At 69.0% G+C, this 57,187-nt stretch carries 51 protein-coding genes and 1 tRNA gene (2 of these 52 cut by a window edge); 17 read left to right on the top strand and 35 right to left on the bottom strand.

The window, feature by feature from the left end; all coding sequences use genetic code 11:
- The 3 genes from ASE12_RS19285 to leuS form a co-directional block, all read right to left on the bottom strand.
- Window positions 1-351 carry the 5' portion of a helix-hairpin-helix domain-containing protein gene (locus tag ASE12_RS19285; protein ID WP_056404287.1) on the bottom strand. It extends 384 nt beyond the left edge of the window, so 351 of the gene's 735 nt are visible here — the first part of the coding sequence; it begins with the start codon at window positions 349-351; its stop codon lies off the left edge, out of view.
- A gap of 209 nt (window positions 352-560) precedes the next feature.
- Window positions 561-1,406, bottom strand: a complete 846-nt coding sequence (locus tag ASE12_RS19280) for a DegV family protein (protein ID WP_056404285.1) — start codon at window positions 1,404-1,406, stop codon at window positions 561-563.
- Between the two features lie 26 nt (window positions 1,407-1,432).
- Window positions 1,433-4,270 (bottom strand): leucine--tRNA ligase, encoded by a 2,838-nt coding sequence (gene leuS / locus ASE12_RS19275; protein ID WP_235508948.1) that lies wholly within the window; start codon window positions 4,268-4,270, stop codon window positions 1,433-1,435.
- 162 nt (window positions 4,271-4,432) lie between these two features.
- Between leuS and ASE12_RS19270 the strand changes: the two genes are divergently transcribed.
- Entirely contained in the window at window positions 4,433-4,729 is a 297-nt protein-coding gene (locus ASE12_RS19270) for a GIY-YIG nuclease family protein (RefSeq protein WP_056404283.1), read from the top strand.
- A 354-nt stretch (window positions 4,730-5,083) separates the two neighbouring features.
- Here ASE12_RS19270 and ASE12_RS19265 read toward each other — a convergent pair whose 3' ends face one another.
- The 3 genes from ASE12_RS19265 to ASE12_RS19255 form a co-directional block, all read right to left on the bottom strand.
- On the bottom strand, window positions 5,084-5,344 hold the full coding sequence (locus tag ASE12_RS19265; protein WP_056404281.1) for a hypothetical protein: 261 nt from the start codon (window positions 5,342-5,344) through the stop codon (window positions 5,084-5,086).
- Window positions 5,345-5,356: 12 nt separating this feature from the next.
- Window positions 5,357-7,048 (bottom strand): sodium:solute symporter family protein, encoded by a 1,692-nt coding sequence (locus tag ASE12_RS19260; protein WP_235508991.1) that lies wholly within the window; start codon window positions 7,046-7,048, stop codon window positions 5,357-5,359.
- Between the two features lie 63 nt (window positions 7,049-7,111).
- A complete protein-coding gene (locus ASE12_RS19255; RefSeq protein ID WP_056404277.1) occupies window positions 7,112-7,642 on the bottom strand; it encodes a MarR family winged helix-turn-helix transcriptional regulator in 531 nt (176 codons plus the stop codon).
- 39 nt (window positions 7,643-7,681) lie between these two features.
- Here ASE12_RS19255 and ASE12_RS19250 point away from each other — a divergent pair, with 39 nt between their 5' ends.
- Window positions 7,682-8,662: an EamA family transporter gene (locus ASE12_RS19250; RefSeq protein WP_056404274.1), complete on the top strand. Its 981-nt coding sequence runs from the start codon at window positions 7,682-7,684 to the stop codon at window positions 8,660-8,662.
- Here ASE12_RS19250 and ASE12_RS19245 read toward each other — a convergent pair.
- Complete coding sequence (locus tag ASE12_RS19245) at window positions 8,569-9,240, bottom strand: TrkA family potassium uptake protein (protein ID WP_056404272.1); 672 nt, start codon at window positions 9,238-9,240, stop codon at window positions 8,569-8,571. The two genes, ASE12_RS19250 and ASE12_RS19245, sit on opposite strands and share 94 nt — an antisense overlap.
- Complete coding sequence (locus ASE12_RS19240; RefSeq protein ID WP_056404270.1) at window positions 9,233-10,588, bottom strand: TrkH family potassium uptake protein; 1,356 nt, start codon at window positions 10,586-10,588, stop codon at window positions 9,233-9,235. Before ASE12_RS19240 ends, ASE12_RS19245 begins: the two co-directional genes overlap by 8 nt.
- A 53-nt stretch (window positions 10,589-10,641) precedes the next feature.
- Here ASE12_RS19240 and ASE12_RS19235 point away from each other — a divergent pair, with 53 nt between their 5' ends.
- Entirely contained in the window at window positions 10,642-12,462 is a 1,821-nt protein-coding gene (locus ASE12_RS19235) for a CDP-glycerol glycerophosphotransferase family protein (protein ID WP_056404267.1), read from the top strand.
- Here the strand turns inward: ASE12_RS19235 and pip are convergent.
- Entirely contained in the window at window positions 12,371-13,417 is a 1,047-nt protein-coding gene (gene pip, locus ASE12_RS19230; protein WP_082582409.1) for a prolyl aminopeptidase, read from the bottom strand. The two genes, ASE12_RS19235 and pip, sit on opposite strands and share 92 nt — an antisense overlap.
- An 88-nt stretch (window positions 13,418-13,505) precedes the next feature.
- Between pip and ASE12_RS19225 the strand changes: the two genes are divergently transcribed.
- The 7 genes from ASE12_RS19225 (at window position 13,506) to ASE12_RS19195 (ending at window position 21,762) form a co-directional block, all read left to right on the top strand.
- Complete coding sequence (locus ASE12_RS19225; protein WP_056404265.1) at window positions 13,506-14,480, top strand: glycosyltransferase; 975 nt, start codon at window positions 13,506-13,508, stop codon at window positions 14,478-14,480.
- Window positions 14,470-15,648, top strand: a complete 1,179-nt coding sequence (gene glf / locus ASE12_RS19220; RefSeq protein ID WP_056404263.1) for a UDP-galactopyranose mutase — start codon at window positions 14,470-14,472, stop codon at window positions 15,646-15,648. The genes ASE12_RS19225 and glf overlap by 11 nt, the downstream gene beginning before the upstream one ends.
- On the top strand, window positions 15,638-16,849 hold the full coding sequence (locus ASE12_RS19215) for a CDP-glycerol glycerophosphotransferase family protein (protein ID WP_056404262.1): 1,212 nt from the start codon (window positions 15,638-15,640) through the stop codon (window positions 16,847-16,849). The genes glf and ASE12_RS19215 overlap by 11 nt, the downstream gene beginning before the upstream one ends.
- Window positions 16,850-16,852: 3 nt before the next feature.
- On the top strand, window positions 16,853-18,319 hold the full coding sequence (locus ASE12_RS19210) for a hypothetical protein (RefSeq protein WP_157413062.1): 1,467 nt from the start codon (window positions 16,853-16,855) through the stop codon (window positions 18,317-18,319).
- A complete protein-coding gene (locus tag ASE12_RS19205) occupies window positions 18,316-19,251 on the top strand; it encodes a phosphatase PAP2 family protein (protein ID WP_056404258.1) in 936 nt (311 codons plus the stop codon). Before ASE12_RS19210 ends, ASE12_RS19205 begins: the two co-directional genes overlap by 4 nt.
- A gap of 64 nt (window positions 19,252-19,315) precedes the next feature.
- Window positions 19,316-19,822, top strand: a complete 507-nt coding sequence (locus ASE12_RS19200; protein ID WP_056404255.1) for a SigE family RNA polymerase sigma factor — start codon at window positions 19,316-19,318, stop codon at window positions 19,820-19,822.
- Window positions 19,819-21,762, top strand: a complete 1,944-nt coding sequence (locus ASE12_RS19195) for a beta-propeller domain-containing protein (protein WP_056404253.1) — start codon at window positions 19,819-19,821, stop codon at window positions 21,760-21,762. Before ASE12_RS19200 ends, ASE12_RS19195 begins: the two co-directional genes overlap by 4 nt.
- Window positions 21,763-21,838: 76 nt before the next feature.
- Here ASE12_RS19195 and ASE12_RS19190 read toward each other — a convergent pair whose 3' ends face one another.
- The 3 genes from ASE12_RS19190 to ASE12_RS19180 are packed head-to-tail and all read right to left on the bottom strand — an operon-like array spanning window position 21,839 to window position 25,396.
- A complete protein-coding gene (locus ASE12_RS19190) occupies window positions 21,839-23,068 on the bottom strand; it encodes a patatin-like phospholipase family protein (RefSeq protein ID WP_056404252.1) in 1,230 nt (409 codons plus the stop codon).
- A gap of 39 nt (window positions 23,069-23,107) precedes the next feature.
- Window positions 23,108-24,526, bottom strand: coding sequence for a bifunctional cytidylyltransferase/SDR family oxidoreductase (locus tag ASE12_RS19185; RefSeq protein ID WP_056404251.1), 1,419 nt, complete (start codon window positions 24,524-24,526; stop codon window positions 23,108-23,110).
- A 27-nt stretch (window positions 24,527-24,553) separates the two neighbouring features.
- Window positions 24,554-25,396, bottom strand: coding sequence for a siderophore-interacting protein (locus ASE12_RS19180; RefSeq protein ID WP_056404250.1), 843 nt, complete (start codon window positions 25,394-25,396; stop codon window positions 24,554-24,556).
- A 35-nt stretch (window positions 25,397-25,431) separates the two neighbouring features.
- On the opposite strand from ASE12_RS19180, the gene ASE12_RS19175 reads away from it, so the two are divergent.
- Entirely contained in the window at window positions 25,432-27,357 is a 1,926-nt protein-coding gene (locus ASE12_RS19175; RefSeq protein ID WP_056404987.1) for a M13 family metallopeptidase, read from the top strand.
- Window positions 27,358-27,461: 104 nt separating this feature from the next.
- Window positions 27,462-28,676, top strand: coding sequence for an MFS transporter (locus ASE12_RS19170; protein WP_082582407.1), 1,215 nt, complete (start codon window positions 27,462-27,464; stop codon window positions 28,674-28,676).
- On the opposite strand, the gene ASE12_RS19165 is transcribed toward ASE12_RS19170, so the two are convergent.
- From ASE12_RS19165 to ASE12_RS19090, 17 genes are all read right to left on the bottom strand, one after another.
- Entirely contained in the window at window positions 28,673-29,788 is a 1,116-nt protein-coding gene (locus ASE12_RS19165) for an HTTM domain-containing protein (RefSeq protein WP_056404248.1), read from the bottom strand. The genes ASE12_RS19170 and ASE12_RS19165 overlap by 4 nt on opposite strands.
- A gap of 2 nt (window positions 29,789-29,790) precedes the next feature.
- Complete coding sequence (locus ASE12_RS19160; protein WP_056404246.1) at window positions 29,791-30,609, bottom strand: DUF5819 family protein; 819 nt, start codon at window positions 30,607-30,609, stop codon at window positions 29,791-29,793.
- A gap of 101 nt (window positions 30,610-30,710) precedes the next feature.
- On the bottom strand, window positions 30,711-32,135 hold the full coding sequence (locus ASE12_RS19155; RefSeq protein WP_056404244.1) for an LPXTG cell wall anchor domain-containing protein: 1,425 nt from the start codon (window positions 32,133-32,135) through the stop codon (window positions 30,711-30,713).
- 190 nt (window positions 32,136-32,325) lie between these two features.
- Window positions 32,326-33,093, bottom strand: a complete 768-nt coding sequence (locus ASE12_RS19150; protein ID WP_056404243.1) for a hypothetical protein — start codon at window positions 33,091-33,093, stop codon at window positions 32,326-32,328.
- A 61-nt stretch (window positions 33,094-33,154) separates the two neighbouring features.
- The gene (locus ASE12_RS19145) at window positions 33,155-34,681 is read right to left on the bottom strand and encodes an alpha/beta hydrolase (RefSeq protein ID WP_056404240.1); all 1,527 of its coding nucleotides are present in this window, start codon (window positions 34,679-34,681) and stop codon (window positions 33,155-33,157) included.
- A 163-nt stretch (window positions 34,682-34,844) separates the two neighbouring features.
- Window positions 34,845-34,917: transfer RNA gene (locus tag ASE12_RS19140), tRNA-Ala, on the bottom strand.
- Window positions 34,918-34,981: 64 nt separating this feature from the next.
- Entirely contained in the window at window positions 34,982-35,629 is a 648-nt protein-coding gene (locus tag ASE12_RS19135; protein WP_056404237.1) for a histidine phosphatase family protein, read from the bottom strand.
- Window positions 35,626-35,979 carry a ribosome silencing factor gene (rsfS, locus tag ASE12_RS19130; protein ID WP_056404235.1) on the bottom strand — a complete coding sequence of 118 codons (354 nt, stop codon included), beginning with the start codon at window positions 35,977-35,979 and terminating at the stop codon, window positions 35,626-35,628. Before rsfS ends, ASE12_RS19135 begins: the two co-directional genes overlap by 4 nt.
- A complete protein-coding gene (gene nadD / locus ASE12_RS19125; RefSeq protein ID WP_082582406.1) occupies window positions 35,976-36,596 on the bottom strand; it encodes a nicotinate-nucleotide adenylyltransferase in 621 nt (206 codons plus the stop codon). Before nadD ends, rsfS begins: the two co-directional genes overlap by 4 nt.
- A 5-nt stretch (window positions 36,597-36,601) precedes the next feature.
- Entirely contained in the window at window positions 36,602-36,745 is a 144-nt protein-coding gene (locus ASE12_RS20435) for a hypothetical protein (protein WP_200955055.1), read from the bottom strand.
- 9 nt (window positions 36,746-36,754) lie between these two features.
- The gene (locus ASE12_RS19120; RefSeq protein WP_056404233.1) at window positions 36,755-38,002 is read right to left on the bottom strand and encodes a glutamate-5-semialdehyde dehydrogenase; all 1,248 of its coding nucleotides are present in this window, start codon (window positions 38,000-38,002) and stop codon (window positions 36,755-36,757) included.
- A 22-nt stretch (window positions 38,003-38,024) separates the two neighbouring features.
- On the bottom strand, window positions 38,025-39,113 hold the full coding sequence (gene proB, locus ASE12_RS19115) for a glutamate 5-kinase (RefSeq protein ID WP_056404231.1): 1,089 nt from the start codon (window positions 39,111-39,113) through the stop codon (window positions 38,025-38,027).
- Entirely contained in the window at window positions 39,113-40,666 is a 1,554-nt protein-coding gene (obgE, locus tag ASE12_RS19110; protein ID WP_056404229.1) for a GTPase ObgE, read from the bottom strand. Before obgE ends, proB begins: the two co-directional genes overlap by 1 nt.
- Window positions 40,667-40,766: 100 nt before the next feature.
- Window positions 40,767-41,030 (bottom strand): 50S ribosomal protein L27, encoded by a 264-nt coding sequence (gene rpmA, locus ASE12_RS19105; RefSeq protein WP_056404227.1) that lies wholly within the window; start codon window positions 41,028-41,030, stop codon window positions 40,767-40,769.
- Window positions 41,031-41,042: 12 nt separating this feature from the next.
- On the bottom strand, window positions 41,043-41,351 hold the full coding sequence (rplU, locus tag ASE12_RS19100; RefSeq protein ID WP_056215701.1) for a 50S ribosomal protein L21: 309 nt from the start codon (window positions 41,349-41,351) through the stop codon (window positions 41,043-41,045).
- Window positions 41,352-41,445: 94 nt separating this feature from the next.
- The gene (locus tag ASE12_RS19095) at window positions 41,446-44,052 is read right to left on the bottom strand and encodes an Rne/Rng family ribonuclease (protein ID WP_056404225.1); all 2,607 of its coding nucleotides are present in this window, start codon (window positions 44,050-44,052) and stop codon (window positions 41,446-41,448) included.
- 166 nt (window positions 44,053-44,218) lie between these two features.
- The gene (locus ASE12_RS19090; protein ID WP_200955054.1) at window positions 44,219-44,983 is read right to left on the bottom strand and encodes a TIGR03936 family radical SAM-associated protein; all 765 of its coding nucleotides are present in this window, start codon (window positions 44,981-44,983) and stop codon (window positions 44,219-44,221) included.
- Window positions 44,984-45,026: 43 nt separating this feature from the next.
- Here ASE12_RS19090 and ASE12_RS19085 point away from each other — a divergent pair, with 43 nt between their 5' ends.
- Window positions 45,027-46,247: an MFS transporter gene (locus tag ASE12_RS19085; protein ID WP_056404223.1), complete on the top strand. Its 1,221-nt coding sequence runs from the start codon at window positions 45,027-45,029 to the stop codon at window positions 46,245-46,247.
- Here ASE12_RS19085 and ASE12_RS19080 read toward each other — a convergent pair.
- From ASE12_RS19080 to ASE12_RS19065, 4 genes are all read right to left on the bottom strand, one after another.
- A complete protein-coding gene (locus tag ASE12_RS19080; protein ID WP_056404221.1) occupies window positions 46,237-46,434 on the bottom strand; it encodes a hypothetical protein in 198 nt (65 codons plus the stop codon). The genes ASE12_RS19085 and ASE12_RS19080 overlap by 11 nt on opposite strands.
- Before the next feature lie 167 nt (window positions 46,435-46,601).
- A complete protein-coding gene (locus ASE12_RS19075; RefSeq protein ID WP_056404220.1) occupies window positions 46,602-49,469 on the bottom strand; it encodes a helix-turn-helix transcriptional regulator in 2,868 nt (955 codons plus the stop codon).
- A gap of 52 nt (window positions 49,470-49,521) precedes the next feature.
- Entirely contained in the window at window positions 49,522-49,725 is a 204-nt protein-coding gene (locus ASE12_RS19070) for a hypothetical protein (protein ID WP_157413061.1), read from the bottom strand.
- A gap of 140 nt (window positions 49,726-49,865) precedes the next feature.
- Window positions 49,866-51,797, bottom strand: a complete 1,932-nt coding sequence (locus ASE12_RS19065) for a TIGR03960 family B12-binding radical SAM protein (protein ID WP_056404216.1) — start codon at window positions 51,795-51,797, stop codon at window positions 49,866-49,868.
- A 233-nt stretch (window positions 51,798-52,030) separates the two neighbouring features.
- Here ASE12_RS19065 and ASE12_RS19060 point away from each other — a divergent pair, with 233 nt between their 5' ends.
- The gene (locus ASE12_RS19060) at window positions 52,031-52,657 is read left to right on the top strand and encodes a hypothetical protein (protein ID WP_056404214.1); all 627 of its coding nucleotides are present in this window, start codon (window positions 52,031-52,033) and stop codon (window positions 52,655-52,657) included.
- 1 nt (window position 52,658) lies between these two features.
- On the opposite strand, the gene ASE12_RS19055 is transcribed toward ASE12_RS19060, so the two are convergent.
- Complete coding sequence (locus tag ASE12_RS19055; RefSeq protein ID WP_056404212.1) at window positions 52,659-53,312, bottom strand: NADPH-dependent F420 reductase; 654 nt, start codon at window positions 53,310-53,312, stop codon at window positions 52,659-52,661.
- The gene (gene ndk / locus ASE12_RS19050) at window positions 53,309-53,719 is read right to left on the bottom strand and encodes a nucleoside-diphosphate kinase (RefSeq protein WP_056404210.1); all 411 of its coding nucleotides are present in this window, start codon (window positions 53,717-53,719) and stop codon (window positions 53,309-53,311) included. Before ndk ends, ASE12_RS19055 begins: the two co-directional genes overlap by 4 nt.
- 104 nt (window positions 53,720-53,823) lie before the next feature.
- Here ndk and ASE12_RS19045 point away from each other — a divergent pair, with 104 nt between their 5' ends.
- From ASE12_RS19045 to ASE12_RS19035, 3 genes are all read left to right on the top strand, one after another.
- Window positions 53,824-55,485 (top strand): glycoside hydrolase family 13 protein, encoded by a 1,662-nt coding sequence (locus ASE12_RS19045; RefSeq protein WP_056404208.1) that lies wholly within the window; start codon window positions 53,824-53,826, stop codon window positions 55,483-55,485.
- Between the two features lie 158 nt (window positions 55,486-55,643).
- The gene (locus ASE12_RS19040; RefSeq protein WP_056404206.1) at window positions 55,644-56,903 is read left to right on the top strand and encodes an extracellular solute-binding protein; all 1,260 of its coding nucleotides are present in this window, start codon (window positions 55,644-55,646) and stop codon (window positions 56,901-56,903) included.
- Window positions 56,900-57,187, top strand: partial view of a carbohydrate ABC transporter permease gene (locus ASE12_RS19035; protein ID WP_056404204.1) — the beginning only. 651 nt of this gene lie beyond the right edge of the window; the window shows 288 of its 939 coding nt (coding positions 1-288); its start codon is at window positions 56,900-56,902; the stop codon falls past the right edge of the window. Before ASE12_RS19040 ends, ASE12_RS19035 begins: the two co-directional genes overlap by 4 nt.

Here is a 57,187-nt window from a genome sequence, read left to right as displayed (position 1 = left end):
GATGCCGGGCTTGCGGACCTTGCCCACGACGTCGACGATCAGCTCGGCCTCCGGTGTCTTGGCGGCACCGGCCGGCGCGGTGGACGTCCCGAACGCCAAGGGCGCCGCGGGTTCGCTGGTCCTGGGACGCCCGGAGAGCAGCCACCACACCAGGAGCACCGACGCAGCGACGGCGATCGTGGCGAGGACCTTGGCGTGCGGGAGCTCCACGGTGCGGCGTACGTGGGCTCGCTCGGGCTCCTCGACCGGCGGCAGCTCGGCGTCGAACGAGGCGGCGAGCTGAGCCAGCCGGCGCCGGGCGATCTCGGCACGCGTCTCGTCGGTCGGAGGAGAAGGGCGCCTGGGCTTCACGCCTCGACGTTAGGCAGGACGGCTTGCCTCACGCGTACGTCCGGTGAGCAGCTGTGGACGGCTGCCAGTGGCGCGTGTCCGGTGGAAAAGCTCGCGCCGCAGCGGTGGAGCGGTGACCGGCTCGCCCATCAGCGCGCCTGTCGGGCGAGCAGGTCACCGCTCGGCGGCAGGAAGGGCGACCAGGTCACCGCCCCGCCGCCGGACGACGGTCAGCGTGGGGTGACGGTCACCGAGATCATGCCCGGGCCGACGTGCGCGCCGATCGAGGCGCCGACCTCGTCGACGCCGACAGAGTCGAGCCCCAGCGCCGTGGCGAGGCGTTCAGCGACGGCCGTCGCGACGGCGGGGCTGGCGAGGTGCTGGACGCCGACGTCGAAGCCCTGCTCGCATGCCGTCGCCTTCTCGACCGCCAGCGCCTCCAGCCGGGCGAGCGCCTTGGCCTGCGTGCGTACGCGCTCCAGTGGCACGACCAGCCCGTCGGTGATCGTCAGGATCGGCTTGACCGCGAGCGCGGACCCGATCAGGGCGGCCGCGGCGCCGACGCGTCCCCCGCGCTTGAGGTACTCCAGCGTGTCGACGTAGAGCAGCACCGTCGACGACTCCCCGGCACCCTGGGCCGCCTCGGCGACACCCATCGCATCCGCACCGGCGTCCCGCGCACGCGCGGCCCGGCCCGCGGCGAACCCTGTGGCGATGCCGACCTGCATCGAGTCGATGCAGGTCACCGGCACCGTGGCCTGCTTGGAGGCGAGGATCGCGGAGTCGAGCGTGCCCGACATCTTGGCGCTGAGGTGCACCGAGACGATCGCCTCGGCGCCGTCGGCAGCGAGCCGTTCGTAGACCGCGAGGAAGTCGTCAGGGGTCGGCCGCGACGTGCTGACCGGGACGAACGCGGCCAGCGCCTCCGCGATCATGTCGGCCGTGACGTCGACGCCCTCGGTGTAGGTCTCGGCTCCGATGATGACCTGGAGCGGTACGACGGCGATGCCCTCGCGCTCGGCGTCGGACGCGGACAACGAGGACGTCGAGTCCGTGACGATCCCGATCCGAGGCATGACCGAAGACTATCGGTGAAACGGACTCAAACGACGATGCTGACGAGCTTGGGTGCCCGCACGATGACCTTGCGGACCTCGCGGCCGTCGATCGACCGTACGACGTTGGGCTCGGCCAGCGCGAGGGCCGTGAGCTCGTCGTCGGTGATGTCGGGGCTGACCTCGAGCTTGCCGCGCACCTTGCCGAGCACCTGCACGACGCACGTCACGGACGCCGCCGCGAGGTGCGCCGGGTCGGCGACGGGGAACGGCTCGTGCGTGAGCGACTCCGGGTGGCCGAGGCGGGACCACAGCTCCTCGCCGATGTGCGGGGCCAGCGGAGCGAGCATCAGCACCAAGGGCTCGACCGCTGCACGGCTGCGCACACCCACCTTGGTCAGGTGGTTCGTCAGCTCGATCAGCTTGGCCACGGCGGTGTTGAACCGCATGCCCTCCATGTCGGACCGCACGCCGTCGATCGTCACGTTGAGGATGTGCAGCGTCGCGGCATCGAGCTCGGCGTCATCGGCCAGCAGCGCGCCGGTGTCCTCGTCGACGAGCAGCCGCCACACACGCTGCAGGAAGCGCTGGGCGCCGACCACCGCACGCGTCTCCCATGGCCGCGACACGTCCATCGGGCCCATCGACATCTCGTAGACCCGGAACGTGTCGGCGCCGTACGCCTCGTACATGTCATCGGGCGTGACGATGTTCTTGAGGCTCTTGCCCATCTTCCCGTACTCGCGATTGACCTGGACGCCGTCGAGCCAGTAGGTCGGGTGCCCGGCCTCGTCGAGCCGCTCCTCGACATCGGCAGCCTCGACGTAGGACCCACGGGCGTCGGTGTAGGCGTAGGCCTGGATGTAGCCCTGGTTGAACAGCTTGTGGAACGGCTCCTCGCTCGACACGTGACCGAGGTCGAACAGCACCTTGTGCCAGAAGCGCGCATAGAGCAGGTGCAGCACCGCGTGCTCCACGCCGCCGACGTAGAGGTCGACGCCGCCGGTCTCCCCCGGCTGCCGCGGGCCGAGCCAGTAGCGCTCGTTCTCGGGGTCGACCAACTTCTCAGCGTTGTGCGGGTCGGCGTAGCGCAGCTCGTACCACGAGGAGCCGGCCCAGTTGGGCATCGTGTTGGTCTCGCGCCGGTACGTCTTGGGGCCGTCGCCGAGGTCGAGCTCGACGTTGACCCACTCCGGCACACGGGCCAGCGGAGGCTCGGGGTTGCTGTCGGCGTCCTCCGGCTCGTACGTCTTGGGCGAGTAGTCCGGCACCTCCGGCAGCTCCACGGGCAGCATCGAGTCGGGCAGCGCGATCGGCTGGTCGAGCTCGTCGTAGACGATCGGGAACGGCTCGCCCCAGTAGCGCTGGCGGCTGAACAGCCAGTCGCGCAGCCGGTAGGTCGTGGTGCCCTCACCTGCTCCGTGCTCCTGCAGCCAGGTGATGACGGCGTCCTTGGCATCGTCGATCTCCATGCCGTCGAGGCTCAGCTCGTCGTTGGTGGAGTTGATGACCACGCCCTGCCCGGTGTAGGCACCACCCTCGAACCCCTCGGGCGCCTGCACCGTGTGGATGATCGGCAGTGCATATGACTCGGCGAACTCGTGGTCGCGCTCGTCGCCGCCGGGCACCGCCATGATCGCGCCGGTCCCATAGCCCGTGAGGACGTAGTCCGCGATGAAGACCGGGACCTCGGAGCCGGTGACCGGGTTGGTCGCGAAGGAACCCGTGAAGACGCCGGTCTTCTCCTTGTTCTCCTGGCGCTCGAGATCGGTCTTGGCCGCGGCCATCGTCCGGTACGCCGCGACGGCCTCGACGGGTGACTCGGCACCGTTGGTCCACTGGAGCGGCGTCCCCTCGGGCCAGACCTCGGTGGTGAGCTGCTCGACCAGCTCGTGCTCAGGGGCCAGCACCATGTAGGTCGTCCCGAAGATCGTGTCGGGCCGGGTCGTGAACACGTCGATCGGCGTCGCCAGGCCCTTGACCGGAAAGCTGATCCGCGCGCCGTGGGAACGGCCGATCCAGTTGCGCTGCATGTTCTTGACCGACTCGGGCCAGTCGACGCGCTCGAGGTCGTCGATCAAGCGGTCCGAGTAGGCCGTGATGCGCATCTTCCACTGCCGCAGGTTGCGGGTGAAGACCGGGAAGTTGCCGCGCTCGCTGCGACCCTCAGCCGTGACCTCCTCGTTGGCGAGGACCGTGCCGAGACCGGGGCACCAGTTGACCGGGGACTCGTCGACGTACGCCAGCCGCACCGCGTCGATCAGGACGCTGCGCTCGATCGGCGTCAGGTCTGCCCAGGCCGTCCCGTCAGGCGCGGTGCGCGCGCCGGACTCGTACTCGGCGCGCAGCTCGCTGATCGGCCTGGCTTTGCCCTGCTCCTCGTCGTACCAGGACTCGAAGATCTGGACGAAGATCCACTGCGTCCACCGCATGAAGTCGGGGTCGATCGTGGCGAAGCTGCGGCGCTGGTCGTGCGCCAGGCCCAGACGGCGCAGCTGTCGGCGCATGTTGGCGATGTTGGACAGCGTGTTGGTGCGGGGATGCTCGCCGGTCTGCACCGCGTGGATCTCTGCGGGCAGCCCGAACGCGTCGAAGCCGAGGGCGTGGAGCACGTTGTCGCCGCGCATCCGGCGATAGCGGCCGGCGACATCGGTCGCGATGTAGCCCAGCGGGTGGCCGACGTGGAGGCCCGCGCCCGAGGGGTACGGGAACATGTCCATGATGAAGTACTTGTCGCCCGTGATCTCGCCGGCGAGATCGCCGCTGGGATTGGGCGCCTCGAACGTGCCCTCGGCCTCCCAGCGGTCCTGCCAGCGCTGCTCGATCTCGCCCGCGAGCGCACTCGTGTAGCGGTAGGAAGCGGGGGTCTGGTCAGGCGTGGTCACTGCCCGAATGTTACCGGTGACGCGGGTCCAGAAAGCACACAGGACCACCCGCCCCTTGAGCCCGTCGAAAGGAACCGAACCACCCGCCCCTTGAGCCCGTCGAAAGGAACCTTGTGGACGGGCCGGGTGACACCTGTTCATCAAGGCGCTTTCCTGTGGCCCATGGCCTACGTCTACATCCTTGAGTGCGCCGACGGCTCCTACTACGTCGGCAGCACTCGCAACCTGGAGTCACGGCTTTGGCAGCATCAGCAAGGGCTCGGAGGCGCGTACACGAGCGCACGCCTCCCGGTGAGGCTTGCGTACGCGTGCGAGTTCGCGAGCGTCGTCGACGCTTGGGGCGTCGAACGCAAGCTCCACGGCTGGTCTCGTGCCAAGCGTGAGGCGCTGATTCGCGGAGACTACGCCGCGCTGCCGAACCTCGCGCGGAATCATCAAGACCGCTCGCCTGGGGGATGACGTCCGTTCGACAAGCTCAAGGACCCAGTGCGCACGTCCTTTCGACAAGCTCAAGGACCCGTCAGGCACGTCCTTTCGACAAGCTCAAGGACCCAGTGCGCACGTCCTTTCGACAAGCTCAAGGACCCGATGCGCACGTCCTCTCGACAAGCTCAAGGACCCAGTGCGCACGTCCTTTCGACAAGCTCAAGGACCCGATGCGCACGTCCTCTCGACAGGCTCAAGGAGCCAACTCGCACGTCCTTTCGACAAGCTCAAGGACCCAGTGCGCACGTCCTTTCGACAGGCTCAAGGACCCAGTGCGCACGTCCTTTCGACAAGCTCAAGGACCGGTGCGCTCAAGGACCGGTGCGCTCAAGGAGCGTCGCGTGTCTCCGCGTCGTCGGGGACGATCACGGGGCGCAGTCTCGCCCAGACGACGAACAGGATGCCGACGACGAGCATCCCGAGGCCCGCCCAGAGGTTGATGTTGAGCCCGTCGCCCTTGGCGAGCTCCTTGTCGCTCGCGTTGAAGATGCCGAGCAGCGTCAGGATGATGCCGTAGAGCCCGATCAGGCCGCCGATGATGAACCGGATGTCGAACAGGCCCACGGTCTTCTTGCCGGATGCAGTCATGAGGTGTGCTCCTTACCAGAAGATCACGTTGAGGACGATGACGAGCACGAGCCCGAGGCCGGCCAACTTCGGCGGCGACTGGTACCAAGGCAGGTGCACCTCGTCGGGATCGACGAGCGACTCCTTGGGAGTCAACGAATAGACCAGGCCCTCCAGGTCCGCCTCGTCGCGCGGTCTGGTGAACATCGTGACGATGACGCTCACGAGGATGTCGACGACGAACGCCGCGCCGGCGGCCACGAAGCTCGCACCCTGGCCCTTGATCCCCAGCACGCCCCAGCTCGCCGAGCCGAACGTGTCCTCGCTGAGGAACGCCACCAGCACCGCGGCGACCGTGCCCGACACGAGACCGGTCCAACCGGCGGTCGCCGTCATCCGTTTCCAGAACATCCCGAGGATGAACGTCGCGAACAGCGGCGCGTTGAAGAACCCGAACAGCGTCTGCAGGTAGTTCATCATGTTCGAGTAGTTGGACGCGATGCCTGCCGTGCCGATCGCGATGATCGTCGCGGCGACGGTCGCGATCCGGCCGATGCGGGTGTAGTAGGAGTCCTCGCGGTCCTTCTGCACGTACTGCTGCCACAGGTCGTACGAGAACACCGTGTTGAACGCCGAGATGTTGGCCGCCATGCCGGCCATGAACGACGCGAGCAGGCCGGCGATCGCGATGCCGAGCATGCCGTTGGGCAGCAGGTCGCGCATCAGCAGCAGGATCGCGTCGTTGTACTTCACGTCGCCTGCCGGTTTGCCGCCCTTGAGGTCGACGAGCTCCTTGACCACGATCGCGGCGATGATGCCCGGGATGATCACGATGAACGGGATGAACATCTTGGGGAACGCGCCGATGATCGGTGCCCGCTTCGCCGCCGAGATCGAGTCCGACGCCATGGCGCGCTGCACCTCGACGAAGTTGGTCGTCCAGTAGCCGAAGGACAGCACGAAGCCGAGGCCGAAGACGATGCCGATGACCGACAGCACGGGGTTGTCGATGCCGGTCAGGTCGGTGCCGGGCCATGACGAGAGCTGCTCCTGCCCGGGCTGCACCTTGTCCTTGATGCCCTCCCAGCCGCCGACCTTGTGCAACGCGACGATCGTCAGCGGCAGCAGCGCCGCGACTATCACGAAGAACTGCAGCACCTCGTTGTAGATCGCCGCCGAGAGCCCACCGAGCGCGGTGTAGGTCAGGACGATCAGCGCCGCCACGATCAGGGAGACCCAGGTGGGCCAGCCCAGCAGACGGTTGACGATCGTCGCGAGCAGGTAGAGGTTGATGCCGGCGATCAGCAGCTGCGCGACGGCGAAGCTCAGAGCGTTGACCAGGTGGGCACCGGTCCCGAAGCGCCGCCGCATGAACTCCGGCACGCTCCGCACGCCCGAGCCGTAGTAGAACGGCATCATCACGATGCCGAGGAACAGCATGGCCGGCACGGCGCCCACCCAGAAGTAGTGGACCGTCGCCATGCCGAACTCGGCGCCGTTGGCCGACATGCCCATGATCTCGACCGCGCCGAGGTTGGCCGAGATGAACGCCAGACCGGTGACCCATGCCGGCAGCGAGCGGCCGGACAGGAAGAAGTCGAGGCTCGTCGAGACCTGGCGGCGCGCCATGAGGCCGATGCCCACGACGACGATGAAGTAGGCCGCGACGATGAGGTAGTCGACGGCGTTGGCGTCGAGCCGGAACGTGCTGTCGGCAGTGTGAATCACGGAAAACTCTCCGTTCCAGAAGGGCTTCGCCCCACCCCCTGGCGGGACCCTCAGCGCACGTTACCCCTGCATCTCGAGAGCCGCATTGCGAGGGGATCCGGCCGCGAACGACTCGGCCAGCCGGCGCAGCAGGCGTACGAGATCGGCGCGCTCCTCAGCCGTCAGGCCGGCCAGCATGCGCGCCTCGTTGGCCATGTGGACCGTGTAGGCCTCGTCGATCATGGCGATGCCCTGCTGCGTGAGGCGGATGCGGCGACCTCGCGCGTCGGAGGTGTCCACCCGTCGTTCGACGAACCCTGCACGCTCGAGCCGGTCGACCCGCTTCGTCACCGCCCCTGAGGTCACCATCGTGCTGGCGCCGAGCTCGCCCGGCGTGAGCTCGTACGGCGCGCCGCTGCGACGCAGCGTCGCCAGCACGTCGAAGTCGCCATCGCCAAGACCGCGGGCGGCGAACACCGGGCGCAGCAGCTCGTCGACGGTGTCGGCCAGCCGGGAGATGCGGCCGATGACGTGCAGCGGCGACGAGTCGAGGTCGGGCCTCTCCCGCTCCCACTGCGCCACGATCGCGTCCACGTGATCCTCGTTGCTCATGCTTGCACTATACCTTCCTTGGAAGATATAATCTCTTCCATGGAAAACACTTCGTGGAGCTGGCGCACTCCGGCCATCACTGTCGTCGCACCGATCGCTTGGGGCAGCACGTACGTCGTGACGGAGAACTTCCTGCCGCCGGACCGGCCGTTGTTCTCCGCAGCGGTCCGTGCGCTGCCGATCGGGCTCGTCATCGTCGCGGCCCGTGGCCAGCTCCCCCGCGGCTCCTGGTGGTGGAAGGCGCTGGTGCTGGGCACGTGCAACATGGGGCTGTTCTTCGCGCTGCTGTTCACCGCCGCCTACCGGTTGCCCGGTGGCCTCGCCTCGACCGTCACCGCGATGTCGCCGCTGGCGGTCATGCTGCTGGCCGCGCTGCTGATCCGCGAGCGGGCCACGGTTGCGGGGATCGGCGGTGGCGTCGTCGGTGTCGCGGGCGTCGCCCTCCTGGTGCTGCGCGCCGACGCGTCGATCGACCCGATCGGGCTGCTCGCGGCGATCGGCGCCGTGCTGGTGTCGGGGATCGGGTTCGTGCTGGTCAAACGCTGGCAGCGACCCACCGACCTCATCACCGTCACGGGGTGGCAGCTCACGGCCGCCGGACTCGTCCTCGTGCCGATCGCGCTGCTCGTCGAGGGCCGCCCGCCGCACGTGGACGGCACGAACGTCGCGGCGTACCTGTACCTCGGCACGATCGGCACCGGGCTCGCGTACGTCTGCTGGTTCCACGGGCTCAGCCGCATGACGGCCGGCTCGACCGCGCTGGTCGGCCTGGTCAACCCGGTCGTCGGCACCGCGCTCGGCGTCGTGGTGATGCACGAGGCGTTCGGCCCGGCACAGCTCCTCGGTGTGGTGCTGGTGCTCGGTGGCGTGCTGGCGGGTCAGCCGGCCGCCGTGTCAGCGCTCCGGCAGCAGGTCCGCAGCCGGCTTCACGGCAGGGCGCAGAAGGCCTCGACCTTGGTGGTCGGACCCGACACGATCAGCTCGTCGGCGTGCGAGATCGGGGTCTCCGGCCGCGCGTAGGTGAAGTCCTCGCCGCGGGTCTTCACCCCGACGACCGTGATGCCGTACGCCTGACGCAGCCCCGACTCGGCGAGCGTCTTGCCGCACGCGACTTCGGGCGTACGCGTGCGGGCGATCGCGAAGCCGTCGTCGAACTCGATGTAGTCGGTCATCGTGCCGGTCACCAGGTGGGCGACGCGCTTGCCCATGTCGGACTCGGGGCGTACGACGTGGGTGGCGCCGACCCGCTCGAGGATCGCTGCGTGCTTGCCGCTGATGGCCTTGGCCCAGATCTCGGCGACCCCGAGGTCCGAGAGGCTCAGGACCGTCAGGACGCTGGCCTCGATGTCCGTGCCGATGCCGACGACCGCGCGCCGGAACTGCCCGGCGCCGATCTGCCGCAACGCCTCGGTGTCGGTCGTGTCGGCGGAGACGATGTGGGTGAAGTCGCCGGCGAACTTCTGCACGATGTCGGCCCGCTCGTCGACCGCCAGGACCTCGTGCCCGAGGCGTACGAGCGACTTGGCGACGGACGAGCCGAAGCGCCCCAGGCCGATGACCAGGACAGGAGCAGTCGGGGACTCTGCGCTCTTAGCCAATGATCGGTTGCTCCTCGGGAAGGTGGTACCGCGGGACACGCCGCCTCAGGACGAACGCGGATGCCGCCGTAATCGTGCCCACTCTGCCCAGGAACATCAAGCCGATCAGTACGACCTGGGCGTCGGCCGGCAGGTGCGGCGTGATCCCGGTGCTCAACCCGACCGTCGCGAACGCCGAGGTGCACTCGAACAGCGCGGCGTCGAACGGCACGTCGGTCATGAGCATCACGAGCAGCGTCGTCACCGACACGAGCATCACCGCGAGCAGCGCGATCGTGAGTGCTGAGCGGATCACGACCGAGCTGATCGACCGGTTGCCGATCGTGACGTCCGGGTCGCCCCGGAGCTCAGCCAGGATCACGTACGCAAGCAGGAGGAACGTCGTGATCTTGATGCCGCCGGCGGTGCTGGCGCTGCCACCACCGATGAACATCATCACGACGCCGATGTTGAGCGTCTCGGGCCGCACGGATCCCCAGTCGAAGCTGTTGAGGCCGCCCGAGCGGGGCATGATGCCGCCCTCGATGCCCGACACGACCTTGTGCCAGAACGGCAGGTCGCCGAGCGTGTCGCCGTTGTTCCACTCCAGCGCCAGGAACGCGATCGCGCCCACGAGCAGCAGCCCGATCGAGCCCCACACCGTCAGGCGCGTGTGGATCGTCCAGCGGTCGGGCGTACGCCACTCCTGGAACAGCTCGGCGAGCACGGGGAAGCCGATCGCGCCGACGAACACCGCGAAGCAGATCGGGATGATGATCAGGCCGTCACCGGCATAGCTCGTGAGGCTGTCGCGGTTGAGCGAGAACCCCGCGTTGTTGAACGCCATGACGGAGTCGAACACGCCGTGCCAGAGCGCGGTGGGCAGGTCGTCGAAGTAGTGCGCGCGGTAGCGGATCGTCAGGACCAGCGCCGTCACCGACTGGAAGAACACCATCGTGACCGCCACCCGGCGAAACAGCGGGCGCACCTCGCCGAGGCTCACGACGTGCATGTCGGCCTGCGCCACCAGGCGCGTACGCAGGCCGAGCCGGCCGCCGATGAACAGCCCGAGGACCGTGGCCAGCGCGATGATGCCGAGGCCGCCGATCTCGACGAGCGCGAGCATGATGCCCTGCCCGGCCGGGGTCCAGTACGTGCCGGTGTCCACCGTCGCGAGCCCGGTCACGGTCACGGCGGATGCCGAGGTGAAGAACGCCGGCATGAACCCGGCCGAGCCGTCGCCGGACCTCGCGAACGGCAGCAGCAGCAGGACCGTGCCGATGATGATGAGGGCCAGGAACGTCAGCGGGAGCAGGCGCACGGGATGCGCGATCTCGGCAGGGATGCGGAGGCTCCGAGGGCGGGGCACGCGATGACGTTACCGCAGGAGGCGCCGCGGGGACGCGTGATAATTTCGTCGGCATGGTCTCGCCCGTTCGTGCTGCTCAGGCGGCATTCCACCGATTGGGCCGGACCGATGAGCTCCCCGGATTCCTGCTGTCGGTCGGATGCCTCTTCCTCGCCCTGCTCTGTGCCGCTCTCGGCCTCGAGATCGGTGCGTTGTCGTTCCTGCTGCTGTCGGTCCTCGGTGAGCTGCCGTTCGAGGTCCGCTCGTCCCAGTCGTCGGAGCTGCTGGACCAGGCCGAGTTCGGCATGCCGATGCGATTCGCGCTGCGGGTCCTCGCCGGGCTCGTGGTCAGCGACCAGTTCGACGGCGAGGACGCGGTCCGCATGTTCGCCGTGGTCGCCGTCGCGTACGTGCTCGTGCTCTGCGCCCGGGCGCTGCACCAGGAGTATCGCCGGGTCGGGCCGCTCAAGCCCATGGAGACCCGCAACATCCCCGGCTCGCCGCGCATCCATGACGCGCCGCCCCGCCGGGCGCTCGAGGTCGTCGTGACCCAGCTGCTGGTGCTGGCGCCCGTGCTGTTCGGCGCACCCTGGCTGCCGGTCCTGCTCACCGGCGTCGTGGCGATCGCGGTGCTCGCCGCCGTCACGATCCCCGACGCGCGCGCGTCGTGGGCCCTGCGGCAGCAGAAGCGGGCGACCGGCTTCACGGCGCCGCTGCGCCAGATCCAGGAGTTCCTCGACGACTACCAGCCCGAGGTCGTCGTGCACCTGAGCGGTCCGGCCGAGGCGGGCTATCAGATCAACACGTGGCTCGAGAGCCTCGAGGCGCTCGACCGCCGTGTGTTCATCGTCCTGCGCGACCACCCGCTGTTCACCCGGTTGGCCTCGACGTCGATCCCGACGCTGGAGCTCAAGGACCCCGGTGAGCTGCTGATGCTCGACTTCTCGTCGGCCCGCGTCGCGCTCTACCCGTCCAACACCGGCAACAACATCCACCTGCTGCGGCTGCCGACGCTCATGAGCGCGTTCATCGGCCACGGCGACAGCGACAAGAGCGCCTCCAACAACCCGTTCTCGCGGGCGTACGACGAGCTGTGGGTCGCGGGCGAGGCCGGCGCCGACCGCTACCGCCGGTCCAAGCTCGGGGTCCACGAGGACCAGTACCGCTTCGTCGGACGACCGCAGGTGCACGGCATCTCGCGCGAGCCCCGGCTGGGTGACGAGGCCGTGCCGACCGTGCTCTACGCGCCGACGTGGGAGGGCGTCAACCACGACCAGGAGTACTCGTCGGTCTCGGCGATCGGCGTGCGTGTCGTCGAGTCGCTGCTCGCTGCCGATCCCCCGGTCCGCGTCGTGTTCAAGGCACACCCGTTCACGGGCCAGCGCGACGCCAAGTACCGTGCGGTGCTCGCCCGCATCGCCGGGCTGCTCGACGACGCAGCAGCCCGCACGGGCGTCGACCACCGCGTCATCAAGGGCGGCTCGATCAACGAGTGGTTCAACCGGTCGTCGGCGCTCATCACCGACATCTCCAGCGTCGTCAGCGACTTCCTCGCGAGCGAGAAGCCGTACGCGGTGTTCAACCACACCGCCGACGACGACGCGACGTTCCGCAGCGACTATCCGTCGACCGGCGCCGGCACGACGATCGGGCGGGACGGCCGCGGCATCGCGGAGTTCATCGCCGTCGTCACCCAGCAGGCACCCGACACGCAGGCGGGGCCCCGGGCCGAGCTCGCGACCTATCTCCTCGGCCCGCCGGAGCGGCGCACCCTCGAGTCGTTCAAGGGCTCGGTCGACGCGTTCATCGCCCGCTCCGAGGCAGAGCGCGCCGACTACCGCGGCACCTCGTACGCCATGGAACCGAGCGACTCCGACGACGAAGCCGCGCTCTGACCCTCAGGCGCCGGTCGGTCGCCTCGACGATCGCGTCGAGGATGCCCGGCTCTGTGAAGGCGTGGCCGGCGTCGGCGATCATCCGGAGCTCGGCCTCCGGCCAGGCGCGATGCAGGTCCCACGCCGTGGTCGCCGGCGTGCACATGTCGTAGCGACCCTGGACGATCACGCCGGGGATTTTCCGAAGTCGCGGCGCATCGGCGATGAGCTGACCGTCGGTGAACCAGCCGTCGTTCATGAAGAAGTGGTTCTCGATCCGGGCGAACGCCACCGCGAACGCGTCCTCGGTGAAGTGCGCGACCAGCTCGGGATCGGGCAGCAGGGTGATGGCGGAGGACTCCCATCGGGCCCAGGCCCGGGCGGCCGGGACGTGGACGGACGGATCGGGGTCGTTCAGCAGACGGCTGTAGGCCTCGATGAGCCGCCCGCGCTCGCTCTCGGGAACCGGGGCGACGAAGCCCTCCCAGAGGTCGGGATAGACGTGGGCGGCACCGCCTTCGTAGAACCAGTCGAGCTCGCTGCGGCGCAACGTGAAGATCCCGCGCAGCACGAGCTCGGTCACCCGCTCGGGATGCTTCTCGGCGTAGGCGAGAGCCAGCGCGGAGCCCCACGAGCCGCCGCACACCAGCCACCTGCCGATGCCGAGGTGAGAGCGCAGCGCCTCCATGTCGGCGACGAGGTGCCACGTCGTGACCGCGCTGAGATCCGCCCCCGGGGCACTGGCGTGGGGCACGCTGTTGCCGCAGCCGCGCTGGTCGAACAGCACGATGCGGTAGCGCTCCGGGTCGAACACCCGGCGCTGCTCAGGACTCGAGGCGCCGCCCGGGCCCCCGTGCAGGTAGACGGCGGGCTTGCCCTCCGGATTGCCCGAGACCTCGTAGTGGATCTGGTGGCCGTCGCCGACGTCCAGCAGCCCCGAGTCGTACGGTTCGATCGGCGGGTACATCTCACGCATGCGGCGGACAGTAGCACCGCCGAGACGCTGGTCACGAGCGGAGCGACGGCGGGCCGCGGCCACTGCACCGCACGGTAAGGTTGACCGGGTGAATTCGGCTCCTGGGAAGATCGCGATCGCGATCGTGACGTTCAACCGATCGACGTACCTCAAGGAGCTCCTCGCCAGCGCAGCAGCGATGGACACCCCGCCGTTCAAGATCGTCGTGGTCGACAACGCCAGCACCGACGACACCCAGCAGGTCCTCGCGACGGCGATGAAGGACTTCCCCGACGGCCTCGTGATCAACCACCGGCTCGACACCAACACGGGCGGCTCCGGCGGGTTCAGCGAAGGCACCAAGGTCGCGCTCGAGCAGGGCGCCGACTGGGTGTGGCTGATGGACGACGACGTCGAGATCCTGCCCGACGCGCTGGAGCAGTTCGCGCCGTGGATGCAGCGGTTCAAGGTCATCCACGGGCGCCGCTACGACTTCGACGGCACCCCGTTCTACTGGCAGGCCAAGTTCAACGAGTTCCTCGGCGTGCCACTCCCCTACAGCGGCAAGCAGTTCGGTCGCGAGGGCTACGCGGTCACCAACTCGGGGACGTTCGAAGGCATGCTGATCAGCGCCGACATCGTGCGCAAGATCGGCCTCCCGGACCCGCGGTTCTTCATCTCGTGGGACGACGCGGCGTACGCCTGGCTCGCCGCGCAGCACACCGACGTCGTCTACGTCGACGCGTTCGTGCTCAAGCGCAAGCGCGAGCAGAAGCAGGTCAACCTCGGCATCCGCCACCTCAACGACGGCAGCCCGCTGTTCCGCTTCCACGTGATCCGCAACCGGGCGTACGTCGGCAAGTACTTCGCGGAGTACGGCAAGCTCAACCGCGTCGGCTTCGGCATCGGCACGGCGTTGACGCTGGCCAAGGAGGTCTTCCGCCTCGTGGTCGTGCAGCACACCCTCAAGGGGCTCGGCGACCTCGCCCGGGGATTCCGGGCCAACCGGGCGCTCTGGCGGGACAAGTCGTGGCGTCCGATGGATCCGGCAGACGTACCGGCACAATTGACGAATGACCGCTGACCTCCTGATCGTCGGCTCCGGCTTCTTCGGGCTGACGATCGCCGACCGGTGTGCCCGTGAGCTCGGCCTGCAGGTGCAGGTCATCGACCGCAGGGACCACATCGGCGGCAACGCGTACACCGAGGTCGAGCCGGAGACCGGCATCGAGGTGCACCGCTACGGCGCGCACCTGTTCCACACGTCCAACCAGCGCGTCTGGGAGTACGTCAACCGGTTCACCGACTTCACGCCCTATCAGCACCGCGTCTACACGACGTACCGCGACGAGGTCTTCCCGATGCCGATCAACCTCGGCACGATCAACCAGTTCAACCGCTCCGCCTTCACCCCCGCCGAGGCGCGCGCTTGGGTGGCCGAGCAGGCCTCGATGCTGACCGGCGAGCCGGCCAACTTCGAGGAGAAGGCGATCTCGCTGATCGGGCAGCCGCTCTACGAGGCGTTCATCAAGGGCTACACCGCCAAGCAGTGGCAGACCGACCCCCGCGAGCTCAGCGCCGAGATCATCTCGCGCCTGCCGGTGCGCTACACCTACGACAACCGCTACTTCTCGGACACCTACGAGGGGTTGCCGGTCGACGGCTACACCGCGTGGCTCGAGCGCATGGCCGACCACCCCAACATCACCGTGACGCTCGAGGCCGACTTCTTCGACGAGACCCAGCCGCACCACAAGGCGGCGACCGTCGGCCAGGTGCCTGTCGTCTACACAGGCGCGGTCGACCGCTACTTCGACTTCGCCCACGGCGACCTGTCGTGGCGCACGCTGGACTTCGAGACCGAGGTGCTGCCGGTCGGCGACTTCCAGGGCACCACGGTCATGAACTACGCCGACACCGACATCGACTACACCCGCATCCACGAGTTCCGGCACTTCCACCCCGAGCGCGACTACCCGGCCGACAAGACCGTCATCATGCGCGAGTTCAGCCGGTTCGCCGAGCACAGCGACGAGCCCTACTACCCGATCAACACCCCGCAGGACCGCGAGCGCCTCTTGGCGTACCGCGAGCTGGCCAAGGGTGAGGCCGACGTACTGTTCGGTGGCAGGCTCGGGACCTACCAGTACCTCGACATGCACATGGCGATCGGCTCGGCGCTGAGCATGTACGACAACAAGCTCGTGCCGCACTTCAAAGACGGCAAGGCCTTCGCCGATCATGGCCTCTGAGCCGCGCGTCGGGCTGGTCCGCCGCGTCCAGCTGTGGGCGATCGGCAGGCTGCGGCGCTCGCGGTTCCTGCCGGTCGGCATGCCCGACAAGCTGACCGACGAGTCGCGGCTCGGCACGCCGTTCACGCAGCAGGTCATGCTCTACTTCCCGACGCCGCAGGACAGCCTCTACCAGCTGCGGCCTTGGTACCACGCGCTCAAGGCGCTCGACGCCGCCCACCCGATCGTGTGCGTCTTCAAGGACTCGCGCACGGCCAACGTCGTACGCGCCGAGACCGGCCTCGACTGCGTCACGCTGGCCCGCTACGGACAGCTCGACGAGATCCTGTCGCTCTCGGACGTCAAGCTCGCGCTCTACGTCAACCACGACCCGATCAACTTCGAGTCGTTGCGGTTCACGTCACTCGTGCACGTCTACCTCGGCCACGGCGACAGCGACAAGGGCGTCTCGGTCTCCAACCAGGTCAAGGCCTACGACTGGTGCTTCCTCGCGGGCCAGGCGGCCCTCGACCGTACGGCGTCGGCGGTCATGCTCTACGACGCGGCCGCTCACAGCATCCTGATCGGCCAGCCGCAGCTCGACGGCGCCGCGGCCGTCACCGGGACGCCGTCACCTGACGGCCGCCAGACGGTGCTCTACGCCCCGACCTGGGAGGCCTCGCAGCCGTCGGTCTCCTACGGATCGCTCGAGACGCACGGTGAGGCGCTCGTCCGCGCGCTGTCGGGGACGTACCGCGTGATCTACCGGCCGCACCCTCTCAACGGCGTCATCCGGTCGTCGTACGCGGCTGCCGACGCCGTCGTCCGTGGGCTCGCCGACCGGGTCGACACCGACGTGACACTCGAGCAGTCGTTCGCCGACGCCGACCTGCTCGTCACCGACGTGTCAGCAGTGACGCTCAACTGGTTGCCGACCGGCAAGCCGCTGCTCGTCACCCAGCCCCTCGTCCCCTATCCGCCGAGCCGGCTGATGGACGTCGTGCCGCAGCTGGCCGCGACCGACGACTTCGCCGCCGTGATCGCCGAGCACCTGTCGGTGGACCCGGCCAAGGCCGACCGCGACGCGCTCGTCGAGCACTACCTCGGCGACCCGACCCCGGGCGCGGCGACGGCGCGCTTCATCGCCGCGTGCGAGCACGTCATGGCGATCCGCGATCGCGAATGGGACGCCGCCAAGGCTCGCGGCGCCAACGGGATCTGACCCGTGTCGACACCGGTACGTCGCAGGGTCCCGCCATGGGCGGTCATCCCGGCTGCCGTCGGGGTGCTCGTCGTCGTGCGCGTCGTGATGTTCCGGACGTACGTGGGTGGTGACGAGGCCGGCTTCCTGATCGTCGGCAACCACTGGCACGACGGCAGCTCCCTCTACGGCGACTACTGGGTCGACCGTCCTCCCCTGCTGCTGTGGCTCAACGACCTGGCCGGCGGTGTCACGTCCCTGCGAATCCTCGGCCTTGCCGCATCGGTGCTGTCGGTGCTCGGCGCCGCCTGGGCCGCACACCTCGCCCGCGGCGCCCAAGCGGCGCGCTGGGCCGCCGGCGCGGCGGCGTTGTTCGGCATCGCGCAGTGGCTCGGCATCGCGCGGGTCAACGGCGAGATGCTGGCCGCGCCGTTCGTCGCGTGGAGCATCGCCCTGACCCTCCACGCCGTCCTGCGCACGCCGTGGCGCGTCCCGGCCGCGATCGGCGCCGGCGTGCTCGCCGTGTGCGCGCTGTCGATCAAGCAGAGCGTCATCGAGGCGTTCGTGTTCGCCCTCGCACTGGGCCTCGCGATGGTCGTGCAGCGCCGCGACTCCCGCGGCGTCGTCCTACGCATGGTCGCGTGGGGCGCCCTGGGAGCCGTGCTGACCCTCGCTGCGGTGCTGCTGGGCGCCGAGGCTCGTGGCACCTCGCCGTCGGACCTGTTCGACGCCGTCATCCGGTTCCGCGCCGAAGCCGGCGAGGTGATCCGGTCATCCGCCAGCGATGCGACTCCTTTGCGTCTGCTTGTCATGATGGGTACGTGGACTGTGAGCGGGCTGGGTGCGGCAACCGCGCTCACCGTCTGGCAGGGCGCCCGGCGCAAGGACCCGCTGCTGCTCGCCACGGGCGCGACGCTGTTGTGCAGCCTCGTCATCGCCCTCTTCGGCGGCAGCTACTGGGCGCACTACCTGATCCAGATGGTGCCCGCCGCGAGCCTCGGCATCGGCCTGCTGGCCGACCGGCTGTCGCCGCGCCTGATGCGCCGGCTCGCGATCGCGACCGTCACCCTGACGCTGGCCAACCTGGTCTGGTCCGTCGGTTTCCAGCCCGACGACAACGGGCAGCAGCACACGATCGGCACGTGGCTGCGCGAGGCGCGGCAGCCCGGGGACACGGGGGTCGTGACGTTCGGCCAGCCCAACGTCCTCTACGAGGCGCACATGTCGAGCCCCTACATCTACCTCTGGAGCCTGCCCGTACGCACCAGGGACCCGCACCTGCGCGAGCTCGCCACCGTCATGTCCTCGCCGCAACGTCCCACCTGGGTGGTCAACTGGTCGGGGCTCAACTCCTGGGGCATCGAGCCCGGTCGCACGGAGCCGTTGCTCCGTGACGGCTATCGCAAGGTGGCGACGATCTGCGGGCGGTCGATCTGGTTGCTGACGACCCAAACCCGTACCCTGCCCGAAGTCCCGAAGGTGTGCCCATGACGACCCGTACCGATCAGCAGGCCAGGACCACGTGGCAGTGGCGTGGCCCGGCCCTCGCGGCGTACTCGATCGCGCTGAGCGTGTGGATCGTGCTGATCGGCGTGCCGACCGACCCCTACCAGATGTTCGCGTGGCTGTGGCTCGCCACGATCGTCTGGAACATCCAGGCGCCGGCCAGGTCCCACCTGGCGTTCGTACGCGACTGGTGGCTGATCTTCGTCGGCCTGATCCTCTACCTCTACAGCCGCGGCATGTCCGACAACCTGCTGCCGGTGTCGGTGCACTGGACGTTCCCGATCCGCTTCGACGAGTGGATCGGCCGCGGCGAGATCCCGACGGCGCGGCTGCAGGACGCCTGGTGCGCAGCACCGTGCACCAGCTCGACCGATCCGCGCTGGTACGACGCGGTGCTCACGACGGTCTACTTCTCGCACTTCGTGACCGGCCTGACGATCGCCGTCGTGCTGTGGCTGCGCAACCGTGAGGCGTGGATCCCGTGGATGCGCCGCTACCTCGTCATCAACTACGCAGCCCTCGTGGTCTACATCGTCTTCCCGATGGCGCCACCGTGGCTCGCCTCCAAGGAGGGCTACATCCCCCAGCACGTTCCCCGGCTCACCGGTCGTGGCTGGGACGACCTCGGGCTCGGCGGCTTCCACGTCGTGCTGGCCAAGGTGGGCAACCCCGTTGCGGCGATGCCGTCGCTGCACGGCGGCCTCGCCATGCTCGTCGCCCTCTATGCGATCAGCCGCTTGCGGAGCCCCTGGCGGTGGGTGATGGTCCTCTATCCCCTGCTGATGGGCGTCGCACTCGTCTACGCGGGCGAGCACTACGTCATCGACATCCTCGCCGGCTGGGCGCTCGCGGCCGCGGTCATGATCGGCTGCGGCTGGTGGGAGCGGGCCCATCCGCGTACGCCTGCGGAAACCTGAGCCCGAAGGGAACCGAACCGCCTCCGGATCCGTCGTAAGGTGACAGGTCATCTGAGGAGGCGGCGTGGACGCGACGTCCGAGGCGAGCTTTGCGGAGTTCGTACGTTCGCAGTGGCGCGACCTCGTGCGCGCCGCGATCTTCCTCGGCGCCGGGCCGCACGAGGCCGAGGACATCGCGCAGCAGACCCTCGTGCGCTGCTACGCCAGCTGGCAGCGGGTCACCGACGCCACGAACCGTGAGGCGTACGTCTACCGGATGCTGCTCAACCAGCTGCGCGACATCAGGCGTACGCGCTGGTGGCGCAGCCGGGTCGACGTCGAGGCCGACGAGCACGTGGACGACGCCAGCGGCCAGGTCGTGCTCGCCGACGCGGTCCACCAGGCCCTCGACGGGTTGACCAAGGAGCAGCGCGACGTCGTCGTGCTGCGCTACTTCGTCCAGCTGACCGAGGCGCAGACCGCCTCGGCCCTCAGCATCCCGGGCGGCACGGTCAAGAGCCGCCTCTCCCGCGCGCTCGCCGCACTGGCCGGGTCCCACCACCTCTCCGAGCTTTCCGAGGAGCACCGATGACTGATCTTGAAGACTCCTGGGACGGACTGCCGACCGGCACGCCGCCGGTGGACGCGATCATGGCCGCCGGCCGGACCGAGGCGGCTCGACGTCGCAAGCTCCGGCAGACCGTGGTCGCCGTGGGTGCCACTGCCGCGGTGGTCGGCGCGTTCGTCGCCGGTGCCGCGGTGGGCAACCGGCCTACGCCTTCCGCCTCCGCGCCGCACAGCGATGCCAGCCCTGCGGCGTTCCAGGCCGACCTCGAGCCCGCACAGAGCTGTGCGGAGCTGCTCGAGTCGTACCAGGACCGGGCGCTCGAGCTGGTCACGGAGTACGGCTGGCAGCGGGAGTACGACGGGTACCGGCTGCAGGAATCGGGCACCTTCGACTCCCGGCGCATGGAGAACCTGACGAGCGCCAAGGGATACATTCCGCTGTCCGGTCAGCGGTCCCAGAGCTCGAGCCCCACCGGCACGAACGTGCAGGAGAACGGCGTCGACGAGCCCGACACCGTCAAGACCGACGGCAAGCTCGTGGTCCGTCTCCGCGGCAGCGACCTGGTCGTGTACGACGCCTCAGGACCGGCCATGGTCAAGGAGTCGACGACCCACCTCAAGGGTCTCGAGGACGGTCAGATCCTGCTGTCCGGCACGACGGTCGTGGTGATCGGCACGGACGCGTTGAGTCCCCGCGACGAGCTGACCGACCTGCGGCGCGGCAGCCGGGTCATCACCCTGTCCGTCAAGCAGCCTGACGAGCCCAAGGTCGAGTCCACCGTCACGTACGCCTCGCGGGTCGTCGCAGCGCGGCAGCACGGCTCGACCGTCCGTCTGGTGCTTGCGGCCGGCCTGCCGACGCTCGACTTCCTCGAGCCCGGAGGCAAGGTCACGGAGCGCGAGGCGCTGGTGGCCAACCGCCGCGCGGTGCGGGCGACGACGATCAAGGACTGGCTGCCCGCGTACGACAGCGGCTCCGGCGCCAAGCAGCTGCTCGACTGCACCAACGTCGCGGTGCCGGACACCGGAGGCCTCGACACCGTCAGCATCGTGGGGTTCACGGCCACCGACGCCGCCAAGCCGCACGCGATCGGCCTCGCCGGCGCGACGACGATCGCGTACGAGTCGGCGGACCACCTCTACCTCGCCGACTCACCTCGCTGGTGGGGCTGTGGCGGGTGCAAGGTCGCTCCGGACATGGGCGGTGGGACGACGCACCTCTACGACTTCGAGCTCGACGGCGTCGACGCGATCCACGTCGCCTCGGGCGAGGTCGAGGGGCGACTGGCTGATCGGTGGTCGCTCGACGAGGCCGACGACGTGCTGCGTGTCGCTGTGAGCCCGTCGAGCGAGACCGGTCCCTTCAACTCCGTCGTCACGTTCCGCCGTGAGGGCAAGGAGCTCACCGAGATCGGCCGGCTCGACCACCTCGGCAAGAACGAGGACCTCAAGGCCGTGCGCTGGTTCGACAACCTCGCGGTCCTGGTGACGTTCCGGCAGGTCGACCCGCTCTACACGGTCGACCTGACCGACCCCGCCAAGCCACGGCGGCTCGGCAAGCTCAAGATCCCCGGCTTCAGCGACTACCTGCACCCGCTGAGCGACACCTGGCTGCTCGGCGTCGGCCGCGGTGCCCGAGGCGCCCAGATCGCGCTGTTCCGCACGTCTGACCTCACGCACGTGAAGCGGGTCGCCGTCGAGACCTACCGGCGCGCAAGCGCGATCGCCGGCTCGGACCCGCGCTCGTTCACCTGGTTGCCGAAGCTGGACACCGCCCTCGCGGTGCTCCGCAAGGGTGACCGGGTCCAGGTCGCGGCGATCACGGTCACCCACGGCAAGCTCAGCAGCTCGGTGACCAATGTCGAGTACGGCGACGATGCCGCCCAGGTCCGCACGTTCGGGCTGCCTGACGGCCGGGTCGTCCTGGTCACCGGCGAAGACGTCAAATTCTTCACCCTCCCGTAGGACCCGCTGGGACTGACGTTCATGTTGCGACACGCCGCATGTCGCAGCACGAACGTCAGTCTCAGCGGGTCCACCGTCACAGCTCCGGCGCGGTCCATTCATTGAAGTCACCCAGGCGGCGGGGGAAGAACGTGGCCAGCGCAGCGCCCACCGTCCACCAGCCGCGGTGCACCAGGGCCCGGCACAGCGCCGGCTCCAGCTTGTCGAACACGGTCGGCACCAGCGCGAGGTCGCGATCGTCGAACGTACGCGCCTCGGGGAACCGGACCCGCCAGGCCCGCAATGGCGCGGGGCCGGGGTCAGGCAGCGACGTGACCAGCCCGGTCAGCACTCCGCGACGGCCATCGGGCGGCAAGGGACCGGCGCCGGCCTTCCGGCCACGTTGGAACTGCGCCACGAGACTCGTCGTGCGCAGCGCGACGCTCTGCCGGTAGAGCAGCGAGTTCGCGCGAGCCAGGTCACGAACCACAGGGATCCGGCCGTATGGTCCCGGCCGCAGCAGTCCCCCTGCGTTCAACGCGACGAGGAACACGTCCCGGTACGCCTTGTCGTCGAGTGCCTGCAGCCCCGTGTTGTCGTACGTCCCGCCGTCCATCAGCACCGGCGCGTGTTCTGCACCTGGGAACTCCGGCGACGTCAGCACGACCGGAGCGAACGCACCCGGCACCGCCGCCGAGGCTGCCACCGCCGTGCTCAGCCGCAAGCCGGTCCCCCCGGTCGCCACGTGCCCGATCGTGTAGTCCCCAACCGTGTCGCGCTCGAATCCGAAGCGCACCCCGGTCGTCAGGTTCGCCGCGTTGATGATCCACCGGACCCCACGATCGAGCTGCTCGAGCTCGACCCCGTCGAACCACCACTCGTCGAACCGTCGCGCCAGCAGGTCCGTACGCGTCGATGGCCCGGCCGCGCGCCAGATGCCACGCACCAGCGACCACTTCAGCGACTGCGACGAGATCCGCTCGATGAAGGGGTCGATCAGGTACTCCTGCACGGCTGCACCGGTGAACCCGGCGTCCCGCAGCAGCGGCCACCGGGACGCCAGCAGCCCGTTCGCCAGCGACCCGCCGGAGACCGACGAGACGTACCGGAGGTCACGCAGCAGCCCGGCGTCAGCCAGCAGGCGGATGGCGCCGAGACCGGCCAACGTGGCGCGAAAGCCACCGCCGGAGATCGTCAGCGCGACCGGCGCCGCGGACCTCGGCGGCTTGCGCGGTGGCTTGTCGCCACGAAACCGTTGCGCCTGGAGCCCGGTGCCGACTGCGGGTGAGTCGACGACCCACTGGTCAGGATCCTCCGGCTGCCCCATCTGGACAGCCTCTCACCGGCGAAGCCGGGCGTCGAGGGTCTAGGAGCCTCCGCCAACGGCCGCCGGGCCGTCCTCGCGCCTGATGTCGATGATGTGCCCGGTCTGCTCGGCCAGCAGGACGTCGAGCGACTGGCGGGCGACCTCCATCGAGCTCAGCAGCGTGCCCTCGGGCTCCTCGCCGAACGCCTTGGTGCGCATCGGCGTGCCCGTACGTTCGGGGTTGACGCAGTTGACCCGCACCTCGCCGGCCCACTCGTCGGCCAGCGCCTGCGTCAGGTTGACGACAGCGGCCTTGGCCGAGGAGTAGAGCGAGTAGCCGCCGCGACCGCGGGTGTAGGACGACGAGGTGAACAGCAGCAGCGAGCCCGACGAGCGCGCCAGGTGCGGATAGAACTCCTGCGCGATGAAGATCGGGGCGAGGTAGTTGATCTCGGTCGCCGCGAAGATCGTCTCCTCGGACGTGTCGGCGAGGTCCTCGATCACCAGGACGCCGGCCGTGTTGACGACGAAGTCGATCGACTCGGACTCCTTGAGCACCGCCGCGGCAGCCGCGGCGATGTCCTCGCGGCGGTCGACGTGGGTGTTGGTTGACGAGCGTGAGAACGAGTGCACGGTTGCGCCGAAGCCACGGGCGAGCTCGGCGATGTCGCCGCCGATGCCGTACGAGCCGCCGAACACGACCATGGTCTTGCCCTGCAGGGCGGCCCGGTACTGCTCGTCGGTCAGCTGGTCCGGAGTGTCCGCGGAGTGCAGCTGGAAGAGCTTGTCGGCGATGTAGACGTCGATCGGCTCGGTGACCTTCATGTTGCGCTCGTGGCCCTGGACGACGGCGATCGGCACCTCGGGCAGGTAGCGCAGCACGACCGTGCAGTCGTCCGTCGCGGTGAAGGCCGGGTCCTGCCAGGCCAGCTCGTACGCCTTGCGGATCACCGAGAGGCGGAACGCCTGCGGGGTCTGCCCCCGACGGAGCAGGTGTCGCGGCAGCACGTCGGAGATCGTGTGCACCTCGTCGGGGCTGTCGTGGACCTGCACCACGGTGTCCGCCGACGGGATCGCGGTGTCGACCGCCTCGTGCGTCGCGAGCGCGGCGACGACGTCGCCGATGATCGTCTGCGAGACCAGCGGGCGTACGGCGTCGTGGAACAGGACGTTGCACTCGTCGGAGCCCAGTGCCTCGAGCGCACGGCTCGTCGACTCGTTGCGCGTCTCGCCGCCCTCGACGATCTGGGTGACCTTGTCGTAGCCGCCGTTGTGGACGATCGCGCGCACGGGGTCGAGGTGGCCCGGCGCCATCAGGATCACGATCTCGTCGATCAGCGAGGACGCCTGGAACGCCGCGATGGTGTGCTCGATGATCGTCTTGCCGGCGATCTTGATGAGCTGCTTGGGGATCGAGAGGCCGACCCTCGTACCGGTGCCACCAGCCAGGATGACGGCCACATTGCGGAGTTCAGTCACCCGACGAGGTTACCGTCAGCGCACGGGTCAGGACGCCCCCGGTCGCATGACCGCGTCCTTCTGGGCCGACTTCCACTCACGGAAGCCCTCCTCGGTCGTCCCGCGCCGCCAGTAGGCCGACACCGAGACGTCCGCGCGAGCCACCCCGCGGTCGTTGAGCACGTGCGGACGCACCGACTTGAGCAGCGCCGACTCGCCGTGGATGAATGCCTGCGCACGGCCGGGCCACCAGTCCCACGCGCGAACCGCGCCGTCGAGCAACGTCGTCGTGCCCGCGGGTGCGTCTCCGCGGTGCAGCCAGTGGATCTCGAGGTCCGCGACCGTCGCGATCGCGACCTGGTCGTCCGGGCCCCCGACCTCGATGAATGCCGCCGCTCGGGCACCGGCAGGCAGGGCCTCGAGTCCCGCGCAGATCGCGGGCATGCCCGCCTCGTCGCCGACGAAGAGGTGCCAGTCGGCCGTGGGATCGGGCGCGTACGCCCCGTTGGGTCCCCGCAGGTGCATGACGTCACCGGGCTGGGCGTGTGCCGCCCACGGGCCCGCCACGCCCTCGTCGCCGTGCACGACGAAGTCGATCGCGACCTCCTGCGCCTCGGGATCGACCCAGCGGATCGTGTAGGTCCGCAGCACCGGCCATGCCTCGTGGGGCATCGTCTCGCGGACCACGTCGAGGTCCAGCGGCTCCGGATAGTCGAATCCCTGGGCGAGGAAGACGAGCTTGACGTACTCGTCGGTGAACGACCCGCTGAGCGCGAGGTGGCGGGTCAGGAACTCCGCGAATCCGTCGCCGCCGAGCACGACGCGTCGCATCGAAGGCGCCACGAATTCGGTCCGGATCACGGTCAGTCTGGCGGGATGGATCTTGCTCACCTGTGTAGCCTACTGGCGTGACCCACGGCATCGACATGACGCAGTTCGACCCCTCCATCCGCGTCCAAGACGACCTGTTCCGACACGTCAACGGCCCTTGGCTGCGCACCGCCGAGATCAAGCCCGACCGGGCCACCGCCGGCTCCTTCGTGACGCTGGTCGACGAGGCCGAGGCCAAGGTCCGCGAGATCATCGAGACCGCCAGCAAGGCCCCGCAGGACGACGAGCAGCGCAAGATCGGCGACCTCTACGCGAGCTTCATGGACGAGGAGCGCGTCGAGGCACTCGGCGGCGCTCCGCTCGAGGGCGAGCTGTCGCAGGTCGACGCCGTCACCGACATCCCCAGCTTCATCCGCACGCTCGGCACGCTCGACCGCCAGGGCGTCGGCAGCGTCTTCGGCATGTACATCGGTCCCGACAGCGGCCAGCCCGACCGCTACGTGACCCACCTCGGTCAGGGCGGCATCGGCCTGCCCGACGAGGCCTACTACCGCGAGGAGGGCTCGGCCGCGATCCGTGAGGCGTACGTCGGACACCTCACGACGATGCTGGGCCTGGCCGGGCTCGACGACGCAGCCGAGCGCGCCCAGCGCATCATGGATCTCGAGACCCGTCTCGCGAAGTTCCACTGGGACCGCGTCGAGTCGCGCGACGCCCAGAAGACCTACAACCTGCTGGCGCTCGACGGGTTGCAGGCCCTCGCGCCCTCGTTCGACTGGACGAGCTGGTCCGACGCGGCCAAGATCCCCGCACCCGTGATCGCGGAGGTCGTCGTCGCCCAGCCGTCCTACCTCGAGGGACTCGAGACGCTGCTCGTGCCGGCCGAGCTCGACGCCTGGAAGGACTGGCTGCGCTGGCAGGTCGTCCACAGCGCGTCGCCCTACCTGTCGTCGGCCTTCGTCAACGCCAACTTCGAGTTCTACGGCAAGACCCTCAGCGGCACCGACGAGCTGCGGCCCCGGTGGAAGCGCGGCGTTGGCTTCGTCGAGGGCGCGATGGGCGAGGCAGTCGGCAAGATCTATGTCCGCACCGAGTTCCCGCCGGCGTCCAAGGAGCGGATGACCGAGCTGATCGGCAACCTCCTCGAGGCGTACCGCAAGAGCATCGCCGCCTTGCCGTGGATGAGTGACGAGACCAAGAAGCAGGCGTACGAGAAGCTCGACACCTTCAACCCCAAGATCGGCCACCCCGACGAGTTCAAGGACTACTCGGCGCTCGAGACCGCGCCCGACGACCTGCTCGGCAACGCCCGGCGGGCGATCGCCGTCGCCACGGACCGCGAGCTCGCCAAGATCGGCTCGCCGATCGACCGCGACGAGTGGTACATGACGCCGCAGACCGTCAACGCCTACTACAACCCCACGATGAACGAGATCGTCTTCCCGGCCGCGATCCTGCAGCCGCCGTTCTTCCACGCCGACGCCGACGACGCGGTCAACTACGGCGCGATCGGCGCCGTCATCGGCCATGAGATCGGCCACGGCTTCGACGACCAGGGCTCGCAGTACGACGGCACGGGCGCCCTGCGCAACTGGTGGACCGACGACGACCGTGAGTCGTTCGAGAAGCTCACCTCCGCCCTCATCGCCCAGTACGACGCACTGACGCCGGAAGGCGCCGATGGCCGTACGGTCAACGGCTCGCTCACGATCGGCGAGAACATCGGCGACCTCGGCGGCCTCGGCATCGCCTACCAGGCGTTCCGGCTCACCGAGCCCGATGACGCCGAGATCGACGGGCTGACCCCCGACCAGCGGTTCTTCATCTCGTGGGCCCAGGCATGGCAGTCGAAGGTACGCCCGGCCGAGACCGTGCGTCGGCTGACGATCGACCCGCACTCGCCCCCGGAGTTCCGCTGCAACCAGGTCGTGCGCAACATCGACGCCTTCTACGAGGCGTTCGGCGTCACCGCCGACGACCAGCTGTGGCTCGACCCCGGGGCCCGAGTCACCATCTGGTGAGCGGGCGTTCACTGCTGGCGCGAGCCTCCGGCCCTCGAGCCTGTCGAAAGGACGTCACCGTTCCTTTCGACAGGGTCACGGAACAGATCGACTAGATTGCCGAGGTGACCCCACCTCCTGACCCTGCTCAGCGGAGGATCGTCTCGGTCCTCTCATTGGTCCAGGTGATCGGTGGCGTCGGCAACGGCGCGGGGCTCGCGGTCGGCGCGATCATCATCAAGGACATCAGCGGGTCGTCCGGGTGGGCCGGCATGGCGGTGGTGATGCTGACGCTGGGCGCGGCGGCGTTCACGATCCCGCTCTCGTCGATCGCCGCGCGTACGGGACGCCGCCCGGCCCTGACGCTCGGCTGGTTCGCGGGATCGGCTGGTGCGACTGTCGTGGTGGTCGGGGCCGAGCTCGAGTGGCTGTGGCTCATCCTGGCGGGCCTCGCGCTGTTCGGTGCCAGCACGGCAGCCAACCTGCAGTCGCGCTTCGCCGCTGTCGACCGGGCCGCTCCGGGTCAGATCGGCCGGGCCCTCTCGCTCGTCGTGTGGTCCACGACCGTCGGAGCGGTCATCGGCCCCAACCTGACCGGCCCCGGCGCCTCGTTCGCCCGAGCCGTCGGGCTCTCCGACCTCACTGGTCCCGTGGTGTTCTCCGCCGTGGGATTCGCCGCCGCCGGGCTGGTCACGTTCGTGCTGCTCCGGCCGGACCCCTTGGTGCATGCCAAGGACGCCGTGGCGCCACCACGTGGCATCCGCGCCGCGCTCCCCCACATCCGCGGCAAGACGTTCACCGCCATCTGGGCGATCGGGTCGTCCCACGCCGTGATGGTGGCAGTGATGGCGCTGACCTCGGTGCACATGAAGGACCACGGATCGAGCCTCGACGTCATCGGCGTGACGATCAGCCTTCACGTCGCCGGCATGTTCGCCCTCTCCCCCGTGATGGGTTGGCTGAGCGACGCCTGGGGCCCCGACCAGACGATCCTGCTCGGTCAGTCGATCCTGCTGCTCGCGGTCGCGGTGGCAGGGACCTCGGGTCACTCAGAGGTGCAGATCACGATCGGCCTGGTCCTGCTCGGCATGGGGTGGTCCGCATCGGTGATCGCGGGTGCGGCCAAGCTGACCGACTCGCTCGCCGTCGAGCATCGCCCTGTCGTCCAGGGCTTCTCCGACCTCGTCATGAACCTGGCCGGTGCCCTGGGCGGTCTGCTGGCCGGCATCGTCGTCGCGATCAGCGGTTTCGGCACCCTCAACGCCGCTGCGGCGGTCCTCACCGTGCCGGTCATCGCGCTGGTGCTGTCTGGCCGGCGAGTGGCCGCCTCGGTCGCCTAGTCTGCGGCGCTGGAGGCGAGACTCGGCTGCTTGCTGCGTCCCGGCAGCTTGGCGACGATCGGGTCGGTGACGTCGAAGAACAGGTCAGCGACAGGTCGCAGCTTGGCGCGTATCCACCGGTCGAACAGGATGAACGTCGAGGTGCTGACGAAGATCGAGTCGAACGCGATCATCGACAACGAGAACCACGGCAGCGCCATGAAGACCGCGATCGACAGGTGGAACATGATGGCGCAGAAGATCGCGATGCGCCGGGCGATCGGGTGCAGCAACGCGAAGCCGAAGCCGATCTGGACCACCATCGCGACGTACGTCGACAGGCCGACCATCACCCCCACGTGCGTCATCGCGTCGGTGAGGAACGGGAACGGCTTGTACTCCTGCAGCTGCATCGGGTAATAGATCGCGGTGCCGTGGAACCAGAGCGGCCCCTGCGCCTTGAACCAGCCCGCCGAGAAGTAGATCATGATGAGCTGCCATCCCAGGGCGATCAGGACGACGTTGTGCAAGCCGTTGGTGAACCACGACGGCAGCACGCGCTGGCTGTTGTAGAGGTTCTTGACGACGGCGAGGATGCCGCCCGAGCCGGGGCCCATCGGCTCCGCCTTGGTGCGAGCCCGACGCCGCGCGTCGAGCGACCAGTACTCGCTGGAGTGCAGGAACAACAGGAGCAGCGTGCCCACGCGCAGGATGTTGTCACCCTGGTCACCGAGGATCGGGATGCGCTCGATGATCGAGATGTGCCCGATCAGCATCAGGATGCCGACCAGCCTGGTGTGCCAGCCCAGCACGAACAGGAACGCCAGGAGGATGACGAGCAGGTAGTAGAACAGGAACGCGGTGTTGCCCAGGTGACTCGTGATCAGCCGGGGCGGCCAATACATGTCGTTGCCCTTCTGGGCGATGTCGTTCCAGACCGAGCCCTGGCCGAACATCAGGTTGCGCACCCGGAAGTTGGTGATCAGGATGCCCATGACCGAGCATCCGGCCAGGATGCGCGCCAGGGATGCCCCGTAGAGCGAGCGCTTGTCGGTGAGGAGCCACGACTCGAACCGGTCGTACCACTCGTTGACCAGGTCAAGGCCACGCGACGCGACGGACGGCTGCGACATGACTACTCACCGTCCTTCGTCGACTTGGGCGTCTTGGGTGCCTTGGGCACGTAGCCGTCGAACGCGGCCTGGGCGTCGGCGTTGCCCGGGATCGCCTTGCGGACGCCGACGCGGTAGTAGGTGAACGGCACGTCGAGGAAGTTCTCCTGGTTGCGCTTGGTGAAGTTGGGCACCGAGCGGTGGCCCACCTGGAACTCGACCGCCTTGACGCCCTTGCCCCAGCGGGCAGTGGCGTACATCGTGCCGTAGCGCGTCAGCATCTCGTCGTTGTCGAGATACTGGCCGACGGCCTGCAGCCCGGCGATACCCTTGGTGTTGGACTGCTTCAGCAGGTCGGCCAGCTTGCTGCGCGGGGACGTGTAGAGGGCACCGGCGATGATCAGCCGCTGCTTGTCGTTGAACTGACCCACGGTCGAGTTGATGTTGCCGCCCAGCCGTCGGGTCGCGGAGTGGAAGCGTGACGGGTTGACGAGGTACTTGATGCGCTGGTCCTCGTTGCCGGTGATGTCGAACCACTCGGTCACCTTGGTGCCCGGCTCGCCCGGCTTGCCGTAGTAGGCGCGGATCTTGACGTTCTCACCACCGCGACGCGGTGTGGGGGCGAAGACCGACCACGACTGCTCGAACGGGAAGATCTTGTTGTTGATGTACTTGTAGATGTTCTCGGAGCCCACCGCATCACGGAACGGGTTGGTCGGCTGGATCCAGATCGTGATCAACGCCGTATGGATGGCGAACACCACGCCGATCACGACGATCACCAGACGTCGCGCGATCGAAGGAACGGGCGTCGCGTGACGCGAGGGCTTCAGCTCTTCCACTCAAGTGTCCTTACGTGCCAGACGCTGTCCACGGCTACGCCGGAGCGTAACCGTGGACAGCGTCAGATGCAGTGTTGTGAGACTCGTGTCGCTCGTCGAACTCAGGCCTGCTGGCGGCGACGTGCACCGAAGATGACCGCGCCACCCGCAGCGACGAGGACTCCGCCGGCAGCAAGGAGACCGAGGTTCGAGCCACCGGTGTCCGGCAGCGCGTCGTCGTCGCAGTCGTCCGAAGCGTTCTTGAACTGGGTCGCGCTCAGGACGCTGGTGGTGCTCGTGCCCGTGAGGCCGGTGGTCAGGAGGCCGTCAAGCGCTCCCTCGACCGCAACTGCGTCGAGGTCGGTGTCACCGAGGATCGCGTTGGTGTTGGACACCGCGTCGATGTCGAGGCTGGCGACCGCGCCGCCGTCCGTCTCCGTGCCGGTGGCGAGGAGACCCGAGACGCCGACCGAGTTGGGGCTGGCGACCGCGGAGATGTCCAGGCCCGTGTCGATGAGCTCGCCCTGGGTCGTCGCGCCGGAGACGCCTGCGTCAGCGGTGACGGCCTCGAGGCCCTCGACGCCGACGGCGTCGTTGGCGGTGACAGCGTCGAGGTCGAGACCAGCGGCAACCTGGCCGTCAGTCGTCGCACCGCTCGTGCTGGTCACGGCCGTGATGCCCTGGACACCGATCGAGTTGGTCGAGGCGATGGCGTCGACGTCGGTGCCCGAGGTGACGAGCTCGCCGGTGGTCTGGGTGCCGGTGACGGCTTCCAGGCCGGTCGTGCCGTCGACGTCCGTGGCGACCGAGTTGGTCGAGGCGACCGCGTCGAGGTCGAGGCCGGCGGCAACTTCGCCGTCGGTCTCGGTGCCGGTGGTGCTCGTGGCGAGCAGACCGTCGAGGGCGACCGAGTTGGTCGAGGCGACCGCGTCGATGTCGAGGTTCTGGTCGATCAGGTTGCCGTCGGTCTCGGTGCCGGTGGCGATCGTGCCGGCCTCGTTGGCGCCGACGTCGGTGGCGATCGAGTTGGTCGAGGCGACCGCGTCGATGTCGAGCGCGTCGTCGTCAGTGCCGAGGGCGAGTCCGCCGTCGGTGTTCTGGCTCGTCGCGACAACGCCGTCGGTGATCGTCGCGTTGGTGCTCGAGATCGCCTGGATGTCGGTGTTCTGCGTGATCAGGTTGCCGTCGGTCTCGGTGCCGGTGGTCAGCTGACCCGCCTCGGAGTTGATGGCGTTCGGTGAGGAGACCGCGACACCGTCGATGAGGGTGACGAGGTTGCCGTCGGTCTCGTCGCCGTCGGCGTCAGCGTTGACGGCCGTCGCGTCGACGTCGGTGGCGTCCGTGTCGGCGCTGGTGTCAGCATCCGTGTCGGCGTCGGCGTCGGTGTCGGCGTTCGTGTCGGCACTGGTGTCGGCGCTGTTGTCGACACAGCTGTCAGCGGTGACGAGGCTCGCGGGGGCAGCGCTGGCGCTACCGGCGAAGCCGATCGACGTACCGGAAGCCAGAACCAAGGTTCCGAGTGCCATGGTGGCTTTGCGGATCTTCATGCGTTTCCTCGTCATTCTGCGTGTTCACGGGAGTTCAGGGAGTTACGTTACTTGCGCTGGCGCCCAGGGGCGACACGAGCGCTCAAAAATTATCACACTCGCGCCACTTCCGTGACATCCAGTCCGCATGTCGAATGAATTCGGCACGCGGGCTTTCTACACAGTAGTCAACGAGCGCCGCGCCCGGAGGTTATTGCGCAGCTGCGACGATCTCGACCTGTTGGGTCACCTGCACCTGAATGGCTGTCTCCATGGCTGCCAGGCGCTTGAACAGCTCGACGGGGCGGTCACCGAGCTGGAAGTAGAACGCCTTCTGCTCGTCGATCTTCTTGGCGCCGTCCTTGGTCATCGAGATGATGTCGTTGGCGTACGTCATGAGGTCGAGGCGCAACAGCTCGGCACCCTTGGGCGCTTCCTGGTCCTTCATGCGGTCGCGCGCCTTCTCGTACGCCGGGAGGACGCGCTTGCGGAGCGGATCTCCGTTGACCACGGGCTCGTCGCCGAGAAGGGTCCCGGGCCGCAACGCGACGAGCTTCTTGCCGGCCGCGATGAACTTCGAGTTCGGGATGGCCTGTGTCCGCAGATAGGTCTCGAGGTCCTTCAACGGCGCGAGTGCGGAGGCGCGGTGGTTGTCGGCGTCCTTGAACGCGTTGCTGTGCTCGCGCCCGTACGCCGTGGTGCGGCCCGGTCGCAGCCGCGGCGCGTCCGCGATCTGCGCCTGCACGACCTTGAGCAGCGCCGGGTAGCCGTCCTGGTCGGCGTCGTGCTTGCTCTTGATCTTCTCCGCCGCCGACGTCACGTAGTCATCGACGTCCGCCTCGAAGCGTTGCGCCACGCGGTCCGCTGCGTTGATCTGGTCCCGCTGCTCGGGAGACTTGGCCACGACGCTGCCCAGGCCCGAGAGCACGAGGCCGATGACGAACGTCGCGAGCAGCGCGAGCCTCAGTCGGGTCCTCATCGCTCTAGTGTGCGGGCCGACAGGTTCGCTGCGCCGTTTGGGCGCACGGCGCGCGCCGCCCTCACTCCGTGTCATCGCACGTCACCGCCCCGGTGGGCTGCTCGTGGAACAGGAGATAGCGGTTGACGACACCGTCGATGCACGAGTTGCCGACGCCGTAGCCGGTGTGGCCGTCGCCCTTGCGCGTCACGAGGATCCCGGAGGACAGGTCCTTCGCCAACGCCTTGGACCATGCGTAGGGCGTTGCCGGATCGCGGGTGGAGCCGATCACGACGATGGGACCTGCGCCCTCGGCGTGGACGGCGCGCTGCGGGTGCTTGGACTTCGCCGGCCAGTCCTGGCACTCGGCAGCAGACCACGCCATGACGCCGCCGAAGACCCCTGACGCGTCGTGATAGTCCGGCAGCAGCCGCGCGATGTCCCCGTCACCCGGGGCCTTGGGGAAGTCCAGGCAGCGGATCGCGAAGAAGGCCTGTGCGCTGTTGTCGCGGTAGGTGCCGTCCTGCCGCCGCCCGTAGTACTGGTCGCTGAGCGTCAGCAGGATGCTGCCGTCGCCGAACCCCGCCCGTACGAGACCGGTCGTCAGGACGTTCCAGCTGTCGGGGTCGTACATGGCGTAGGCGATGCCGTAGATCGCGGCGCCCTCGGTCAGCTCGCGGTCGAAGCGCGTCTTGATCGGCTTCTCCTCGAGCGCACCGAGCAGCTCGAGGATGTTGTCGTTGGCGGCCTTCTGGTCCTCGCCCAAGGGGCAGTCGCCGTCCTCGAGGCAGGCGGCGATGTACGCCTTGAGCTCCCGCTGGAAGCTCTTGGCCTGGTCGAACCCCTGACGCTCCTTGCTGCGCGAGGGATCCACCGCGCCGTCGAGGATCATGGCGCCCGCACGTTTCGGGAACAGGTCGGCGTACGTCGCGCCGAGCTGCGTGCCGTAGGACGCGCCGTAGTAGTCGAGCTTCTTCTCCCCCATCAGCGCGCGCAGCACGTCGAGGTCGCGCGCGGCCTCCTCGGTCGAGACGTGCGACGCGAGGGCTCCGGAGTTCTTGACGCACGCCTTGCCGAGCTTGCGGAAGCCGTTGCCCAGCTTGTCGACGAGCTTGAGCGTGTCGGGATCGGGATCCAGGGCGATCAGCTTGTCGAACGACTCGTCGGTCTCGCACGTCACCGGGTCGCTCTGCCCCACCCCGCGTGGGTCGAAGCCGACGATGTCGCGCTTCTCCAGCAGGTCCTTGGACGTCAGGGAGGCGAACGTGTTGACGAAGCCGACGCCCGAGCCGCCCGGGCCACCGGGGTTGATGAACACCTTGCCCTCGGCCTTGCCCGATGCCGCCGGACGCAGCTTGACTCTGAGGCGGATCGACGAGCCGGCGGGCTTGTCGTAGTCGAGCGGCACGCGTACCCAGGTGCACAGCGATCGCTCGCAGGGCGTCCAGTCGAGCTTCTGGTCGTAGAACCGGGCCAACCCTGCTGGTGCCTTCTCCCCCGTGGCCACGGGGATCAGGCTGCCCTCGCTCTCGCGGTCGTTCACGTACGCGGCAACGATGATCACCCCGGCCATCATGGCGGCGATGCCGAGACTGATGCGGGCGAGCACGGGTGACGGGGCCTTCCTGGTGGGACGTGGGCGAGGACCAGCCTAGGGCGTCGGTGCACACAACCGACTCGCGACGCACGAACGCCCCTCCGGAGTGCGAAGGGGCGTACCGGGACACAAGCCACGAGGCCCGAGCAAAGTTCGCTCGGGCCTCGTGATCTTGTGGAGCATAGGAGATTCGAACTCCTGACCTCTTCCATGCCATGGAAGCGCGCTACCAACTGCGCCAATGCCCCGCTGTGGCCCGTGTGTTGGGCCTCGCCAATGTTAGCCGTTGACCCTGCTCATGCCCAAACCGGGTCACTCGTCGTCGGACATCACGGGCTCTGGCAGCGTTCCTGCGTTCCACTCCGTGAGCCGCCACTGGAACCAGTCCTTGTGACGTGACTCCTCGAGCACGGACCACGCACAGTTGCCGAGGCCACCGAACGTCGACCAGTGCGCCTCGGGGATGTCGAGGAACGCGCAGGCGCCCGTGCGCAGGACCGCCCCGTGTGCCACGACGACCATGACGCCGTCGGCCGGCAGGTCCTCGAGCAGGTCGTGCAGGGCTGCGGCGAACCGCTCCCCCGCCTGGCGATGCGTCTCGCTGCCGGGGATCTGGGTCTCGTCGCCCTCGACCCAGGCCTTCATGCCGTCAGGGAACCTCGCCCAGGCCTCCCGCCAGGTGAGGCCCTCACGCTCGCCGAAGTTGAGCTCGCGGAGGCGCGGGTCGAGCTCGACGGTCGTGCCGGTCAGGTCTCCGAGCGTCCGCGCGGTGTCCGCAGCGCGTACGAGATCAGAGCTGACGATCCGATCGGGCTTGAGCGCAGCCAGGCGTGCGGCGGCGGCCTTGGCCTGCGTGACGCCGACCTCGTCGAGCGGGATGTCGCTCTGGCCCTGCACGCGTCCCTCGACGTTCCACGCCGTACGACCGTGCCGCCAGAGGATGACCTGGCGGGTCGTCATGTCAACGGGACCGTGGGACAGTCGCTCCACAGCCGCTCGAGGGCGTAGAACACCCGCTCGTCCTGGTGCTGGATGTGCACCACGACGTCGGCGAAGTCGAGCAGGACCCAGCGGCCCTCGCGCTCGCCCTCGCGGCGTACGGCCTTGGCGCCGAGCTCGATCATGCGCTCCTCGACGGCGTCCTGGACTGCGCGGACCTGCCGCGGGCTGGACGCCGAGCACAGCAGGAAGACGTCCGTGATCGCCAGCAGCTCGGACACGTCGAACGCGATGATGTCCTGCGCCAGCTTGTCCTCGGCCGCTGCTGCTGCCGCCTGGGTCAGCTCGACGGCGCGTTCTGTCGCGGTCATGAGGCCTTCCGATAGAGGTCGTGCTTGCCGATGTACTGGACGACGCCGTCCGGCACGAGGTACCAGACCGGCTCACCGCTCTCGACCCGGTGACGGCAGTCCGTCGACGAGATCGTGAGGGCGGGGATCTCGACCAGGGTGATGCGATCACGGGGCAGCCCCTCGAGCGTCACGTCGGTGAGCTCGTGGCCCGGACGCGTGCAGCCGACGAAGTGCGCGAGCTCGAACAGCTCTTCGTGGTCCTGCCAGGTGAGCAACGCCGCCATCGCGTCCGCACCGGTGATGAAGTAGAGGTCGGAGTCGGGGTGCAGCGCCGTCAGCTCACGCAGCGTGTCGATCGTGTAGGTCGGGCCGTTGCGGTCGATGTCGACCCGGCTGACCTCGAAGCGCGGATTGGCGGCCGTGGCGATGACCGTCATGAGGTAGCGGTGCTCGGCCGGCGACACGTCGCGGTCGGCCTTCTGCCAGGGCTCGCCGGTGGGCACGAAGATGACCTCGTCGAGGTCGAACCACGACTGGACCTCGCTCGCCGCGACCAGGTGGCCGTGGTGGATCGGGTCGAACGTGCCGCCCATGATGCCGACGCGTCGGCGGTCATTGCCCTCGCGGCGGGTCATGCCTTTCAGGAGTGCTCGCGACCCTTGCCGAAGGACAGCAGCGCGAGCATCAGGACGATCAGGATCGCCAGGGCGATCGCGCCGACCGCGTAGGGGTCGATGCCGATGTCACGCAGGGGCTCTTCAGCCGTCACGAGGTTCGAGAACATGGCGCCAATCTATCGCACGTGTCCGTCGCCGGTGACGACGTAGGTGGTCGTCGTCATCTCGGTCAGGCCCATCGGGCCACGCGCGTGCAGCTTCTGGGTCGAGATGCCGATCTCGGCGCCGAAGCCGAACTCGCCGCCGTCGGTGAACCGGGTCGAGGCGTTGACCATCACGGCAGCCGAGTCGACGCCGGCTGTGAACCGCGACGAGGCGACGAGCGAGGACGTGACGATCGCCTCGGTGTGCCCTGACGAGTACGTACGGATGTGCGCGATCGCGTCCTCGATCGAGTCGACGACGCGTGCGGAGATGTCGAGGGAGAGGTACTCGGCGGCGTAGTCCTCGTCGGTCGCCGGCACGATGTCGGGCTGGACGGCGCAGAACGACTCGTCGCCGTGGATCGTGACGCCGGCGTCCTGCAGCGCGGACACGACCCGAGGCACGAACTCGTCGGCGACGGCCTTGTGCACCAGCAGCGACTCCGCCGCGTTGCACACGCTGGTGCGCTGGGTCTTGGAGTTGAGCACGATGTCGAGCGCCATGTCGAGGTCGGCGTCGGCGTCGACATAGACGTGGCAGTTGCCCACGCCGGTCTCGATGACCGGCACGGTCGACTCCTCGACGACGGCCCGGATCAGGCCCGCACCGCCACGCGGGATCACGAGGTCGACGAGACCGCGTGCCTGCATCAGGTGCGTCGCCGACGAGCGGTCGTCCGCGGGGATCCCCTGGATCGCATCTGCGGGCAGTCCTGCGGTCTCGAGGGCGCTGCGCATGATCTCGACGATCGCCGCGTTGGAGCGCGCCGCAGACGACGAGCCGCGAAGCAGCACGGCGCTGCCGGCCTTGAGGCAGATCCCGGCGGCGTCGGCGGTCACGTTGGGGCGGCCTTCGTAGATCATGCCGATGACGCCCATCGGGACCCGGATCTGCTGCATGCGCAGTCCGTTGGCCAGGGTCGCGCCACGTACGACCTCGCCCACCGGGTCCGGCAGCGCGGCGATGTCGCGGAGCCCGTCGGCGAACGCCGCCACGCGTGCGGGATCGAGGCGCAGCCGGTCGATGACGTTCTCCCCGGTGCCGGCAGCACGGGCCGCCTCGACGTCGAGGTCGTTGGCGGCGACGATCGGGGCGGTGCCGGCGACCAGCGCGTCGGCCATGGCGTGCAGCGCTGCGTCCTTGCCGGCCCGCGGGGTCACGGCAAGCGTCGCGGCGGCGACCCTGGCCCGCCGTGCTGCGGTGTGGACCTGCTCCTTCATGCGCCAATCCTAGAAGTCATCGTCAGATCACCATCATGTCGTCGCGGTGCACGACCTCGCGCTCGTACTCGGCACCGAGCTCGGCGGCCAGGTCGCGCGTCGACCGGCCGAGCAGCGAGGGCAGCTCGGCGCTGTCGTAGTTGACGATGCCGCGGGCGATCACCACGGCGTCGGGGCCGACCAGGTCGACGGGATCGCCGGCCACGAACGTGCCCGTGACACCGGTGATGCCCGCCGGGAGCAGCGACGCCTTGCGGACCGTGAGCGCGCGTACAGCACCGGCGTCGAGGTGCACGGCGCCCTTGGTGTTGCTGGCGTGGGCGAGCCACAGGAGCCGGGTCGGCCGTCGGCGGCCCGTCGGGTGGAACCGCGTGCCGACGGGCTGGCCCTCGAGCGCCGCCGCGGCCCGAGGAGCGGCGGTGAGGACGACCGGGATCCCGGCGCCCGTCGCGATGCGGGCTGCCTCGATCTTGGTGACCATGCCTCCGGTGCCGATCGCCGACGCGCTCGGGCGGACGATGTCGAGCTCAGCGATGTCGGCCTCGCCGTGCACGTCGGACACGATGGCGGCACCCTCGCGGCGGGGGTCGCCGTCGTAGAGACCGTCGACGTCCGAGAGCAGGACGAGGAGGTCTGCGTGGACCAGGTGCGAGACGAGGGCCGCGAGCCGGTCGTTGTCGCCGAAACGGATCTCGCTGGTCGCCACGGTGTCGTTCTCATTGACGATCGGCACTACGCCGAGCTCGAGCAGGCGCGCGAACGTCTGATAGGCGTTGCGGTAGTGGCTGCGGCGGGTCACGTCGTCGGCGGTGAGCAGCACCTGGCCGACCACGAGACCGTGCTGGGCGAACCGCTGGGCGTAACGGGCGATCAGCGCGCCCTGGCCCACGCTCGCGGCGGCCTGCTGGGTCGCGAGGTCACGGGGACGGCGCGGCAGCGACAGCGGAGCGAGCCCGGCCGCGATGGCGCCGGAGCTGACGAGGACGATCTCGTCGCCCCGCTCACGGCCGGCAGCCAGGGCGTCGACCAGGGCGTCGACGCGTTGGCCGTCGAGGCCGCCCTCAGCCGAGCTGAGCGACGACGAGCCGACCTTGACGACGATCCGGCTCATCAGCGCGGGTCCTCGTCGTCGAGCTCACCGTCCGCAGGGTCATCGATGAGGGACGGATCGTCCTCGGGGAAGTCCCAGCCGGGCTCACGGCCCTCAGCGCGGGCCTCGCGCTTCTCGGCCTCGTACGCCCGCCGCGCGGCGAGCTCCTCGCGGCGCTGCACGTTGGTGCGTCGGTCGGACTGGTCGATGCGCAGGTCCTCGCCTCGACGGCCCAGGACCTCGGCGCCCGCCGGGATCTGGGGATCGAAGTCGAACATGACGGCGTCGTTCTCGTCGCCGATGATGACGTCGTCGCCGGCCTTGGCGCCGAGCTTGAGCAGCTCGTCCTCGACGCCGAGGCGGTTGAGCCGGTCGGCGAGGAAGCCGACGGCCTCGTCGTTGCTGAAGTCGGTCTGGCGTACCCAGCGCTTGGGCTTGTCGCCGCGTACGACCCACTGACCGTCGCGCTGCGTGATCGTGAACTCGCGGCCGACGCCGGCCTCGGCCTTGGGCCGCAGCACGATGCGGGTGACCTCGGCCACCGGTGTGGCGGCACGACGTGAGGCGACGATCTCGGCCATCGCGAACGACAGCTCGCGCAGGCCCGCGTGGCTCGCAGCGGAGACGTCGAAGACCTCCAGCCCGCGCGCCTCGAGATCGGCGCGGACGAAGCCGGCGATCTCCTTGGCATCGGGGACGTCGGTCTTGTTGAGCGCCACGAGGCGAGGACGGTCGCTGAGGTCGCTGCCGGTCGACTCGGCGTACTTGGTGAGCTCGGCCTCGATGATGTCGAGGTCGGTCAACGGATCGCGACCGGGATCGACCGTCGCGCAGTCGATGACGTGCACCAGCGCGGCGCACCGCTCGACGTGGCGGAGGAAGTCATGGCCGAGGCCGCGACCCTCGCTGGCGCCTTCGATGAGGCCGGGAACGTCCGCGACCGTGAAGGTCGTGGAGCCCGCCGAGACGACACCGAGGTTGGGCACCAGGGTCGTGAACGGGTAGTCGGCGATCTTGGGCCGGGCCCGCGACAGGGCTGCGATGAGGCTGGACTTGCCGGCACTGGGGAAGCCCACCAGGCCGATGTCGGCGACGACCTTGAGCTCGAGCGTGAACGTCAGCTCGTCGCCGGGCTCGCCCTTGAGCGCGAAACCGGGGGCCTTGCGCTTGGACGAGGCGAGAGCGGCGTTGCCGAGACCGCCGCGGCCGCCGGCGGCGATGACCAGCTCGGTGCCGGGTCCGACGAGGTCGGCCAGCACCTCGCCGTCCTCGCTGCGTACGACGGTGCCCTCAGGCACGCGCAGCACGAGGTCCTCGCCGTTGCTGCCGCTGCGGTTGCTGCCGGCACCGGGCGCACCATTGGTGGCCTTGCGGTGCGGCTCGTGGTGGTAGTCGACGAGGGTCGTCACGTCGGCCGCGACGCGCAGGATGACGTCGCCGCCGTGCCCGCCGTTGCCGCCGTCGGGACCGCCGAGGGGCTTGAACTTCTCGCGGTGGACCGAGGCCACACCGTCACCGCCGGAGCCGGCCGAGACGTGGAGCGTGACCTTGTCGACGAAGCTGGGGACAGCCACCGGCCGCTCCTTTCGTGTGGGCCCGGTCAGGGCCGCCAAATGGGACGAAGGGGCAGCCCGCAGCTGCGGACTGCCCCTTCAAAGAGAGTGTTCGCTCGTGTTACTCCGCCGGGACGCCGGGGACGATGTTGACGACCTTGCGGCCACGACGACGTCCGAACTCGACCGCACCTGCGGAGAGCGCGAAGAGCGTGTCGTCACCGCCACGGCCGACGTTGGTGCCGGGGTGGAAGTGCGTGCCGCGCTGGCGGACGATGATCTCGCCGGCGTTGACCAGCTGACCGCCGAAGCGCTTGACGCCGAGGCGCTGTGAGTTGGAATCGCGGCCGTTCTTGGTGGAGGCTGCGCCCTTTTTGTGTGCCATGTGCTCAGTCCCCTACTTCTTGATCCCGGTGATCTTCACCTGGGTGTACTTCTGACGGTGACCCTGACGCTTCTTGTAGCCGGTCTTGTTCTTGTACTTCTGGATCACGATCTTGGGACCCTTGGAGAGGCCCAGGACCTCGGCGGTCACCGTGATCTTGGCGAGCGAGTCAGCGTCAGCCGTGACGGTGTCGCCGTCGACGAACAGCACCGCGGGAAGGGACAGCGTCTCGCCCTCGGCCTGTGCGACCTTGTCGATCTGGATGACGTCGCCGACGGCTACCTTCTGCTGGTTGCCGCCACTGCGGACGATTGCGTACACCACGGGATTCCTCACTCGTTTCAACTCTTGGGGCACGACCGCTCGGGAAGCGGCACGCGCGAGAACGGCACGCAGAGCGCACCGAAGGACTAGTTTACGGAGCCTGACCCTCGCTGGTCAAAACGGGGGCGTCCCCCGCCTGGTCAGAAGGCTCAGAAGCTGTGTTCGCGACCTGTCCGGACGCCGGCTCGACGGCCGGCGGAGGACCCGCCGGTTTGGAGGCCGAGCCCCGCTTGCGGGTCGCCTTCTTGGCCGGGGCCGCAGCCTCGACGTCGGGCGTACGGTCGGGTGCCGGCGTCTCTGCGGGTGCGCTGTCAACCGGCTTGGGGTCCGGCGTCGTCGCCTCAGCAGAGGAATCCTGGACGGCATCGTCCTTGGCCGGCTCGCTGCTCGCCGAGTCGCTCTTGGGCTTGTCGTTGCGGTTGGAGCGGCCCGAGTCGTTGCGGCCAGAGTCGTTGCGGCCCGAGTCGTCCTTGGCCGAGTCGCTGCCGCCGCCCTTGGCGCCGCCCTGGTTGCCGTTGCCACGGCCTCCGCCGCCGTTTCCGCCGCCGCTGTTGCCGCCACCGCCGTTGCCGCCACCACCGCCGCGCGCACCTCGCCCGCCGCGACGCTGCTCGTCCTTCTTGGGCTCGACCGGCGCGTCCTGGATCAGGACGCCACGGCCGTGGCAGTGCTCGCACTCGTGGCTGAACGACTCGAGCAGGCCCGTGCCGATGCGCTTGCGGGTCATCTGGACGAGGCCCAGCGACGTCACCTCGGCGACCTGGTGGCGCGTACGGTCGCGGCCGAGGCACTCGACCAGACGACGCAGCACGAGGTCGCGGTTGCTCTCGAGCACCATGTCGATGAAGTCGACGACGATGATGCCGCCGATGTCACGCAGCCGGAGCTGGCGCACGACCTCCTCGGCGGCTTCGAGGTTGTTCTTGGTCACGGTCTCCTCGAGGTTGCCCCCGGAGCCGGTGTACTTGCCGGTGTTGACGTCGACGACCGTCATGGCCTCGGTGCGGTCGATGACCAGCGAGCCGCCCGACGGGAGGAACACCTTGCGATCGAGCGCCTTGTGGATCTGCTCGTCGAGCCGGTAGGCCGTGAACGCGTCCTGCCCCTCGGGGTGCTCCCAGCGCTTGACTCGCTCGGCGAGATCGGGCGCGACGTGGTCGATGTAGCCCTTGATCATGTCCCAGGCGTCGTCGCCCTCGACGACGAGACCGTGGAAGTCCTCGTTGAACAGGTCGCGGACGACCTTGATCATGAGGTCGGGCTCGGAGTAGAGCAGGTCGGGCGACTTGCCGGCCTCGACCTTGCGCTGGATGTCCTCCCAGCGTGCCGTGAGCCCCGTGACGTCGCGGGTCAGCTGGTCCTCGGTCGCTCCCTCGGCGGCGGTGCGCACGATGACGCCCGTGTCGTCCGGGAGGACCTCCTTGAGGAGGGTCTTGAGCCGCGCGCGCTCGTTCTCGGGCAGCTTGCGGGAGATCCCGCTGGTCTGGCCGCCCGGCACGAGGACCAGGAAGCGGCCCGGCAGGCTGACCTGGCTCGTGAGGCGTGCGCCCTTCTGGCCGATCGGGTCCTTGGTGACCTGGACGAGGATCGTCTGGCCGGGCTTGAGCGCGTCCTCGATCTTGCGCTGCTTGCCGTTGCCGAAGGTCGTCCAGTCCACCTCACCGGCGTAGAGCACGGCGTTGCGGCCCGCGCCGATGTCGACGAAGGCCGCCTCCATGCTCGGCAGGACGTTCTGGACCTTGCCGAGGTAGACGTTGCCGATGATCGAGATCTGTGACTCGCGAGCGACGTAGTGCTCGACGAGGACGTTGTCCTCGATCACGGCGATCTGCGTGTAGTCGTCGCGCTGGCGCACGACCATCTCGCGCTTGACCGACTCGCGGCGGGCGAGGAACTCGGCTTCGGAGACGATCGGGGCCCGGCGACGGCCGGCCTCGCGGCCTTCGCGGCGGCGCTGCTTCTTGGCCTCGAGACGGGTCGACCCGGCGACGCCGGTGATCTCGTCCTCGGCGCTGCGGCCGTTGCGGACGCGGACGACGGTGTTCTCGGGATCGTCGGGTGAGACGTCGGCGCCTTCGCCGGCGCGAGCCCGGCGGCGGCGACGACGGGTGCCGCCGTTGCCGTCGTCCTCGGAGTCGTCGTCAGCATCGGAGTCGTTGTCGTTCGACGCCTCGTCGCCCTCGCTGTCACCCTTGCGACGACGGCGGCCGCCACGGCTGCGGCGGCGGCGCTTGGGCGCGTCGGGGTCGTCGTCGTCCTCGTCGTCGGAGTCGTTGTCGACATCGACCTGTGCGGGCTTGGGCCGCGCCGGGGCCAGGCCGGGCTCGGGTGCCTTGAACATCGCCGCGGTCGCCGAGACCGGAGTCGTCTCCTCGGCCTCAGGCTTGGCGTCGGCTGCCTTGGCCGCCGACTTCTTGGCAGTCCTCTTGGCTGGCGCTGCAGCCTCGTCGGCCGCCGGCTGCTCGTCCTTGGCTGCGGCCGCCTTCTTGGCGGGTGCCTTCTTGACCGGCCGCTCGGAGGGCGACTCGTCGTCAGCCCTCTCGTCCTTAGCGTTCGCCTTGGCCTTGGTCCGGGGGGCCGCTGCAGGAGCGGAGAAGCTGACTGCGGCGGGCGGTCCTGCGGGCCGGCCGGCGGCCCTGCGTCGTGCGGGCGGTGCTTCGGTGGTGGATTCAGCCGGTGTTTCGTTGTCGTCGAGCATGTGCTCTCCTTCGCCCGTGGCCGATCGAGATCGGCCTGGGCACGTCTGCGGCCCGGCAAGCGGGCCTGAAGCCTTCGGTCAACCCCAGCGCCACGCGCCGGGGAGTTGACGGCGAACTTTGGTCTGTCACATCAGCTCCCACATTCACCGCCGCGGTCGACACCTGTCAGGATGCGTCGCGGTCGAAGGCAAATGGATCGCCCACCGTGCCGGTCTCTGAGTCCAGAGGGCCCTGGGCCAAGCGAGTCGCGATGGGCGTCTGCTCGAGCTCGAGGCCACCGCTGGATCGGAGTCCGGCGAGAACGTCGTCTGGCCGTATCGACGGTGTGTCGTGTCGTACAACCACAGCCAGTATCGCACACGGGCCGCTGCGGGACTCGCCGGAACGCGCGGACAGGGCCAGCACCGCGTCGCGGCAGTCGAGCGTACGGAGGCCGCGCTTCATCATCCGTTCGATGAGCACCTCGTCGGTGGCGAGGAACGCGTCGACCGCTGACTGGGCGTGTTCGGGGCTGACCCCGGGCAGGGCGATCTCCCACGAGCTCGCCTGCAGACGATCGGCCAACGCCCCCGGTCTGGCCTCGACGACATCGACGATGTCGAGGCCGTCAGGGAGCGCGGAGTCGAGCGCCTCGCGTACCTCGCCGGGGTCGCACGGCCGGGTCATGCCGATCTCGAGGTACTCCGCCTCGCTCGCGGCCCCCGTCGGTGACGCGTTGGCGTACGAGATCTTGGGATGCGGCGTGAATCCGGAGGAGAACCCGATCGGGATGCCGGCGCGTCGGACCGCCCGCTCGAAGGCCCTGGCGAAGTCGCGGTGGCTGGTGAACCGCAGCCGGCCGCGCTTGGCGTAGCGGATGCGCAGCTTCTGCACGATCGGCAGCTGCGGGTTGGGGGCTTCGGGATTGGGCGTCCCCTCGAGGGTTGTCACCCGACGAGGCTACCTGCGCCCAGCAGGAGTTGAATGGTGCCTCGTGACTCCCCCCGCTTCCCCGACCACGCGCGGCCGTCTCCTCGTCGGCGCGGCGATCGTGCTCCTCGCGCTCAACCTGCGGGTCGCCGTGGGCAGCCTGGGCGTCGTCCTCGGCTCGGTACGCGACGACCTCGGCATGTCGACGGCCGTCGCCGGCATCGTCACGACGGTCCCGGTCGTCTGCTTCGCGGTGTTCGGCGTGGGCGCCCACGGCGTCGTCAAGGGACTCGGCCTGCACCGTACGGCCGCGCTCGTCCTGTCGCTGATCACCGTGGGTCTGGTGCTGCGTGCCGTGGTCGACAACACCGCCCTGTTCATGACGTTCACAACCGTGGCCCTCGCCGGCGCGGCGATGGGCAACATCATCCTTCCGCCGCTGGTCAAGGTGCACTTCCCGGACCGCATCGGTCTGATGAGCGCGCTCTACGGCGGGTCGCTCATGGCCGGCGCGAGCCTGGGATCGATCTCGACCGTGCCACTCTCCGATGCTCTCGGCGGTTGGCGGCAGGGCCTGGGCCTGTGGGCCGGGCTGGCGTTCGTCGCCCTGCTGCCATGGCTGGCGTTCCTGCGTCACGACGTTCGTACGGATCCCACTGGCTCGGAGCGGCTCGCCTCGCGCGACGTGCTGCGATCGCCACTCACGTGGGCCATGCTCGTGCTGTTCGGCTCCCAGTCGGCGATGGCGTACGCCCAGTTCGGCTGGTTGCCGGAGATCCTGACGGACGCCGGGCTCAGTGACGCACGCGCCGGGGCGATGCTGGGGCTGCTGAGTGGAGTCGGGATCCCGTTGACGCTCGGGCTGCCGTGGCTCATGCGCATCGTCGGCGAACGACCGGTCCTGCCGGTCGTCTTCGCGGTGGTGACCGCCTGCGGCTGGTTGGGGGTGCTGGTCGCCCCGACCACGTCGACGTGGCTCTGGGCGGTGCTGCTGGGTCTCGGTGGCGGTGCGTTCACCTGGACGCTGACCATGATCGGCAAGCGGACCCGGACGGCCGCGGGGACGACGGCGCTGTCGGTGTTCACCCAGGGCCCCGGCTACCTGATCGCCGGGATCGGGCCGCTGGGTGCCGGGGTGCTGCACGATGCCACGGGTTCGTGGACCGTGCCGCTCGTGGCCCTGATGTCGCTGACTGCTGTGATCGGTGTTGCGGGATGGTTCGTCGCACGGCCCGTGATGCTCGAGGACACCCTCGGTCACGGGCCGCGCGGGCTCAGCAGCTGACGGGACGCGCGGCGACGGTGCGGGTGGCACGCGCCGTGCGGGCCAGGTGGGCGATGAGGGCCAGGCGATCGCCGTTGAAACGCTCTGCGGCGACGCGCTCGGCGGTCGCCCGGCGACGCTCGATCGTCTGGACGAGCTGACGCTCGCGCTGCTGGCTGTCGACCTGTGCGATGAAATCGGTGATCATTATGGGCTCCCTTTCTGGAGTGCCTTTCGACATCACCTACATTCGTCGCTGAGTTGGGCCTGCCACATCGGGCGGATGCCCTAACTTCCACTCAGGTCCTGGGCCTAGGTACGTCTGAGGTACCTCAGACATACCTAGGCAACCGGCTCGTTGAGCGTGAAGGCGGCCTAGACAGGGATGGTCGACCGCTCGGCGATCATCGCGGCCTCGGTGCGGCTCGACGCACCCAGCTTGCGCAGGATCGCCGACACGTGGACGCTCGCGGTCTTGACACTGATGAACAGGCGCTCGCCGATCTGCCGGTTGGTGAGACCCTCGGCGATCAGGGCCAGCACCTGCTGCTCGCGGGCGGTGAGCTCGACCGATCCGGCCTCGTGCCGGCTCGCCGCCCCGCCGAGCGGCAGACCGGCACGCTGCGCGAACGTCCGAGCCTGATCCGTGATCAGCCCGGCGCCGAGGGCGTTGGCGGCGTCGATCGCCTGCTCGAGCGTGACGACCGCCTCGGACCGCAGACCGGAGCCGTGCTGCGCCATGGCGAGCCGCAGCAGCAGGTAGGGACGGTTCTGGGCGGGCAGCTTGTCGACCCCTTGCAGTGCGCGCTGCCACTCGTCAACACCGTCCCCGGTGCGTGAGGGCCCGCCGAGCTCGGCGTCGACGACGGCCGACCAATGGGCGGCGGTCGGCCAGAACGAGTCGGCGTCCAGCCGGGTGCGGAGGCGCGCCTCGGCGTCCTCGAGGTCGACGTCAGTGGCGCCCTCTTCACGGAGGCGTGCCAGTGCACGGGCAACCTGCGCGTAGATCACGAGTGCATGACCCGGTTGCGAGGTGAAGTCCGGCTCGATCACCCGGGACAGGTGCGTCCATGCCGTGGCGGCATCACCCTGGGCAAGGGCCAGCTCGCCCGCCAGCCGGACGTACTGGAGCCGCGTCTGGATCTCGACCTCGGCAAGCGCGACCATGTGCGGGCCCCAGTGCTTGAACATCCGCTCCGCGGCCTCGAGCTCGCCCCGCCAGAGCGTCGACCACACCTTGGACTGCAGCAGGTAGACCCGGAACGTCAAAGGCGGCGAGAGTGCGATCACGCGGTCCAGGAGACGCGCGGCACGCTCCCACTCGCCGCGTGCGAACAACGGATCGATCATGTTGGAGGCGAGGATCGCCCCTGAGCTGCGTTCGACCCCGAGCTCGCGGGAACGGTCGAGCCCTTCGTCGGCCACTGCCACGGACTCGTCGTAGCGGCCCAGCAGGTTGAGCATGTCGGAGTAGTTGACCCGGAACCGCAGGAGCGCATCGGGGTTGCCCTGCGCCAGCTCCTTGGCTCGCTCGAGGTCCGCCACGCCACCCTCGACGTCCCCGCGGTGAGCCCGTGCCACGCCTCGGATGTTGGAGGCCACCGACGCGGCCTCAGGGTCGCCCAGCTCGACCGCGAGATCCAGGGCCTGGGTGGCGAGCTCGACGGCGTCGGGCTCGGCGCCCTCGATCATGTAGCGGGCAGCGAGGCGGTAGAGGATCGTCGCTCGCAGTGACTCGTTGACGCCGGGCGGGACGAGCTCGAGCGCCTCACGGAGCAATGGGATCGAGCCGAGCTTGGCGATGTTGTGCAGGCACTGCGCCTTGAGCATCAGATGACGGGCGAGGTCAGGACCGTCGACGTCGTCGAGCGAGATCGCCAGCTTGATCGTGGCAAGAGCACGTTCGGGCTCTCCTGCGGTGTGGAGGTAGGCGGCGACCTTGCCCATCAGCTTGGAGCGCGGCATGCCGGCGACTGCCTCGGCGTCGTCGATCGCGTCCCAGATCTCGAGGGCTCGCTCCCCCATCTGCGCGGCGGTCGCGTAGGCGTAGGCCTGCGCGGCGCTGCGCATCGCCGCGATGGTGGCCGGGAACGCCTTGGCGTGGTTGTTGGCGGCGTGCCAGTGATAGGCGATCTCGGTGATGTCGCCGGGCTTCTCACGCGCGGCCAGAGCCTCGGCGTACTGGGCGTGGAACCGGCTGCGCTCGCCAGGCAGGAGGTCGCCATGGACGGCCTCGCGCACCAGCGCGTGCCGGAACGTGTAGGCGACGTCGTCGACCAGCAGGACGTTGGCCAGGATGGCCGCCCGTGCGGCGGCGTCGAGCTGCTCGGGGCCGCGGTCGAACACCTCCTCGACGAGCTCGTGCTCGACACGGAGGCCACCCGCGGAGACGACGCGGAGGAAGTACTGCGTGGCCTCGTCGAGCCGCTCGTAGCGCGCCAGCAGGACGTCGCGCAGCGTCTCGGGCAGGACGGAGTCCTCGCAGCCGACGAGCTCCTCGACGAAGAACGGCACCCCTTCGCTGCGCTCGAAGACGCTCTCGACGAGGTCGAAGCTGGGCGTACGGCCGAGAATCGCGTGCGCCTGCTTGCGGACCTGGGCCCGCGTCAGACGGCGGAGCTCGAGCCGCTTGGCCCGTCGGCCGCGCTCGATCTCAGTGAGGAACACGCGCAACGGGTGGCCGCGGTGCACGTCGTCGCTGCGATAGGTGAGGACGATCATGATGGGCCCGGACGCGACGGCGCGCAGCAGGAACCGCAACACGGTCAGGGTCGCGTCGTCGGCCCAGTGCAGGTCCTCGATCACGACGATGACGGGACGCTCGCGGGCGAAGTGCTCGAGCAGCAGCGCGACGCCCTCGTGGAGCCGATTCTCGTTGGCGCCACTGGTCACGTGGTCGCTGAGCTCGGGCAGGAGCACGCCGATCGTGTCCCATCCGGGGCCCGCGGCCTCGAGCACGCGGTCCGTGCCGGCCTGCTCGACCAGCTCGCGCAGCAACGCGGTGATCGGTGCGTACGGCGTGGCGACCTCACCCAGGTCGACGCACTGCCCGCGCAGGATGCGCGCCGACTCGCCGGCCCGGGAAGTGAACTCGGCGAGCAGCCGGCTCTTGCCGATGCCGGCCTCACCGGCGACCACGACGGCCCTCGGCTCGCCCGCCACGACCTGCGCGTAGAGCGCATCGAGCTCTCGCAGGTCTGCGTCGCGGCCGATCAGGGTGGCGCTGGAGGGCGGGAGGTGCACGGCTTCATCGTGCCACCTCCCGCCCACAGATTTGTCCGGATCCGGGCGGCGCTCAGCCATGGGCTGGAGCGTCCGAGAACAGCTCCGCCAGTCGGTGCCGCACGACGTACGAGAGACCCCGACCACCGGGCGTGCGACGAGCCTTCGCACGTACGCCCTGGCGTTCCAGCAGGATGCGCCGGCGCTCGTTGCGGAGGATCATCTCCTGCTCACGCTGGCGATAGAGCGCGGACTCCACATAGTCCGATGCAGTCATGGTGACCACTCCTTCGATCTCGATGTCTCCATCGTGATTCCTAAGGTGGGGTCGCCACATCGGACGAATGCCTTATCTTGCTCCTGACCTGCGGCTGAGCCGCCCTAAGGCAGGCTCGGACGACCCGGCGCGGGAGCGGCTCAGACGACAGTGAGCGGCAGCAGGTTCTTGCCGGTCGGGCCGATCTGAATCTCGAGGTCCATCTGCGGGCAGACACCGCAGTCGAAGCACGGCGTCCAGCGGCAGTCCTCGACCTCGAGGGCGCCGTCGGGGTTGAGCGAGTCCTGCCAGTCCTCCCAGAGCCAGTCGCGGTCGAGACCGGCGTCGAGGTGGTCCCAGGGCAGCACCTCGGCGTACTCGCGCTCACGGACGGTGTACCAGTCGAGGTCGACCGGCTCGTCGGCCAGCGCTTCAGCGGTCTTGTCGGCCCAGCGGTCGTACGAGAAGTGCTCGCTCCAGCCGTCGAAGCGCCCGCCGTCGCGCCACACGGCCTCGATGACGCGGCCGACGCGACGGTCGCCGCGGGACAGGAGTCCTTCGATGATCCCGGGCTTGCCGTCGTGGTAGCGGAAGCCGATCGCCTTGCCGTAGCGCTTGTCGGCGCGGACAGCATCGCGGAGCTTCTTGAGGCGCTCGTCCGTCGTCTCGTGGTCGAGCTGCGAGGCCCACTGGAACGGCGTGTGCGGCTTGGGCACGAACCCGCCGATCGACACGGTGCACCGGATGTCGTTGCGGCCCGAGACCTCGCGACCGGTCTGGATGACCCGCTTGGCGAGCTCGCCGATCTGCATCACGTCGTCGTCGGTCTCGGTCGGCAGGCCGCACATGAAGTAGAGCTTGACCTGACGCCAGCCGTGCGAATAGGCAGCGGCGACGGTGCGGATCAGGTCGTCCTCGGTCACCATCTTGTTGATGACCTTGCGGAGGCGCTCGCTGCCGCCCTCAGGCGCGAAGGTCAGGCCCGAGCGACGGCCGTTGCGGCTGAACTCGTTGGCCAGCGTGATGTTGAACGCGTCGACGCGGGTCGACGGCAGCGACAGCGAGGTGTTGGTGCCCTCGTAGCGATCGCCCAGCTGCTTGGCGACCTCGCCGATCTCGGTGTGGTCAGCGCTCGACAGCGACAGCAGGCCGACCTCCTCGAAACCGGTCTTGTCGAGCCCGTTCTGCACCATCGCGCCGATGCCCTCGATCGAGCGCTCGCGCACCGGCCGGGTGATCATGCCGGCCTGGCAGAACCGGCAGCCGCGCGTGCAGCCGCGGAAGATCTCGACACTGAAGCGCTCGTGCACGGTCTCGGCGAGCGGCACCAGCGGGTTCTTGGGGTATGGCCAGGAGTCGAGGTCCATCAGCGTGTGCTTGGCGACCCGCCACGGCACACCGGGCCGGTTGGGCACGATGCGCTGGATGCGGCCGTCGGGCAGGTAGGTCACGTCGTAGAACTTCGGGACGTAGACGCCACCGGACTTGGCGAGGCGCATGAGGACCTCGTCGCGCCCGCCGGGCCGGCCCTCGTCCTTCCACTCACGGACGACCTCGCTGATCGCCAGCACGATCTCCTCGCCGTCGCCGAGCACCGCAGCGTCGAGGAAGTCGGCGATCGGCTCGGGGTTGAACGCCGAGTGGCCGCCGGCGATGACGATCGGGTCGTCGTCGCCGCGGTCGACTGCGTGGAGCGGGATGCCGGCGAGGTCGAGCGCGGTCAGCATGTTGGTGTAGCCGAGCTCGGTCGAGAACGAGATGCCGAACAGGTCGAACGCCCTGACCGGACGGTGCGCATCGACCGTGAACTGCGGGATGTCGTTGTCGCGCATGACCTTCTCCATGTCGGAGAACACCGCGTACGTACGCTCTGCCAGGATCCAGTCGCGCTCGTTGAGGACTTCGTAGAGGATCTGCACGCCCTGGTTGGGCAGCCCCACCTCGTACGCATCGGGGTACATCAGTGCCCAGCGCACCTGCGCTGAGTCCCACTCCTTGCTCGTCGCGTTGAGCTCGCCACCGACGTACTGGATGGGCTTGCCGACAGACGGGAGCAGCGGTTCAAGGCGTGGGAAGACGGACTCGACGGACATGCCTCTAGGTTAGGCGCTGCATCCCGCGGCGCGAAAACGTCGCTCGGGTGGACGCCCTAGGGCGTGTCAGCCAATTCGCAGTCGATCAGGGTGCGTGGCATCCGCGCCCGTCTGACAAGGCAGAGGAGGGAGACGCACCGGGGTTGTGCGGCGACAGACGATAACGCAGTCAGACGGGATGCGGGGGTGCGCACCCCGGCTGGGAATTGGCTGACACGCCCTAGGCTCGTGGTGTGAGACGCAAACCCCGCGAGAAGCGCCCGTTCTCCCTGAACTACGTGCCGGTGGCCACTGACGGCGGTCCCGACCAGGTGCTCACGGTCGAGAACCACACCGAGGTGTCCGTCCTGCCGACGCTCGCCTTCACGCCGATCAGCATCTACGGCCACGAGCTGCCCAACGTCGTGACGCAGACCGTCAACGGCTCGCACCTCGGCGGTCCGCTGCTGCCCGCCGGCGGGACGCTGCGCGACATCCTGCGATTCGACGGCCCAGGCAGCCGTCAGGTCCGTGGTGTGCGCGTCGAGCTGGCGGCTGTCGAGGAGGTCGACCATCCGGCGCTCGAGCAGGACACCCGCAGCGTCATGATCGACCTGGAGCAGAAGGCCACGGACGAACCCGCCGACTTCTGGGGCATCGGGCTGGTCAACCCCAACTCGTTCGGCGTGACCGTGCGCGTGTCCCTGCTGGAGTTCGAGGAGCGGGAGCGCGACTTCCCGCGGCAGGTCGTCGACGTCGTCACCCTGCAGGAGGACGTCGACCTCGCCTCGGTGTCCAACCACGTGATCTGGCTGCCCGAGGACGTACGCGGGCAGTTCCACGAGGTCGTGCACCACCTGCGCCAGCCGACGTACGTCTGAGTCAGCCGGAGTTGATCGCCCAGTTGAACCGTGGGGCGTTCGACCCACGCGCGATCGTCACGCGCATCCACAGCGACATCGTCATCTCCACGGCCGCGGCCGTGTCGATCCCGCCCAGGTCGACGACCTGCACGGGGCGCCAGCCCAGCAGCGCGAGGAACTCGCGAGCCCGGTCCTTCGCCTCGGCGTCGTCGCCGCTCAGGAACACCACGTGGTCGCCCTCGACGATCGACGGGTCCACCATCACCGTGCAGTTCATGGTGTTGAGCGACTTCACGACCCGCAGGTCGGGGAACGCGGCCTGGATGCGCTGGCCCAACGAGTCGTCGGTCGACGCCATCGGCTTCGGGTAGCCACCCTCGACGGGCTGGAGCTCGTTGGACACGTCGATGAGGGTCTTGCCGGACAGCGCCTCGGCGCCGACGCTCTCGAGCGCAGCGATCGAGTGCAGGCCGTTCGTCGCGTTGACGATGACGTCGGCGTGGGCGACCGCGTCGGCGAACGAGCCCGTGCGCACGCCGAGCGCGGCGACCGGCTCCAGGCTCGGGGAGTCAGCGGTACGTGCACCGACGAGGACGTCGACACCCAGCCCGGCCAGCCGCGACGCGAACGTACGACCGACGACGCCGGTGCCGAGCACCCCGATCGAGGTCATGACAGCTCGGGGAACCAGAGGTCGATCTCGCGCTTGGCCGACTCCTCGGAGTCCGAGGCGTGCACGAGGTTCTCGCGGTTGGACAGCGACAGGTCACCACGGATCGTGCCGGGCGCCGCCTGGCGACCGTCGGTGACGCCGTTGAGCAGGCGTACGACCGCGATCGCCTCGTCGCCCTCGAGCACGAGCGCGACGAGCGGTCCCGAGATCGCGAACTCACGCAGCGGCGGGTACCACGGCTGATCGACGTGCTCGGCGTAGTGGGCATCGGCCTGGGCGGCGTCGATCGTCCGCTGCTCGAGCGCGACGATCGTCAGGCCCTTGGCCTCGAACCGCGACAGGATCTGGCCGGTCAGTCCGCGGCGTACGGCGTCGGGCTTGATGAGGACGAGGGTGCGTTGCGACATGGCCAAAACCTATCCTGCGCGGTCGTACGCCCGACGTCGGTGCCCGCCCACGCCGTGCGTACGTTTGGTGGCGGTGCCGGTCCGGCGCCCGGAGGGAGGCGAACATGGCGGGCTCAGGCGAGCAGTGGTGGCGGGACGCGGTGATCTACCAGGTCTATCCCCGCTCGTGGGCGGACTCCGACGGCGACGGGATCGGCGACCTGCCCGGCATCACGACCCGCCTCCCCCACCTGGCCGACCTGGGCGTCGACGCCGTCTGGCTCTCGCCGTTCTACACCTCGCCCCAGCGCGACGCCGGCTACGACGTCGCCGACTACCGCGACGTCGACCCGGTGTTCGGCGACCTCGCGGCGTTCGACGCCTTGATGGCTCGTGCGCACGAGCTCGGGCTGCGGGTCATCGTCGACATCGTGCCCAACCACTCGTCGAGCGACCACGCGTGGTTCAAGGCGGCACTGGCCTCAAAGCCAGGGAGTGCGGAGCGGGCGCGCTACATCTTTCGCGACGGTGGCGACGGCGGCGAGCAGCCGCCCAACAACTGGCAGAGCCTGTTCGGGGGCCCTGCATGGACGCGGGTCACGGAGCCGGACGGCACACCGGGTCAGTGGTACCTGCACCTGTTCGACACCAGCCAGCCCGACTTCGACTGGACCAACGCCGAGGTGCGTGGCGAGCTCGAGGACGTCCTGCGATTCTGGCTCGATCGAGGCGTCGACGGGTTCCGGATCGACGTCGCGCACGGTCTCGTCAAGGCCGACGGACTGCCCGACAGCGAGCACGACCAATGGTCCGAGCCGACGGCCCTCGCGCCGATGTGGGATCAGCCGGGCGTCCACGACATCTACGGCAGCTGGCGTCGGATCACCGACTCGTACGCCGTGGACGGCGAGGATGCCGACCGCATCCTGTGCGCCGAGGCATGGGTCCTTCCCGCCGAGGCGCTCGCGCGCTACGTACGCCACGACGAGCTGCACCAGTCGTTCAACTTCGAGTACCTCATGACGCCGTGGCTCGCGGACGACCAGCGCCGGACGATCACCCACTCGCTCGCCCAGGCCGAGGCGGTCGGGGCGCCGCAGACCTGGGTGCTGTCCAACCACGACGTCGTACGCCACGCGAGCCGGCTCGGCTACCCGCAGCAACCGGGCCTGCACCGCGTCGAGGGCATCGGCGCCGACGACCAGCAGCCGGACGCCGAGCTCGGCCTGCGCCGTGCCCGCGCGGCCACCGCCGTCATGCTGGCACTGCCGGGCTCCGCATACCTGTTCCAGGGCGAGGAGCTGGGTCTGCCCGAGGCGACGCAGTTGCCCGACGAGAGCCGGCAGGACCCGACCTTCGCGCGTACTGGCGGGGCGTCCAAGGGCCGCGACGGCTGCCGCGTACCGGTGCCCTGGGAGGCCGATGCCCCGTCGTACGGGTTCGGCCCCGGCGACCAGCCCTGGCTGCCCCAGCCGCCCGAGTACGGACCACTCGCGGCCGACCCGCAGCGCGGCGTGCTTGGGTCCACACTCGAGCTCTACCGGACGTTGCTGGCGCTTCGTCATGCCCTTCGTCTCGGCCGCGGCAACCTGACGTGGCTCGACGGATTCCCGGACACCGTCCTGGCCTTCGCGGTCACGTCCGCGGCCGGCGAGGTCACCGTCCTGGCGAATCTCGGCGACCAACCCCTGGCCCTCCCCGACGGCACCACGGTCCTCGCCTCGAGCCAGCCGCTCGAGCCCGGGGCCCCGCTCGGCACGGATGAGACGGTCTGGCTGCATCTCTGACCACCTCCCTGTTGCGCTCCCTCGGGCAGGCGGTTAGGTTCGGCGTGTCCCTGTGACCGGCATCACGTGCCGGTCGCGAACGGGATCGGGTTGGGGGAGGAATGGCCGTACGTTCTGTTCGACGAGTCGTTGCCGGCTGTGCCGCGGCGGCGCTGTCCATGAGTGTGCTGGCCGCCTGCGGAAGTGGCAGCGGCGGCAAGGCATCGCTCAACTGGTACATCAACCCGGACGGGCAGGTCACGCTCAACAAGCTCGCCAAGGACTGCAGCACCAGCAAGTACGACATCAAGATCCAGCTGCTCCCGGCCAGCGCGACCGACCAGCGCACGCAGCTCGCCCGACGCCTGGCGGCCAAGGACAGCTCGACCGACCTGATGAGCCTCGACCCGGTCTTCGTGCCCGAGTTCGCCAACGCCGAGTGGCTCGCCCCCTTCGAGGGTGAGCAGGCCGACAAGGTCCTCGACGCCGACGTGCTCAAGGGGGCGGCCGAGACGGTGAAGTGGGACGACAAGGTCGTCGCGGCGCCGCAGTGGGCCAACACCCAGGTGCTCTGGTACCGCCGCTCGCTCGCCGAGAAGGCCGGGCTCGACATGACCAAGCCCGTCACCTGGGACCAGGTGATCGACGCCGCCGGCGACAACGGCGCCACGGTCGGCGTCCAGGCCAACAAGTACGAGGCCTACGTCGTGTGGATCAACGCTTTGATCCAGGGCGCCGGCGGCAACATCCTCGACCCGTCAACGGTGGAGAAGGGGCGTGACGCCAAGGTCACGATCGACTCCAAGGCAGGCAAGGACGCCGCAGCCGTCATCAGGAAGCTCGCCAAGTCCCCCGCAGCACAGCCCGACTTCACGACGTCCAACGAGGGCACGAGCCTCGGTTCGATGTTCCCCGCCAAGGGACCCGGCGAGTTCATGACCAACTGGACGTTCGTCTACAAGAACTACGAGGGCCTCATCGACAAGCCGAGCGGCCCCAAGGGCAAGAAGGGCTTCGAAGACCTCGGCTGGGCCCGCTACCCCCAGACGGTCGCCGGCGAGGAGTCCAAGCCGCCGATCGGTGGCATCGACATCGGGGTCGGTTCCTACTCCAAGCACCTCGACTACGCCAAGGCCGCCGCCGTCTGCGTGACCAACGCCAAGGCGCAGACCGCGCTCGCCGTCAACGAGGGCCTGATGCCCTCGCGTCAGTCGGTCTACGACTCGGCCGAGCTCAAGAAGGCCTACCCGGCCGATCTGCTGCAGCTGTTCAGCCAGAGCGTCGACACCGGCGGCCCGCGGCCCAAGAGCGCGTTCTACAGCCAGATCTCGAGCGCGATCCAGTCGCGGTGGCACTCACCCAACTCGGTCGGCCCGAACACACCCAAGAAGTCGGCTGACTTCCTTTCGGCCATCCTCAAGGGAAAGGCGCTCTTGTGAGTACGTACGTACAGACGGCGGCTCCGGACGAGGCGCCCAAGGCGGTCGACTCGGACCGGACGCGCGCCGAGAACTCGTTGGCCCGCAAGCTTGTGGCCCCGGCCGTCGTGCTGATGCTGGTCGTCACGGCTTTCCCGATGCTGCGGGCGCTCTACCTGTCGATGTTCAGCTACTCGCTCACGGCGCCCGACGACAAGGAGTTCGTCGGGTTCCAGAACTACTGGACGGCACTCAGCGACAAGCTCTTCTGGCAGGACACCGGCAACACCGTGATGATCATGATC

It is taken from the genome of Aeromicrobium sp. Root236 (assembly GCF_001428805.1).
Taxonomy (GTDB): domain Bacteria; phylum Actinomycetota; class Actinomycetes; order Propionibacteriales; family Nocardioidaceae; genus Aeromicrobium.
This window is presented reverse-complemented; position numbering and strand designations above follow the sequence as displayed.

What these genes read in the sequence shown, in the direction of transcription:
- ASE12_RS19215 (WP_056404262.1), top strand. Translation starts at nt 15,638, where the DNA reads ATGGCCTCTGAGCCGCGCGTCGGGCTGGTCCGCCGCGTCCAGCTGTGG.
- ASE12_RS19190 (WP_056404252.1), bottom strand. Translation starts at nt 23,068, where the DNA reads ATGGGGCAGCCGGAGGATCCTGACCAGTGGGTCGTCGACTCACCCGCA.
- ASE12_RS19065 (WP_056404216.1), bottom strand. Translation starts at nt 51,797, where the DNA reads ATGTCCGTCGAGTCCGTCTTCCCACGCCTTGAACCGCTGCTCCCGTCT.
- ASE12_RS20435 (WP_200955055.1), bottom strand. Translation starts at nt 36,745, where the DNA reads ATGTTCTCGAACCTCGTGACGGCTGAAGAGCCCCTGCGTGACATCGGC.
- ASE12_RS19165 (WP_056404248.1), bottom strand. Translation starts at nt 29,788, where the DNA reads ATGTCGCAGCCGTCCGTCGCGTCGCGTGGCCTTGACCTGGTCAACGAG.
- rsfS (WP_056404235.1), bottom strand. Translation starts at nt 35,979, where the DNA reads ATGACCGCGACAGAACGCGCCGTCGAGCTGACCCAGGCGGCAGCAGCA.
- rpmA (WP_056404227.1), bottom strand. Translation starts at nt 41,030, where the DNA reads ATGGCACACAAAAAGGGCGCAGCCTCCACCAAGAACGGCCGCGATTCC.
- ASE12_RS19055 (WP_056404212.1), bottom strand. Translation starts at nt 53,312, where the DNA reads ATGACCTCGATCGGGGTGCTCGGCACCGGCGTCGTCGGTCGTACGTTC.
- ASE12_RS19265 (WP_056404281.1), bottom strand. Translation starts at nt 5,344, where the DNA reads ATGACTGCATCCGGCAAGAAGACCGTGGGCCTGTTCGACATCCGGTTC.
- proB (WP_056404231.1), bottom strand. Translation starts at nt 39,113, where the DNA reads ATGAGCCGGATCGTCGTCAAGGTCGGCTCGTCGTCGCTCAGCTCGGCT.
- ASE12_RS19235 (WP_056404267.1), top strand. Translation starts at nt 10,642, where the DNA reads ATGGTCTCGCCCGTTCGTGCTGCTCAGGCGGCATTCCACCGATTGGGC.
- ASE12_RS19120 (WP_056404233.1), bottom strand. Translation starts at nt 38,002, where the DNA reads ATGAAGGAGCAGGTCCACACCGCAGCACGGCGGGCCAGGGTCGCCGCC.
- ASE12_RS19175 (WP_056404987.1), top strand. Translation starts at nt 25,432, where the DNA reads ATGACGCAGTTCGACCCCTCCATCCGCGTCCAAGACGACCTGTTCCGA.
- glf (WP_056404263.1), top strand. Translation starts at nt 14,470, where the DNA reads ATGACCGCTGACCTCCTGATCGTCGGCTCCGGCTTCTTCGGGCTGACG.
- nadD (WP_082582406.1), bottom strand. Translation starts at nt 36,596, where the DNA reads ATGACCCGCCGCGAGGGCAATGACCGCCGACGCGTCGGCATCATGGGC.
- ASE12_RS19280 (WP_056404285.1), bottom strand. Translation starts at nt 1,406, where the DNA reads ATGCCTCGGATCGGGATCGTCACGGACTCGACGTCCTCGTTGTCCGCG.
- pip (WP_082582409.1), bottom strand. Translation starts at nt 13,417, where the DNA reads ATGCGTGAGATGTACCCGCCGATCGAACCGTACGACTCGGGGCTGCTG.
- ASE12_RS19195 (WP_056404253.1), top strand. Translation starts at nt 19,819, where the DNA reads ATGACTGATCTTGAAGACTCCTGGGACGGACTGCCGACCGGCACGCCG.
- ASE12_RS19255 (WP_056404277.1), bottom strand. Translation starts at nt 7,642, where the DNA reads ATGAGCAACGAGGATCACGTGGACGCGATCGTGGCGCAGTGGGAGCGG.
- ASE12_RS19135 (WP_056404237.1), bottom strand. Translation starts at nt 35,629, where the DNA reads ATGACGACCCGCCAGGTCATCCTCTGGCGGCACGGTCGTACGGCGTGG.
- ASE12_RS19270 (WP_056404283.1), top strand. Translation starts at nt 4,433, where the DNA reads ATGGCCTACGTCTACATCCTTGAGTGCGCCGACGGCTCCTACTACGTC.
- ASE12_RS19205 (WP_056404258.1), top strand. Translation starts at nt 18,316, where the DNA reads ATGACGACCCGTACCGATCAGCAGGCCAGGACCACGTGGCAGTGGCGT.
- ASE12_RS19250 (WP_056404274.1), top strand. Translation starts at nt 7,682, where the DNA reads ATGGAAAACACTTCGTGGAGCTGGCGCACTCCGGCCATCACTGTCGTC.
- ASE12_RS19155 (WP_056404244.1), bottom strand. Translation starts at nt 32,135, where the DNA reads ATGAAGATCCGCAAAGCCACCATGGCACTCGGAACCTTGGTTCTGGCT.
- ASE12_RS19045 (WP_056404208.1), top strand. Translation starts at nt 53,824, where the DNA reads ATGGCGGGCTCAGGCGAGCAGTGGTGGCGGGACGCGGTGATCTACCAG.
- ndk (WP_056404210.1), bottom strand. Translation starts at nt 53,719, where the DNA reads ATGTCGCAACGCACCCTCGTCCTCATCAAGCCCGACGCCGTACGCCGC.
- ASE12_RS19080 (WP_056404221.1), bottom strand. Translation starts at nt 46,434, where the DNA reads ATGATCACCGATTTCATCGCACAGGTCGACAGCCAGCAGCGCGAGCGT.
- ASE12_RS19040 (WP_056404206.1), top strand. Translation starts at nt 55,644, where the DNA reads ATGAGTGTGCTGGCCGCCTGCGGAAGTGGCAGCGGCGGCAAGGCATCG.
- ASE12_RS19150 (WP_056404243.1), bottom strand. Translation starts at nt 33,093, where the DNA reads ATGAGGACCCGACTGAGGCTCGCGCTGCTCGCGACGTTCGTCATCGGC.
- ASE12_RS19070 (WP_157413061.1), bottom strand. Translation starts at nt 49,725, where the DNA reads ATGACTGCATCGGACTATGTGGAGTCCGCGCTCTATCGCCAGCGTGAG.
- ASE12_RS19095 (WP_056404225.1), bottom strand. Translation starts at nt 44,052, where the DNA reads ATGCTCGACGACAACGAAACACCGGCTGAATCCACCACCGAAGCACCG.